The organism is Streptomyces sp. NPDC047706 (assembly GCF_043204795.1).
GTDB lineage: Bacteria > Actinomycetota > Actinomycetes > Streptomycetales > Streptomycetaceae > Streptomyces.
Genome location: NZ_JBIDCW010000040.1, coordinates 1 through 43275, shown reverse-complemented (window position 1 = coordinate 43275; position 43275 = coordinate 1). Strand labels below are relative to the sequence as shown.

31 protein-coding genes and 9 pseudogenes are annotated in these 43275 nt (G+C 68.6%); 27 read left to right on the top strand and 13 right to left on the bottom strand.

The annotated features are described in order from the left end of the window. Positions 1-59: 59 nt before the first annotated feature. Positions 60-849, top strand: a pseudogene (locus tag ACGF8A_RS32900) (IS5 family transposase); the annotation flags it as partial. A gap of 985 nt (positions 850-1834) precedes the next feature. Here ACGF8A_RS32900 and ACGF8A_RS32895 read toward each other — a convergent pair. The 3 genes and pseudogenes from ACGF8A_RS32895 to ACGF8A_RS32885 all read right to left on the bottom strand — a co-directional run. After that, positions 1835-2655 (bottom strand): annotated as a pseudogene (locus ACGF8A_RS32895) (alpha/beta hydrolase); the annotation flags it as partial. A gap of 156 nt (positions 2656-2811) precedes the next feature. Continuing rightward, a complete protein-coding gene (locus ACGF8A_RS32890) occupies positions 2812-4434 on the bottom strand; it encodes a cytochrome bc complex cytochrome b subunit (protein WP_393114151.1) in 1623 nt (540 codons plus the stop codon). A gap of 253 nt (positions 4435-4687) precedes the next feature. Beyond that, positions 4688-5133 (bottom strand): annotated as a pseudogene (locus ACGF8A_RS32885) (NAD(P)-dependent oxidoreductase). Between the two features lie 951 nt (positions 5134-6084). Between ACGF8A_RS32885 and ACGF8A_RS32880 the strand changes: the two are divergent. From ACGF8A_RS32880 to ACGF8A_RS32855, 6 genes and pseudogenes are all read left to right on the top strand, one after another. After that, entirely contained in the window at positions 6085-7317 is a 1233-nt protein-coding gene (locus tag ACGF8A_RS32880; protein ID WP_393114148.1) for an NAD(P)/FAD-dependent oxidoreductase, read from the top strand. A gap of 115 nt (positions 7318-7432) precedes the next feature. Next, a pseudogene (locus ACGF8A_RS32875) lies at positions 7433-7880 on the top strand (PIG-L deacetylase family protein); the annotation flags it as partial. 20 nt (positions 7881-7900) lie between these two features. Further along, positions 7901-8214 (top strand): annotated as a pseudogene (locus ACGF8A_RS32870) (succinate dehydrogenase); the annotation flags it as partial. Positions 8215-8378: 164 nt separating this feature from the next. Beyond that, entirely contained in the window at positions 8379-9125 is a 747-nt protein-coding gene (locus tag ACGF8A_RS32865; RefSeq protein ID WP_393114145.1) for an SDR family oxidoreductase, read from the top strand. A 168-nt stretch (positions 9126-9293) separates the two neighbouring features. Continuing rightward, a complete protein-coding gene (locus ACGF8A_RS32860; RefSeq protein WP_393114159.1) occupies positions 9294-9884 on the top strand; it encodes a YceI family protein in 591 nt (196 codons plus the stop codon). Positions 9885-10415: 531 nt separating this feature from the next. Then, positions 10416-10742 carry a hypothetical protein gene (locus tag ACGF8A_RS32855; protein ID WP_393114143.1) on the top strand — a complete coding sequence of 109 codons (327 nt, stop codon included), beginning with the start codon at positions 10416-10418 and terminating at the stop codon, positions 10740-10742. Positions 10743-10860: 118 nt separating this feature from the next. Here ACGF8A_RS32855 and ACGF8A_RS32850 read toward each other — a convergent pair whose 3' ends face one another. Then, positions 10861-12210: an NAD(P)/FAD-dependent oxidoreductase gene (locus tag ACGF8A_RS32850; protein ID WP_393114141.1), complete on the bottom strand. Its 1350-nt coding sequence runs from the start codon at positions 12208-12210 to the stop codon at positions 10861-10863. Between the two features lie 712 nt (positions 12211-12922). On the opposite strand from ACGF8A_RS32850, the gene ACGF8A_RS32845 reads away from it, so the two are divergent. From ACGF8A_RS32845 to ACGF8A_RS32835, 3 genes and pseudogenes are all read left to right on the top strand, one after another. Beyond that, the gene (locus ACGF8A_RS32845) at positions 12923-14389 is read left to right on the top strand and encodes an aldehyde dehydrogenase family protein (protein WP_393114139.1); all 1467 of its coding nucleotides are present in this window, start codon (positions 12923-12925) and stop codon (positions 14387-14389) included. 379 nt (positions 14390-14768) lie between these two features. Next, positions 14769-15626 carry a helix-turn-helix transcriptional regulator gene (locus ACGF8A_RS32840; RefSeq protein WP_393114137.1) on the top strand — a complete coding sequence of 286 codons (858 nt, stop codon included), beginning with the start codon at positions 14769-14771 and terminating at the stop codon, positions 15624-15626. Between the two features lie 22 nt (positions 15627-15648). Further along, positions 15649-16343: pseudogene (locus ACGF8A_RS32835) on the top strand (hypothetical protein); the annotation flags it as partial. Here ACGF8A_RS32835 and ACGF8A_RS32830 read toward each other — a convergent pair. Next, a complete protein-coding gene (locus tag ACGF8A_RS32830; RefSeq protein WP_393114133.1) occupies positions 16294-17292 on the bottom strand; it encodes an SDR family NAD(P)-dependent oxidoreductase in 999 nt (332 codons plus the stop codon). The pseudogene ACGF8A_RS32835 and the gene ACGF8A_RS32830 overlap by 50 nt on opposite strands. Before the next feature lie 84 nt (positions 17293-17376). Between ACGF8A_RS32830 and ACGF8A_RS32825 the strand changes: the two genes are divergently transcribed. Both ACGF8A_RS32825 and ACGF8A_RS32820 read left to right on the top strand, forming a co-directional pair. Continuing rightward, positions 17377-18291, top strand: coding sequence for an AraC family transcriptional regulator (locus ACGF8A_RS32825; RefSeq protein ID WP_393114131.1), 915 nt, complete (start codon positions 17377-17379; stop codon positions 18289-18291). A 284-nt stretch (positions 18292-18575) separates the two neighbouring features. Beyond that, the gene (locus tag ACGF8A_RS32820) at positions 18576-19115 is read left to right on the top strand and encodes a hypothetical protein (RefSeq protein ID WP_393114129.1); all 540 of its coding nucleotides are present in this window, start codon (positions 18576-18578) and stop codon (positions 19113-19115) included. On the opposite strand, the gene ACGF8A_RS32815 is transcribed toward ACGF8A_RS32820, so the two are convergent. Then, positions 19063-19740 (bottom strand): transposase, encoded by a 678-nt coding sequence (locus ACGF8A_RS32815; protein WP_393114127.1) that lies wholly within the window; start codon positions 19738-19740, stop codon positions 19063-19065. The two genes, ACGF8A_RS32820 and ACGF8A_RS32815, sit on opposite strands and share 53 nt — an antisense overlap. Before the next feature lie 82 nt (positions 19741-19822). On the opposite strand from ACGF8A_RS32815, the gene ACGF8A_RS32810 reads away from it, so the two are divergent. Further along, positions 19823-20362, top strand: a complete 540-nt coding sequence (locus tag ACGF8A_RS32810) for a hypothetical protein (RefSeq protein ID WP_393114124.1) — start codon at positions 19823-19825, stop codon at positions 20360-20362. Positions 20363-20759: 397 nt separating this feature from the next. On the opposite strand, the pseudogene ACGF8A_RS32805 reads toward ACGF8A_RS32810, so the two are convergent. Next, positions 20760-21002, bottom strand: a pseudogene (locus ACGF8A_RS32805) (transposase); the annotation flags it as partial. Positions 21003-21069: 67 nt separating this feature from the next. Further along, positions 21070-22293: an FAD-dependent oxidoreductase gene (locus tag ACGF8A_RS32800; protein WP_393114122.1), complete on the bottom strand. Its 1224-nt coding sequence runs from the start codon at positions 22291-22293 to the stop codon at positions 21070-21072. A gap of 453 nt (positions 22294-22746) precedes the next feature. Between ACGF8A_RS32800 and ACGF8A_RS32795 the strand changes: the two genes are divergently transcribed. From ACGF8A_RS32795 to ACGF8A_RS32785, 3 genes and pseudogenes are all read left to right on the top strand, one after another. After that, entirely contained in the window at positions 22747-23967 is a 1221-nt protein-coding gene (locus ACGF8A_RS32795) for an FAD-dependent monooxygenase (protein WP_393114120.1), read from the top strand. A gap of 87 nt (positions 23968-24054) precedes the next feature. Beyond that, positions 24055-24774, top strand: a complete 720-nt coding sequence (locus tag ACGF8A_RS32790) for a TetR/AcrR family transcriptional regulator (protein ID WP_393114117.1) — start codon at positions 24055-24057, stop codon at positions 24772-24774. 124 nt (positions 24775-24898) lie between these two features. Continuing rightward, positions 24899-25036, top strand: a pseudogene (locus ACGF8A_RS32785) (ISAzo13 family transposase); the annotation flags it as partial. Positions 25037-25038: 2 nt separating this feature from the next. Here ACGF8A_RS32785 and ACGF8A_RS32780 read toward each other — a convergent pair. The 5 genes and pseudogenes from ACGF8A_RS32780 to ACGF8A_RS32760 form a co-directional block, all read right to left on the bottom strand. Beyond that, a pseudogene (locus tag ACGF8A_RS32780) lies at positions 25039-25241 on the bottom strand (IS256 family transposase); the annotation flags it as partial. A 312-nt stretch (positions 25242-25553) separates the two neighbouring features. After that, positions 25554-25997: a hypothetical protein gene (locus tag ACGF8A_RS32775; protein ID WP_393114114.1), complete on the bottom strand. Its 444-nt coding sequence runs from the start codon at positions 25995-25997 to the stop codon at positions 25554-25556. A gap of 450 nt (positions 25998-26447) precedes the next feature. Continuing rightward, positions 26448-26732: a hypothetical protein gene (locus tag ACGF8A_RS32770; protein WP_393114112.1), complete on the bottom strand. Its 285-nt coding sequence runs from the start codon at positions 26730-26732 to the stop codon at positions 26448-26450. Between the two features lie 142 nt (positions 26733-26874). Continuing rightward, a complete protein-coding gene (locus ACGF8A_RS32765) occupies positions 26875-27558 on the bottom strand; it encodes a sigma-70 family RNA polymerase sigma factor (protein WP_393114110.1) in 684 nt (227 codons plus the stop codon). 127 nt (positions 27559-27685) lie between these two features. Then, positions 27686-30487: an AAA family ATPase gene (locus tag ACGF8A_RS32760; RefSeq protein ID WP_393114108.1), complete on the bottom strand. Its 2802-nt coding sequence runs from the start codon at positions 30485-30487 to the stop codon at positions 27686-27688. A gap of 810 nt (positions 30488-31297) precedes the next feature. On the opposite strand from ACGF8A_RS32760, the gene ACGF8A_RS32755 reads away from it, so the two are divergent. From ACGF8A_RS32755 to ACGF8A_RS32705, 11 genes are all read left to right on the top strand, one after another. Then, positions 31298-31930, top strand: a complete 633-nt coding sequence (locus tag ACGF8A_RS32755) for a TetR/AcrR family transcriptional regulator (RefSeq protein WP_393114106.1) — start codon at positions 31298-31300, stop codon at positions 31928-31930. Positions 31931-32647: 717 nt separating this feature from the next. After that, positions 32648-33775, top strand: a complete 1128-nt coding sequence (locus ACGF8A_RS32750) for an NAD(P)/FAD-dependent oxidoreductase (RefSeq protein WP_393114157.1) — start codon at positions 32648-32650, stop codon at positions 33773-33775. A 159-nt stretch (positions 33776-33934) separates the two neighbouring features. After that, positions 33935-34846, top strand: coding sequence for an RNA polymerase sigma-70 factor (locus ACGF8A_RS32745; RefSeq protein ID WP_393114104.1), 912 nt, complete (start codon positions 33935-33937; stop codon positions 34844-34846). A gap of 393 nt (positions 34847-35239) precedes the next feature. After that, on the top strand, positions 35240-35941 hold the full coding sequence (locus ACGF8A_RS32740; RefSeq protein WP_393114102.1) for a hypothetical protein: 702 nt from the start codon (positions 35240-35242) through the stop codon (positions 35939-35941). 7 nt (positions 35942-35948) lie between these two features. Next, positions 35949-36584, top strand: coding sequence for a MauE/DoxX family redox-associated membrane protein (locus ACGF8A_RS32735; protein WP_393114099.1), 636 nt, complete (start codon positions 35949-35951; stop codon positions 36582-36584). Next, positions 36560-37093 (top strand): hypothetical protein, encoded by a 534-nt coding sequence (locus tag ACGF8A_RS32730; protein WP_393114097.1) that lies wholly within the window; start codon positions 36560-36562, stop codon positions 37091-37093. The genes ACGF8A_RS32735 and ACGF8A_RS32730 overlap by 25 nt, the downstream gene beginning before the upstream one ends. Beyond that, on the top strand, positions 37090-38004 hold the full coding sequence (locus ACGF8A_RS32725) for a peptidoglycan-binding protein (RefSeq protein WP_393114095.1): 915 nt from the start codon (positions 37090-37092) through the stop codon (positions 38002-38004). The genes ACGF8A_RS32730 and ACGF8A_RS32725 overlap by 4 nt, the downstream gene beginning before the upstream one ends. 261 nt (positions 38005-38265) lie before the next feature. Continuing rightward, positions 38266-38769: a hypothetical protein gene (locus tag ACGF8A_RS32720; RefSeq protein ID WP_393114093.1), complete on the top strand. Its 504-nt coding sequence runs from the start codon at positions 38266-38268 to the stop codon at positions 38767-38769. A 216-nt stretch (positions 38770-38985) separates the two neighbouring features. Next, positions 38986-39720: a D-Ala-D-Ala carboxypeptidase family metallohydrolase gene (locus ACGF8A_RS32715; RefSeq protein WP_393114154.1), complete on the top strand. Its 735-nt coding sequence runs from the start codon at positions 38986-38988 to the stop codon at positions 39718-39720. Positions 39721-39860: 140 nt separating this feature from the next. Continuing rightward, positions 39861-41609 (top strand): glycoside hydrolase domain-containing protein, encoded by a 1749-nt coding sequence (locus ACGF8A_RS32710; RefSeq protein WP_393114089.1) that lies wholly within the window; start codon positions 39861-39863, stop codon positions 41607-41609. Between the two features lie 6 nt (positions 41610-41615). Further along, positions 41616-42554 (top strand): penicillin-insensitive murein endopeptidase, encoded by a 939-nt coding sequence (locus ACGF8A_RS32705; RefSeq protein WP_393114087.1) that lies wholly within the window; start codon positions 41616-41618, stop codon positions 42552-42554. Positions 42555-43275: the final 721 nt, after the last annotated feature.

Sequence of the window (43275 nt, the reverse complement as noted above, 5' to 3'; positions counted from 1 at the left end):
AGCAGGCGCCGATAGCCTACGAACAGCAGCCAGCTACCCTGACACTTGCCGCATGACTGCACGAACAGGTGTCCACTCCTCGGGGACAAGGCCCGGTGCCGGATCGGCAGGCGTTGTGCGGGATCTTGTTCGTGCTGCACACCGGGATCCAGTCGGAGTACCTGCCGCAGGAGCTGGGTTTCGGTTCGGGCATGACCTGCTGGCGACGTCTGGCCGCGTGGAACGGGGGCGAGGTGTGGGGACCAGTTGTATGTGCTGCTGCCCAAGCCGCGGTCGGCCAAGAAGCTGGACTGGTCCCGGGCTGTGATCGACTCCTCCCACCTCCGGGCGGCCCGCAGGGGCCCAAAAGCGGTCCCTGCCCGGTCGACCGTGCACGACCGGGCAGCAAGCACCACGTCCTCACCCATGCCCAGGGCATCCCGCTCGCGGTGTCGCTGACCGGCGCCGACCGCAACGACGTCACCCAGCTGCTGTCCCTGCTCGACAAGATCCCCGCTCAACCCGGCCCACCGTCGCCGTCGCAGGGACCGTCGGGCCGGCCCAGGCGCCGGCCCGACGCGCTGCTCGCGACCGCGGCTACGACCACGCCAAGTAACGGCGCCTGCTGTGGGCCCTGGGCATACGCCCGGTGATCGCCGAACGAGGCCGGCCCCACGCTCCGGCCAGGGCACCTTCGGGCATGTCGTCGAAAGAACGATCGCCTGGCTGCACGGCTTCCGCCGCCTGCGCATCCGCTGGGAACGACGCGACGACATCCACGACCGGCCGTGCCGGATTCCCCCGCACCCGCTGTTCGGACTGCCCCGGCGGCGGGACCGTCCGCGCTACGCGGTCGGAGGGTCCGGATGACCCGCATCCGCAAAGCCATCGGCGACACGACAAACTCAGTGATCGCTGTCCCCAACCTCAGCGGACATAACAGCTCGCCGAACGGGTGTCACCCGACGGATGCATGGTGCCGTTCGTCTCCGAGTGGCCTGGGAGCGGTCACGATTACCGCTGCCCGGCGCGGAGGAAGCCTCGCCGTCGGCGGGTGGCTGGGCCGGCTGCCAGGTCAGTGACGTGGATCCAGGCGGTGACGGTGCCGCCTCCTCCCGCCGGTGAACGGGCACGGTCGCGTGACCGAGGAATGGCGTCCATGCGCTCGTCACCGGACAGGACGAGGCCGTACAGTGTCGAACCAGCCACCGACGAGCGCATGGTGGCCCAGGCGGTGCATGCCGGTACCCAAGCCATGGCCCTGCCATGCGTCCTCGACGAGGGGCGCGGCCTCGACGGCCGAACAGTCCGGCATCAGGTGGCCAACGGCGACGATGCGGCCCTTGTGTCCCGTGCGGCCCGATACACCGACGCCGGACGGGCCAGCAGTGCGGGCAGGTAGGTCCGTGGGTCGTCCATCGCCCGTGTTAGCCGCACAGGTCTGCGACGAACAGCGACGATGCATCGCCACGGTGCCGACGAGGTCGTCGGGGCCTATCGGGATGATCCGCGGTTCGTGGCGCATGAGGTTGTCCCTGCGCGGCCGGGCCCGGTGCGGGACATGCACGCGCGGACCGGCGGTCGATGGAGCGGGGTTCGCACACTCGACCGGCCGAAACGGCCGAGTGTGGACAGCGCCGACGAACCGCGCCATTGGATCGGGCGTGGCCGCGACGAACGAATGCGGCCCGGACCATGCCTGGACGCCGTCACGCCCAGGCCGCCGAAGGGCCGCCTCCGCAGCGCCCCTCGGCACCAGCCGCTTCACCGTGACAGTGGTCCGCGGCTTCTGAACGAGCTCGGGAAGCTGCTCTGACCGCAGTCCCAGCCCTGCAGGCGCTGCGCGGAAGGGTCGGCGCACCGAGCGGGTGGCGTCCTCGATGACCTCGGTGACCTTCCCGGGCCTCGAGACACTCACCGCGTGCGAGGCTCGGACCCGCGTGACGTGGGCGCCGGCTCGCTCGGCCATGAAGTACTGCGCCTTGAGCGGGACGTTGAGGTCCTGCGGGGCAACCAGGACCCAGGGCGGAACGGTCTTCCAGGCCGGCTCGGCCGCGCCCTCGGTCAGGGCGGCGTTGGTGACCGGTCGCTGGGTGACGGCCATCAGGTCGGTCTCGTCACGGGACAGATCCCCCGCGAAGTGGTGCCGGAACTTGTCGTTCTGGATGTCCAGGTCGGTGCCTTGCGAGCCGTCGGCGTTCGTGAAGGGCACGGAGCGCACCGCATCGCCGAGAGTGCTGCCGGGGCCCGTTCCCGACAGGTCGACCGCGCTCTCGCCCTTCTCGGGGAGGAAGGCGGCGACGTGGACGAGTGCCTTGACGTTCTTGTTGCCCGTGGCGGCATGGCTGATCACCGAGCCGCCGTAGGAGTGACCGGCCAGGACCACGGGACCGTCGATGCTGGCGAGAACGTCCTTGAGGCAGGCGGAGTCGCCGCTCAGCGAGCGCAACGAGTTGGCGACGGCCACCAGCGGCAACCGTGATGCCGGAGCTTCTTTATGACGTCGTTCCAACCTGTGGAGTCGGCGAACGCACCGTGGATCAGGACGACGGTGGGCTTGGGGCCGGGCGAGGTGTCGTTGTTGTCGGCAGAGGTAGGGGCGACGGCGGTGACGAGCAGGCCTGCGACGACAGTGGCGCCGGCCAGAACGGTGAGGGAGACACGGGCCCGGCTCATGCGGGAGGTACGGCTCGTTACAGGTGCCTTTCTGAGATACGAGTGAGGTGCGCTGCGGCTGTGCCGACGGCACCGTCGCCGCTGCGCGGGGGAAGGACGGCCGCTGGGGCCGGCGAGACGGATGTCCCGCGGGGAGGGGACCTGTGTGGCCGGTGATCAAGACCGGTGCCGACCGCGGATCTCCTTGTACTCGGCCGCCGTGGGCTTGGGGATCTGCGTACCCGGGCCGTACAGGACGCGGCTGAGTCTGACGCGCAGGCGCTGGGTACTGGGCATGACACCGTCCGCGTCCGCGTCTCGCAGGGTTGCGGGACCGAGGGGCCGGTACTGTTCGTGGGCGGTCAGGGCGTGCAGTCGCTCCTGGCTGAGCGGCTCATGCATCTCGACGTACTCGCCGTGCGGAAGACGTTTGATGATGCCGGATTCGCGCCCGTGGAGCACCTTGTCGCGGTCTCGCCGCTGCAGGCCCAGCGCCACGCGTTTGGTGACGACGAAGGCCAGGACCGGTACGACGAACAGGCCGATGCGCACGGCCCAGGTGACCGCGTTGACAGAGACGTGCAGATGGGTGGCGATCAGGTCGTTGGCGGCACCTATGAGGGCCACCGCGTAGACGCTGAGCCAGGCCACGCCCAGCGCGGTGCGCACCGGGCGGTTGCGCGGGCGGTCCAGCAGGTTTCGGTCGCGGTCGTCGTCCGTGACCCAGGCCTCCAGGAAGGGGTAGGCGCCCATGGCCAGGAAGAGCAGCACACCGACCAGCAGGGGCAGGAAGTTGTCCAGAGCCAGGGTGTGGCCCCAGAAGCTGACTTCCCAGCCGGGCATGACGCGCAGGAAGCCGTCTGCGACGCCCATGTACCAGTCGGGCTGGGAGCCGGCGGAGACGTGGTCGGGTCGGAAGGGCCCGTAGTTCCACACGGGATTGATCTGGGCGACGGCGGCCAAGAAGAAGATCACGCCGGACACAAGGAAGAAGTAGCCGCCGGTCTTGACGGCGTACGCCTTGAGTGGAAGGCCGACGACGTTGTTGTTGGTACGGCCGGGTCCGGAGTGTTGGGTGTGCCGGTGGCGTACTGCCAAGGCTACGTGGACGATGATCAGGGCGATCATCAGTCCAGGGATGATCAGGACGTGGATGGTGTTGAAGCGGGCGATCAGGTCGTCGCCGGGGAACTCACCACCGAAGAGGAAGAACGACAGGTAGGTCCCGACGACCGGGATCGAGAGGATCGTGCCGTTGACTACCTGCAGGCCTGTTCCGGACAGCAGGTCGTCCGGCAGGTCGTAGCCGGTCAGCCCCCCGAACATGGCCAGAATGAGCAGCAGGAACCCGAATATCCAGTTCAGCTCTCGGGGCTTGCGGAACGCGCCCGTGAAGAAGACCCGCAGCATGTGCACGAACAGGGCGGCGACGAAGACCAGTGCCGCCCAGTGGTGAGCCTGGCGGATGAGCAGGCCGCCACGGACGCCGAAGGAGATGTGCAGGGTCGAGTCGAAGGCCTCCGACACCAACTGCCCCCGCAACGGGGTGTAGCTGCCGTCATAGACCACGAGTTCGGAGGAAGGGTGGAAGTAGAAGCTGAGGTAGACGCCGGTGACCAGCAGGATGACGAAACTGTAGAGCGCTATCTCGCCGAGCATGAACGACCAGTGGTCCGGAAAGACCAGGCGCCGAGCAGAGCCGGCCAGGCGGCGATAGCCCAGTCGGCTCTGCGACCATTGGGCGAGCCTCTCCCCGGTGCGCCCCTGCCCCGGCTCGGCCGGCCGGATGTCGTTGCCCATCTCTTCACCCTTCGTTTCTGCATCACCCGCTGCGTCCCGGGGGGCGCCGCTGTCCCCGGCTTCGCCGTCGGGCCGCGGCACCTGCGTCTTGTGAGGGCCACCGGTGGAGCCGTCCGTGGCGATCCGGTGCTGTCGCCATGAAGACCGATGAGACGGCTCCGGTGTGACATGCGGCGTTCGGTCGACCTGTCGTGTCACCGCTGCTGCGGCATACGCAGACTCGCCGGACTCGGTGACGCCGCGTCGGCGCCCATCAGCGTGGAACGATGTTGTCCAGCTGTTGACCTGCGGCGAACCGGGTCAACTGGCGCCGGAAGAGCACCTCGAGACGGGGCCACAAGGAAGGGGTGAACGCGCCGACGTGCGGGCTGATCAGCACGCCGGGTGCTTCCCAGAGCGGATCTCCCGGCAGGAGCGGCTCGGGGCCGGTCACGTCGCGTGCGTCCAGGAGCCGACCGCCGTGTGCCTCCCTCAGCAGGGCGCCGGTGTCGACGACAGCCCCTCGTTGACCACCAGTGCGCCGCCCTTCATACGAGCCAGCAGGTCGACGTCGAAGAGCTGACGGGCCTCGGGCGTCAGCGGAGTCGCCAGTACGACCACGTCCGCCTCCGCGACGAGGCGGGGCATGTGCTTGACGGACTGGACCGGCTCCGGAGTGACTCTCGGTCGTCTCGCGCGATGAACGGCCGTGCCGGCCATAGTTCGGTCCGTCGGGCGGCGAAACTGGCGAACGGCGCGGGCAGCCGTACCTGTGGGGAACTCGCAGTCATGTCGACGTGCTCTGCCTTCAATCCGGGATCCGCGCGCGGCGCACACGGCATCCCGGCCGGTGCGCGGCCATGGGGACACTGACCGGGTCGCGGCGCGGACGGACTGCTCATGCCATCCGCCTGTGCCAGCGAGCGGCTAAGAGGGCGATCGCCCCAACTCCGCACAGACGGCACATCATCCGCCCTCGCCGCTGTCACACGGGAGTGGCCCGTGTGCTGTCTTGCTGGGCATGCGCCCTGTCATAACGAGAGCACCGACGGCCCGGCCGCAACCGGACTCCTACGCCGTCACCGCGCAGTCCTACGACATCCCGCAGGCCGACGAGGACGAGACGCGCGTCAGTCACCTCTACGGCCGGGACGTCGCAAAGGCCCGTCTCGGCGTGCTGGACATCGGTGCCGGTACCGGACGGGTCACGCTGATGAGCCTGGCCGAGTCCTGGGTCGAACGTACACGCTGTCGAGCCCGCACAGGCCATGCGCACGTCCTTGATGACCCGCCTCGCCGCCCTGCCCGCGCAGCAGAGAATGCTGGAGACCGTGCACCCGCACACCCTGGACGAGGCGGCTCTGCACGCAGTCGCGGACGTGGCCCACTGCCACGTGCTGGATGTGGCCCGCCACGCGCTCCCGGATGATCGACGACCTGGAACGGCACGGATTCGCCCCGCTGCCGGGGCACGACCGCCCCGATGTCCTGGCGGTGACGCTACGAGCGCTTTGGTGAGTCGACGGGCCACACATGCTCCTCCCTGTGGTGCGACGCTCACCCCGGCACGGCGACGCAACGGTGTCACAACCGGTGTCTGCGCCCGGTCTCATGGATGACCGCGCCACACGCCTCGCTGTGTGTGCCTCACAACCTCAGACTGGGATTCTCATGTCGCGTGTGAATACGTTCGTGATCGTCGGGGGCGGCCTGGCCGCCGGCAAGGCCGCGGAAGAACTGCTCGAACACGGCCACGACGGGCCCCTCGTCGTCATCGGTGACGAGCCCGAGCGGCCCTACATCCGACCGCCGCTGTCCAAGGGCTACCTCCTGGGCAAGGAGGACCGCGAGTCGATCCACGTGCACCCCGAGGGCTGGTACCGGGAACACGGAGTCGATCTGCTTCTGGGCACGAGCGTGACGTCGGTCGACGGGCAGGCCAAGGAAGTGACGCTGGATGACGGCCGACGCGTGCCCTACGCCAAGCTGCTCCTGGCGACCGGTTCCTCACCGCGTCGACTGACGGTCCCGGGGGCCGACCTGGACAACGTGCTGTATCTGCGGCGCGTGGGCGACAGCGAGCGTCTCAAGGCCGCCTTCACCCAGGGCGCACGGATCGTGGTGGTCGGCGGCGGATGGATCGGTCTGGAGACGGCTGCGGCGGCCCGGACGGCCGGCGCGCAGGTGACCGTGCTCGAACGCAGCGAGCTGCCGCTGCTCAAGGTACTGGGTCGGGAAGCGGCCGAGGTCTTCGCCGGCCTGCACCAGGAGCACGGCGTCGACCTGCGTCCCCATGCCCGGATCGAGCGGATCACCGGAACCGACGGTCGCGTGGACGGGGTCCGGCTCGCCGACGGCACCCACTTGCCTGCGGACGCCGTGGTGGTGGGTGTGGGCATCACTCCCAACGTCCGCCTCGCCGAGGAGGCAGGCCTGGAGGTGCGCGACGGCATCGTCACGGACGAGCACCTACGGACGTCCGTGGCCGACATCCATGCCGCCGGCGACGTCGCCAACGCCTACCATCCGCGGCTCGGCCGGCATCTGCGTGTCGAGCACTGGGCCAACGCGCTGCACCAGCCGCGCACCGCCGCGCTGACCATGCTGGGCAAGGACGCGGTCTACGACCGGCTGCCGTACTTCTACACCGACCAGTACGACCTCGGGATGGAGTACACCGGCTACGCCGAGCCGGACGGCTACGACCGTGTCGTCTTCCGCGGGGCACGGGACGAGGGGCGGTTCATCGCCTTCTGGATGTCCGGGAACCGGGTTCTGGCAGGAATGAGCGTCAACGTGTGGGACGTCATCGGTACGATCCGCTCCCTCATCGAGTCCGGTGTGGAGACAAACGACGCCGTGCTCTCCGATCCCGCGGTTCCCCTGGAGGGCCTCCTTCCCTGAGACACCGGCGCGCCGAAGGGCGCACGACGGTGCCCGAGCACATCGAGTCGGCCCCAGAGTGCTCTGACGATTCGCCGCTTCCGCACGCCACGCACCCACGCCGGCGCCGTGGCACCACGGCTTGCGCCTGCGCCGGGACATCGCCGCCAACGTCCGACGTCACCGGCCCGAGATGGTGATCACGCTGCACCACCGGGACACCTGGGGCCACAGTGCCTGGAACACACCGGACCACGTGGCCGTGGGGCGCGCCGTACTGGACGCGTCGGCGGGCGCCGGCAACCGCTGGATCTTCCCGGAACTGAGCGATCAGGGACGGCGGCGGTGGGACGGCGTGCGGTGGGTGTCCGTCGTCAACTCGCCGACGCCTACTCACGCGGTCGCCGCCGAGCCGGCTTCGAGCAGGGGGTGCGGTCCTTGCTCGAGCACCGGACCTGCATCGAGGCGTTGACCGACGAGGACCCCGAGAGGTACGCGCGCCGCTTCCTGGCCGACAGCTCCCGCGCACACAGCGCGCGGTTCGACGGCCGACCCGCCGTCGCCCTCAACTCTTCAGCCGGTGACCGCACCGCTTCCGGGTGTCGCCGGCGTCGTACTCGACGAACAGGGGCTGCGCACCGGCCTGGCGGAACTGGACACCATCGAAAAGCGCATGGAGAACGTCGGATTCCATCCCGACATCGCCGGCGTCCAGGACCTCGCCCACGCCTTCGACCTCAAGTGGGAAACCCGCGGTTGCCACAACCGCAGCGATTTCCCCGACATGGACCCCGCCCTCCGCCTCAACCTCGTCTGGTCCCCCACGACCGGAGTCACCCACGAAAGCACTCCCCCGTCCCGGACGAGATTGGATCGCTCATGGTGGACGTCTCCACCGAAGGAAAGCTCGTCGAATAGCCGCCCGTCGGCTGGGCCGAGAGATGCTTCCCACCTTCTGTCGAAGGCATCGGACATGCGCGCGAAAACCATCGGAATGCACCGTCACCGTGTCACACGGAGGATGCGTACCCGGTCTTTCCCTGTGCAGACGACATCGCACCACATCCGAGGGGAATCTCAGCATGAAGGTCGTAGTGATCGGCGGTACCGGACTGATCGGCTCGAAGCTGGTCACCAAGCTCAACGAGCATGCTCACGAGGCAGTGCCGGCCGCCCCCGACACCGGCGTCAACACGCTCACGGGCGAGGGTCTGGCCGAGGTCCTGACCGGCGCCTCGGTCGTGGTCGACGTCACCAACTCGCCCTCCTTCGAGGACGCTGCCGTCATGGAATTCTTCCGTACCTCGACCACCAACCTCCTCAAGGCCGAGGCGGACGCCGGTGTGACCCACCACGTGGCCCTCTCCGTGGTCGGCACGGAACGGCTGCAGGAGAGCGGCTACTTCCGTGCCAAGCAGGCCCAGGAGGAGCTGATCAAGGACTCGGGGATGTCGTACTCCATCGTTCACGCCACGCAGTTCTTCGAGTTCATGCAAGGCATCGCCGAGTCGGCGACCGAGGGTGACACCGTCCGTCTGGCCCCGGTCAAGATCCGGCCCATCTACTCCGACGACGTGGCCGCCTCCGTCGGCCGCACAGCTGTCGGCACCCCCGTCAACCGAGTGGTGGAGGTCGCCGGCCCCGACGAGTTCCAGCTCGACGAGCTGATCCGCAAGGGTCTGGCCGCCAAGAACGACCCGCGCACGGTCGTGACCGACGTGCACGCCCGGTACTTCGGTGCGGAGCTGCAGGAGACCACGCTGCTCCCCGGGCCGGACGCGCACATCGGAGAGACCCGCTTCACCGACTGGCTCGCGCAGCAGCACTGAGTCGCCGGGTGACGGTCCGGCCCTGGAGCAGGGCCCGCCACTCGCGGGGGGTCTGTAGTCCGCACCACGGACGGCAGGCCCCCTTCCACGTTCGGCACGGTACTCGTCGAGACACCGACACACCTTGTCATCGACAGACCGAAATCACAGAGAAGGCAGTTCACCATGCTGATCCGACGCGATCAGGCCCCTCCTCCTGCATGCCCATACACGGGGGTGACCGGTACCTACACCATCGACATGGTCCACAGCACGATCGGTTTCTCCGTCCGGCACGCCATGATCTCCAATGTCCGCGGAAGGTTTGATCGATTCGAGGGCCTTCTCAGACTCGACTGCTCCGATCCGTCCCGTTCCGAGGCGTACGTGAGTGTCCAGACCGACAGTCTGGACACGGGAGTCCCGGAGCGCGACGCGCACCTGGGAGGACGCGCCTTCTTCGACTCCGCGACGTTTCCCCTGATGAGCTTCCGCTCCACCGGCGTCGTCCCGCTCGGCGGCGACGAGTTCCGCCTTATGGGCAGTCTGCGCATCAAGGACATCGAACTGCCCCTGCACATCGACGTGGTCTTCGGCGGGGCCGGCGGCGACGCCTACGGGCAGCACCGGGTTGGCTTCGAGGGCACGGCCACCCTGCGGCGTTCGGACTGGGGGCTGGCCTGGAACACGCCGCTGGAGACGGGAGGTGTCCTCATCAGTGACAAGGTCACTCTGATGCTGGACGTGTCGGCGGTGCGGGTCGACCAGCACGCGGCCTGACGGAAAGCCGATGTGGGTGGGCGGGTGGTCTGGCAACTGCAGCACTCGGTGGCGGGGCCCGCCGACGGCAAGCTGCGCCCGGGAGAGGCGAGTGACACCGGGCTCGATCACTCGACGACGCGCCGTCCCTGACGGATCGGGCGGGCGGAGCCGGTGAGTCGTCACGCTGGGCGAGGTGCTCCCCCGCCGCCCGCCCGCTCCCTTCCCGACCGGCGCAGGCCGCTCCCCATGATGTCCGGGTAGCATCCCCGGTGCTGGGCCGGGAAGCTGTTCCGGCGTAGCGGGCGGCCCCGCCGGAACAGGGGGTGAGGACGAGGGGAACGCACGGTCTCCAAGACCTCCAAGGCTCGCAACATCGAGATCACCGCCGAGAGCCTCCAGGAGGACCTCGCCCGGTTCGAGGCAGAAGCAGGCGCTGGAGAGGGAACTGGTTGCCGTCGCCGCTCACCTCGGCTCCGTACAGCGAGCCCTCAGCGCCCTCCAGGCCCTCGTGCCCGCGTCCGCTCCGTCGTCCGCAGCACACCCGGTCCGGTGGACACGCCTTCGAGGGGGGAGCCGGCGCCCGCGCGACATGCGACGCCTGCGGACACGACCGAGGACGCCGACGAGAGCCGGGCGCCGGCCGGCCGCACCGACGCCGACACCGTGAAGAAGTACGGCAAGCTCACCGAACAGCTCCTGGCGTACTTCGTGAAGGTCGGAGACGTCGACGTCCGTGCCCGCGACGTCGCATCCGCTCTGGGACGTGACACCGACAGCGGCAGCATCAACGCCGTCCGGAGCACACTCGACCGTCCTGTCGGCACCTCCCGCGTACGCCGTGTCGGCCGCAGTCTGTACCGAGCGGTCAAGCCCTGATCCGACGGTGGGCTGCGCCACGTCGGGCGGTGTCGCCGTTCTCCCCGTGGGTCCGTAGCCGTTCGGGCAGCAGGTGCTCACAGCGAGACGCCCGCCGCCCGACAGTATCGAAGACGGCCTATCCGGCGACGACGTCCCTGGCTTTCTCGCTCCGATGGGGGTCGCCGCCGGAGACGAAGGCCTTCCTCGGTCGCTGGACCGCGACCAGGGAGACGATGTCGCGGCCGTAGAAGGCGGCAGTGGCCCACACGGCGAACACGCGTGCCTTGCGCTCCCAGCTCGGTACGGCCAGGACATGGTAGCCCCGGTGCATCAGCCAGGCCGGGAAGCCCTTGATGACCAGCCACCGGTACTGGAAGATGCCACGGCCCAGCCCCAGCGTGGCCACCACCCCCAGACTGTGGTGTACGTAGTTCTTGGTCGGCCGGCCGCGCAGTGACGCCAGGATGTTCTTCGCCAGACGCTTGCCCTGACGGACGGCGTGCTGAGCGTTGGGCACCGTACGGGCGTCCGGTCGTCCGGCCGCGAGATCCGGTACCGAGGCATCGTCGCCGGCCGCCCAGACGTCCGCCACGACCTCGGTGTCCGTACTTACTCGAAGATCCGCACGCACGGTCAGCAGACCACGCTCGTCGACGGGAAGGTCGCTGTGGTTGTGCACGATCGGGTTGGAGGCGTTGCCCGCCGTCCACACGAGCAGACCCGAGTCGTACTCCTCGCCGTCCGACAGCACGATGTGTCCGTCCTTCGCGGAGACGAGCTGGGTGTTCAGATGCACCCGCGCACCCCGCTTCTCCAGTGAGCGCACCACCCACTCACCGGGCCGGTCGGTGACCTCGGGCAGGATGCGGCCCCGGGCCTCAACCAGATGGAAGGCCAGTTCCTCCGCGCCGATCTCCGGATAGTGTTTGAGCAGCGCGGTCGCCAGGCTCAGCAACTCACCGAAGCCCTCCACCCCGGAGAAGCCGCCACCGACGACGGTGACGGTGAGCAGCTTGCGGCGTTCGGGCCCGCGCGGCAGGGTCGCCGCGCGGTCGAACGAGGTGAGCAGCCGGTCGCGGATCGCGACGGCCTCCTCGACGTGTTTCAGCCCGTACGCCTGGTCACTCAGCCCTGGGATCGGGAAGGTGCGCGTCACGGCGCCCGCCGTCACCACCAGCACGTCGTAGTGGAGGTCGAAGTCCGGCCCGGTGTCCGGCCGGATCGTGACCGTGTGCGCGCGGTTGCGGATCTCCGTCACCGAACCGGCGATCAGGCGGGTCCGACGCAGGTGCCGCCGGAGCGAGACCGCGGCATGACGGGCCTCCACCGACCCGGCGACCACCTCCGGCAGGAACGGCTGGTACGTCATGTACGGACGGTGGTCGACCACGGTGACGCGCGCCTCACCAGGTCGCAGCTTCTTCTCCAGGCCCCACGCGGTGTAGAAACCCGCGTAACCGCCGCCCACGATCAAGATCTCACGCACGGTGTCCTCTGCTTCTTTAGGCTTCGCCTTTCTAGACCGGTCGGCTCGACTTGTTGTGACATGACCAAGCCCGGCCCGGGTAACCACCACACCTGCCCCGCGTCGGCCGACGGCCTCACGGTCGTGGAGCGGGGCCGCCGTGTACGCATCCGACGACGCCGTTGCCGGGCTGCCCCTGGCATCGTCGCCGTACGTCGTCCCCGCAACCCCCTGCTTGTCACATGTCGGAGGGCTATCCCACCAGAGGGGCAGGAACGCTGATTCTTAGCTACGCGCTGATGCTGCGGGGTCAGGACGAACCGGAGTGACATCGGAGGCGGAGAGGAGACGAGACGAGATCACATGCTGCTCAATATCCATTCCATCTTTCGGGACGCTGCCGACACAGGGTTCTCCGCCGAGGAGTGCACCCTGACCGCCGACTCCGCTCCGCGCGTCGCAGACCGGACGGAGTGGGACCAGTGCGTCCCCTGTGAACTGGACGTATTACGTGGTCAACGAGGCCCATGGCATCCCCGAAGCGCTGCCCGCCGCCATGGAGCGCGCCAACAGCGCCCAGGTGCGCGGGCGCGGGGCAGAGAATCACGGTGTGTGCCGCGAGGCGCACGTGCCTGCACCGCTCCTGGTGACCGTAGCCCGTGGTGTGCGGAACCACCGGCCCGCCGGGGCATGCCGTGCGAGTGACGCGGATCATGGGCATGGGAAGGCATGGATGCCCCGCGGCGAGCGATGTTGTCTTGGCCGCATGAACGAAAACCCCGAGGTTCCCTTCCCGACTCCGTCCCACTGGATCGACGGCCGCGCCGTCCCCGGGTCCGGGCCGCTGATCGACGTCGTGAATCCCGCCGACGAATCCGTCATTGCCGCCGTGCACGGGGGCACGGCCGAGGACTTGGACATTGCGGTCGACGCCGCGGTCGCCGCCTTCCCCGGATGGGCGTCGACGTCTGCGCAGCAGCGGGCGGACGTCATGCGGCGCCTGGCCGAGAGCCTGCAGAAGCACGGCGAGGAACTGGCGGCCACCATCACCCTGGAGATGGGTGCCCCGATCGCCTTCTCCCGGCAGGCGCAGGTGGGCTTCCCCGTCGCGTCGACGTTGGCCGCGATCGCAGCGGCCGAGCAGTTCGAGTGGACGGCGGTGGTCGAGAACTCGCTCGTCGTGCGCGAGCCCATCGGCGTGGTGGGGGCCATCACCCCGTGGAACTTCCCGCTCCAGCAGCTGGTGACCAAGGTCGTCCCCGCGATGCTGGCGGGCAACACCGTCGTCCTCAAGCCCTCCGAGCTCTCTCCTCTCAGCGCCCGGATGTTCGCGGAGATCGCCACCGAGGCGGGTCTGCCCAACGGTGTGTTCAACGTGGTGCAGGGCACCGGCCCGGTCGTCGGTGAGGCCCTCTCCCGCCATCCGAAGGTCGACATGATCTCCTTCACCGGATCCACCCGCGCCGGCAGAAGCGTCTCCGTCGCCGCGTCCGGCACGGTCAAGCGGGTCGCGCTCGAACTGGGTGGCAAGGCGGCCCACATCGTCCTCCCCGAGGCCGACCTCGACTCCGCCGTCGCTCGCGGACTGGCCTTCGCCTGGGCCAACGGTGGTCAGGCCTGCGGCGCCTACGTGCGCATGCTGGTGCCCGAGGGCCTCCAGGAGACCGTTGTCGAGAAGCTCCGTGCAGCGGCCGAGGAATATGTCGTCGGTGATCCCGCCGACGAGGGCACGCGGATCGGCCCGCTCGCCTCGGAGACCCAGCGCCGGCGCGTCGACGACTACATCCGGCGTGCCATCGCCGACGGCGCCACGCTCGTGGTCGGCGGCCCCGGTCGGCCGGAGGGCTTCGAGACCGGTGCCTACGTCAAGCCCACGATCTTCTCCGACGTCGACCCCGAGTCGGTCATCGCCCAGGAGGAGATCTTCGGCCCTGTCCTCGTCGTCATCCCCTACGTCGACGACGATCACGCGGTCGAGATCGCCAACGGCACGATCTACGGACTCAACGCAGCGGTGACCGGTGACGAGGACCACGCCATGGGGATCGCCCGGCGCCTGCGCGTCGGCCAGGTCGACGTCAACGGTGGACAGCACAACTTCCAGGCCCCGTTCGGCGGGTACAAGCAGTCCGGCAACGGCCGGGAGATGGGCCGTGCCGGTCTAGAGGAGTTCCTGGAGACCAAGGCGATCACCCGCTGACGCACCGCGTCGTCATGATCCCGGACAGCGGGGATCTCGTAGCCCCGGTCCGAATCGACGGCGGCCGTGGATGAACACACCTTCGCCACGGCCGCCGGCGCCGTAGGCCCCGCGGCGGAACAACGCTGTCAGAGATGCTCCCTCTGGAACCACCATGCAGGCCCGGGGAAACACATTGTTCCGGGGAATGACGAGTCCTGGCAGCATGCTCACATCGTGGGGTGTCATGAACCACGGCCGCGCGGATGCGGCGCACGCATTCGTGAGCCCTCTCCAGTACCCGCGAGCCCGTCCCGGACATCCGTGGACCGGCAGTCCCGGACCTCCGTGGACCGGCACATCCCGTCGTGACGGCGAAGTCCCGTGAGAAAGGACAACCATGGCAGACCGGGCGGCACTCGCAGCCTTTCTCCGGGCGCGCCGCGAGGCCCTGCAGCCGGAGGACGTCGGGCTGCCCCGCGGCCGTCGCCGGCGTACCGGGGGGCTGAGACGCGAGGAGGTCGCGGCACTCTGCGACATGTCGGTCGACTACTACAGTCGGCTCGAGCAGCCGCGAGGTCCCCATCCGTCCGAGCAGATGCTCGCCGCTATGGCCCGCGGATTGCACCTGTCCCTGGAGGAGCGCAACCTCCTCTTCCAGCTCGCCGGCCACGCCGTGCCCCACCGCACGCAGCGCGGCGACCACATCAATCCAGGGATGATGCGGATCGTGGACCGGCTCGAGGACACCCCCGCCCAGGTGATGAACCACTTGGGCGAGACGCTGAAGCAGACGCGCCCGGCCGTGGCGCTGCTGGGTGACCAGACGGCCCACACGGGACTCGCACGCAGTGCCCATTACCGTTGGTTCACGGACCTCGCCTCCCGCCTGATCCACCCCGAGGACGACCACGCCGAGCAGAGTCGTCTCATGGTGGCGGACCTCCACGGCGCCTACACCCGCGACGGCGGCGACTCGCGGGTTGCCGAGCTCGTGGACGCACTGAACAGGAAAAGCCCCGAGTTCGCCGGAATCTGGCGTGAGCGCCCCGTGCTGGGGCCCTACTGCGCCTCCAAGCGCTTCCGGCACCCACAGGTCGGGACGCTGGAACTGCACTGCCAGACGCTGGTCGACCCCGACCAGTCCCAGCGGCTCGTGGTCTACACCGCGACTCCGGGAACCGAGAGTCACACCAGTCTGCGGCTGCTGTCCCTCCTGCCGATCACGTCGGGGCCACCCGTCCGGGACGGACCGTGAGCAAGCCGATGCATGGAGCGAACGCCGAGCGGTGCACCGGGCGCTGGCCGAGGCCACGGACCCCGGTCCTCGACCCCGACCGGCGCGCCTGGCACGCCGCCCAGGCCGCCGACGGGCCGGACGAGGAGGTGGCCGCAGGGCTGGAGCAGGCCGCCGACTGCGCCCGGCATCGCGGCGGCATCGCGGCCGGGGCGGTACTGCTGGAACGTGCGGCCGAGGTGACACCGGACCCTTGGCCGCGGGGCCGCCGAGCCCTCGCTGCCGCCCGGGCGCACTTCTCGGCCGCCGCGCCCGGCCGGGCCACAGGCGAGGCAGACGTCGCCGCCGGCATCCTCGAAGCAGCCAGGGACCGGGCCGAACAACGAGGTGAGGTGTCCCTGCTGGGCGCCATGGGCTACATCCAAGGCGTGCTGTTTCAACGGCCCGGCACGCTACGAGGAGGCCACGGAGTCCGCTCGCGCGGGCGTCGAGCACGATGGATTCAACTTCACCGGCCTGTCGCTGGTCGAGCACCTCGAGGCCGCCGCCCGGCACGGGTGAGTTCGACCAGCTCGCGCCTCGCTGGCGCGTCACCCGTGCCGCCGACTCCGGATGCGCTCGTGGCGTCGGCGCCCGCAGGCTCTCCTGGCCGACGGTGACGAGGCCGACCGTCTCTACCGGACCGCGATCATGCAGTGCGGAGGGCGTCAGTGCCGTACTCCCAGAGCCGGTCTGCTGCCTCCGGGTCGAGTGCGTGGGCGGCTACGCCACTGGGCTGCTCCTCCCCACCTCGGACGGTCCGGGCCTCCTGATTGTCCTCGAAGTAGCGGCCGGTGACTCCGCTCAGCAGAGGAGAGGCGGCCAGCAGGACGGAGGTGGCGGCTCCCTGCTCGGGAGTCTTGTAGTACGGCAGCGGCTTGACGTTGCCCTGGTCGTCCATCACGCCGAACGCGCGCATGGTCTCGTCGTCGACGTGCCGCTGCAGACGGGTGAGGATGTAGCCGGGGTTGAGCGCGTTGGCCGTGATCCCGTCGGCCGCCCAGCGGCGGGCACCCACCGTGAACAGGACGCCGGCGGTCTTGGACTGCCCGTAGGCCGCCCAGGGGTCGTACGGCCGCCGCGCGAAATGCGGATCTTCGAAGTCGAAGGGCGTGCTCAGGTGGGCGCCGGAGCTGACGACCACGATGCGGGCGGAGCCGGCGTCCCGCAGAGCCGCGTGCAGGCCAGTGGCCAGAGCGAAGTGGCCGAGGTAGTTGGTGGCAAGTTGCATTTCCCAGTTGTCCGGGGTGAGGGTGCGCGTGGGAAGGGCCATGATCCCCGCGTTCGCGACGAGGATGTCGAGGGGCCCGCGCCATGCTCGCGCGAAGGCGTCGACCGAGGCCGAATTGGACAGATCGAGGGCCTCTGCGCGGACCCGGCCCGTTCCGCCGACGGCGGCCAGCTCCTGGGCGAGCGGCTCGGCGGACTGCGGGCGGCGCGTGGCAATGGTGACCTCCGCTCCCGCGGCAGCCAGGGCCCGCACGGTTTCGGCGCCAAGACCCGAGGCACCGCCGGTGACCACGGCACGTCGGCCGGTGAGATCAACGCCGTCGATCACCTCCTGCGCACGGGCGTGAGAGGCGAACGGAGTAGTCAGGAGGTCGGAGTCGTTCCGCGAGTGCCTGTCGGCCCGGGGGTTCGTTGTCATGCGTCCACGCTACGATGAGTCGACTGGACGCTATATGACTGAGAGTCCATCCTTCTTTAGCAATCGTCCAGACCGGAGGTGAGTGTGGATCCTCTTGAGGATGTGCTGACCCTGCTGAAGACCCGGAGCCATCTCTCAGCGAGCCTGGCCGCGGGAGGACGCTGGGCCGTGCGGTTCGACGCCCCTCGCGTGGTGAAGTTCAATGCCGTTCGGCGCGGCTCCTGCCAGCTCGAGGTCAATGGGATCGACGAGCCGATCGACCTGGCCGAGGGCGACTGCTACCTCCTGACGCGTTCACGCTCCTTCACACTCCGCAGCGATCCGGAAGCTGCTCCTGTCGATGGCGGGGCCGTGTTCGCAAGGGCCGAGGGCGGCATCGCCAGAGCGGGCCAGGGCGACGACGTGTACCTCATCGGCGGCGGCTTCTCCTTCGGTACCCGCGCCCAGGAACTGCTGCTCGACAGGCTGCCCCCGATCGTCCATGTGCCCGCCGACACCCCGCACGCGGAGACGGTGCAGTGGGCACTGACCGCCATCGACCAGGAGCTGAAACATCGGCCGATGGCCTCCACGCTGATGGCAGAGCATCTGGCCGTCGTCATGCTCGTTCATGTGCTGCGTCTGCACCTCGAACGCGCGCCCCAGGCGGTGTCGGGTTGGCTGGCCGGCCTCGCAGATCCCGTGGTCGCCGCAGCGCTGACCTCGCTGCACCGCGATCCGGCGCGCTCTTGGACCGTGGCCGAACTGGCCGGCGCCGCCGCGGTGTCCCGGTCCACCCTGGCCGCCCGCTTCAAAGCCACGGTCGGCGAGGGGCCATTGGAATACCTCACGCGATGGAGAATCGAGCTCGCAGCCCGGCAGCTACGGGAGGGCAGCGCAACACTCGCCTCCATCGCCCACTCCGTGGGATACGGATCCGAAAGCGCCCTCAGCGTCGCCTTCAAAAGAGTCTTGGGCATGCCTCCCGGCGACTACCGCAGGCATCCCGCGATGCCTTGATGCCGTCGAGGAGACCCGATACCACCGCCGGGCAACCGGCGCACTCTGCGTCACACCATCCCTATCTATCGCTCCACCCCCTGAACGACCGCGCGTACTTCCCCAAGTGCACGCTGTGAGTGACTTCACGGGCGGTCCAGTGATCAGTGAGGTTTCCTCAATGGTGATCTTCCAGCATTGGGTTCAGAAGCCGTATCTCAACCGAACGTGATCCGCTGATTTCTGCCGGTCAGGCATGGTTTCATTCGGAGTGAGGGAGGCATGCGGCGTCTTGTGTCCGCTTCATGACCGAGGGGTGCGCGGTGGCGTCGGTGCTGGGAATGCTGGAGGAGCGGGACGCGGCTGCCCGGGTGCGGGTGGAGGGCCTGCGGGAGGAAGCCGCGCGGTTGGCTGAGGTGTTGGAGGCTGCGGAGATCGAGTTGGACCGGCGGGTGATCGCGCGGGAGGAACTGGTCGATGCCCTGGCCGTTTCCGCCGCCGAAACGACTGCCGTGACCGAGGCGGAGCAGGAAACGGTTCCCTCACCGGTGCCGGGGTCGCTGGTGCCGCCCTGGCGGGACGGGCTGCCGGTGACCGTGCTCGCGCCCGACTACCAGCGGATTCTGGGGCTGCTGGAGAAGCGGCGGTCCGCGGGCGAGGGACCGGTGAAGGCCATGGGGATCGCAGCGGAGCTGGGCCTTGGGACGACGCCGGCGAATGTCGAGGGGGTCCGTTCGAAGGCCAGGCGCCTGGCGGAGCGCGGGTGGCTCGTGGTGGAGGCGTCGGGGATGTTCAGTGCCGGCCGACAGTCCGTGGCCGTGCCAGACGCCGGCTCATCCGCGTGACCATCGACCATCGGATCACCGCCTCGCTGCCGGCCGGCAACGTCTCGTAGTCCCGGGCCAGACGGCGGGAGTTGATCAGCCACGCGAACGTGCGTTCTGCCACCCAGCGTCTGGGAAGCACCACGAACCCCGTCATGTCGTCGGCGCGCTTGACGATCTCCAAGGTCAGGGCGAGTTTCTGGCGGCACCAGTCGACGAGGCCCCCGGTGTAGCCGCCGTCGGCCCAGACGAGGGCGATGTCGCGGTGCAGACGGCGCAGCCGCAGCAGCAGGCCCGCCGCGGCGTCCCGGTCGCCGATGTTCGCGGCGGTGACCGCGACCACCAGGAGCAGGCCGACCGTGTCGGTCACGATGTGCCGTTCGCGGCCTGGCACCTTCTTCCCGCCGTCGTAGCCGCGTGAGGCGGCCGGCACCGTCGCGGCGGCCCGCACCGACTGCGCGTCGATGATCCCCGCCGTGGGCTCGGCCTCACGGCCTTCGCGTTCACGGACCTTCCCGCGCAGCCGGTCGTGGAACTCGGTGGTCAGCCCGTGCTCGCGCCGGCGGCGGAGTGAAGTAGGCCGCCGGCGAGGCAGGGCTTCGGCGTGGTTGCAGGACGTCCGGTTCGTGATGATCTGCGAGTTCATCACGAGAACTCACGGGATGTCGTACACAGCGGCGTGATACCTCTCCGTAGACCTGACCGCAGCCGCGCGGCAGTGTTATGGCATGAGACCCGGTAACCCCGCCCAGGCCGCCGCCACCGTGGCCCTGTCCATAGCCCTGACCGGCTGCATCACCACCGACACCAGCAACGGCAAGACCCCCCGCCCGCCAGCTGCCACAAGCCCCGAGCCCATCCCCTGGAGCACCACCGCGCCGGGCAAGCCCATCGGAACAGCACCGGCGCCCGCCGTAACCCCGCTGGAGGGCCAGCCCCTGACCGTCACCCTGCTCACTCCTAATGCCGTCACTCCGGGCACGCGGTTCCGCTTCACCGTCCGCCTAGCCAACACCGGCGCTCGCCCCATCTCCTTGCACCCCTGCCCGAGTTACCGTGCCCAAATGGCGAAACTCGTAGAAAGCGGATATCTCAACTGCGCCGGGGCCCCCGACGCCATTCCCCCAGGGGCCCACCTGGACTTCGCCATGCAGATCGGCACGCGCTCCTCCCCTTATGGACCGGCCGCCGACCTGACCTGGCACCTGGGCAGCGAGGGAACCGAAGGAGTCGGCGCAACCGTCCGCGTGCCCATCAACGCGAGTTAGAAGCCGTATTCCTATCGATCATGAGGACGGCTCTGATCGAACGGGTTCCCTGGTCGGGTGATCTTGGCCGCGCGGGCGCATGAAAGCAGGGCCTCCGGTGCAGCACGAGGGTTGCGAAGCCAACTCGTGCACCAGGAGGCCCTGTTGTCCCGGTCTTGCGTGACGACGTTGTTCCCGTCCAACTCGCGCGTGTCGGCGGGCGAGTTGAAGTCAACCGGCGCATGCGCGTACAACAACGACAACGGGGCCTCCAGGATCCGCTCGGAATGAGGTCGCACCCCCGAGCTACCAGGAGGCCCTGCCGTCATGCGCACACAGCCGGAAGATCACCGACCAGGAACTCCGTTCGAACCGCACGTTCCAAGATCAGTTGAGATACGGCTTCCGAGCTTGGCGTCTATCCTCGTTGAGCTCGGTGCTCCTTGATCGATTCGGCGCGTTTGGCTGTCTTGCCGACGTCGTGATGCCTGGCCCGGTGTTTGTTCCTTGAGCCGGCAGGCCGTCCCGGTCCTGGGTGGGACGGTTTCGGTGCGTCTGCCGGACGGGCCGCGGTCACGCGGATGTTGCGAAACCCGCGCCGCACCCGTCCTAGGGTGAGGCGGCGGGGTTCGGTGCGGCGTTCCCGGGGCCGGCGCAGGTCCTCATCCCGCTCAGCTTGTCGTCTATGGGTGCGGTGACCGCATTCTCGACGACCCATCGGGATCTGATCAGGTCAGGGCGAGGTCGACTGCCTTCATCCGGCCCATCTTGCTGTGGCGTACGCCCTCCACGAAGAGCTTTCTGCCGAGGGTGGTCGACACAAGCCTGGCTATGGTGGCTGTGATGCGGTACTCGGTGCGGTTACCCGGGACGAATAGGGCACGGCCGTCGACACCGCTAGCCTGGTTGTACTCGATGAAGGGGCGGAGCCTGTCTTCCCAGGCCTGCAGCGCCCGCGGTGTGTCGGCGGGATACCGCTCCAGCATCGTGCCCAGCAGGTCGGCCCCGGCCAGGCCACTGGAGCCGCCCGAACCGGAGTAGAGGGTCAGGCACCACGCCGAGTCACCGACGAGGACGACCCTGCCCTTGTGCCAGCTGTCCATCCGCACCTGCTCGGAGCTGTCGAACAGGTGGTCAGGTGCCTTCTCGAACTGGTCGAGCAGCCAGCCCAGCGTCTCTCCCGGGGGCTGCGGTCCGAACGCCGCGCGCAGCGAATCGATGGCGGGCCGGGTGAACTCGCCGTCCACGTCGTCGGCCTGATAGCTGAACAGGACTGTCGGGGGCCGGTCGGCGAAGGCGAACACCCATGCGGACCTGCCCATCTCGTACAGGGCGATTCCGTCCGTGCTCTTGAATCCGGGGACCGGTCCGGGCAGGTTGCACGCCGCGAGCATGTAGCCGAGGCGGTGGATATAGCCTTCGTCGGGCCCGAACACCATCCGGCGCACGGTCGAGCGCAGGCCGTCGGCCCCGACCACCAGGTCGAAGCGTTCGGTGCTCACCTTCCCGGCCGCCCTGTCCTCGATGTCGACCTCGGCACTGTCCGCATCCTGGCGTATCGCGAGGGGAACGGACGAGTACCGGATCTCGACGTCCTCGGGCAGCGCATCGAACACAGCGGTCTCGATGTCGCCGCGCACGACGGGCATACGTCGGCCTGGTACCAGGTCGATGGTGCCTATGAAGTCATGGCGCTTCCGGCCCGTGCGATCGATCTTGTAGTAGGCGATGCTGTCCGACCTGCGGTCCGGTATGTCAATGCCCAGCCGCTCCGCCGCCGTGATCCCGGTCTCGAAGAAGTTCATGAAGTACCCGCCACGGCGGCGCTCGGGCGACCTTTCCAAAACGACCACGTCCCAACCTGCCTTGTGCAGCCGCAGTGCGGAGGCGGTTCCGCTGATGCCGAGTCCGACTATGAGAGCCCGCTGACGAGGGGCTGTGTTCGTCTTCATGACATCAGAGTACACACACTGACCAGATTAGTCATCTGGTCAGTCACTCAAGCCCCCCTCCTTCCTGACCGACCCGGTCCACGGCGCGGCCGGGCGCTGCTCCTGCAAGGTTCTGGCGGTTCACCCCGCCCGCCTCCGCGGCCAGACTCGCCGCCTTGAGCGGGTTCGCAGCAGAGCGCCGCACCCCTGAGCCGCCAACAGGCCTGGGATAGCGACTTGTCGAACTCGAACGCGTTGCCCTGACCCCACGCCCACCTTGCGCCGCCGACCCCCGTCCCGCTTCGAAACGTGCGCCCTATCGGCCGGCGACACCGACACGGGTGGGCGACCCCCACTGCACGGGACATCTGCGCGGCGACAGGAGCGTCGCCGCATGTCAAACCGGCATCACCCGCGAGCCACCGACGAAACTGACCAGATGACTAATCTGGTCAGTACGTGTACTCTGATGTCATGAAGACGAACACAGCCCCTCGTCAGCGGGCTCTCATAGTCGGACTCGGCATCAGCGGAACCGCTTCGGCGGTGCGGCTGCATCAGGCAGGTTGGGACGTGGTCGTCCTGGAGAAGGCGCCGGAGCGCCGCCGCGGCGGCTACTTCCTCAACTTCTATAACAGCGGGGTCTCCGCGGCGGAGCGCATGGGTATAGAGGTACCGGACCGCAGGTCGGACGACATCGCCTACTACAGCACGACCCGCGCGGGCCGCAGGCGGCCGTTCATGGGCACCATCGAAGCAGTGCCTGGGCGGGCATTCCCGCTGATGCGCGGCGACGTGGAAACCGCTGTCTTCGATGCGCTGCCCGAGGATGTCGAGATCCGGTACTCCTGCGTCCCTCTCGCGATACGCCAGGACGCGGACAGTGCCGAGGTCGACATCGAGGACAGGGCGGTTGGGAGGGTGAGCACCGAACGCTTCGATTTGGTGGTCGGGGCCGACGGCCTGCGCTCGACCGTGCGCCGGATGGTGTTCGGGCCCGACGAAGGCTACGTCCACCGCCTCGGCTACATGCTCGCGGCGTGCAGCCTGCCCGGACCGGTCCCCGGATACAAGAGCACCGACGGAGTCGCCCTGTACGAGGTGGGCCGCTCGGCGTGGGTGTTCGCCTTCGGGGACCGGCCGCCGACGGTGCTGTTCAGCTACATGAGCGACGACGTGGACAGCGAGTTCACCCGGCCCGCCATCGACTCGCTCCGCGCGGCGTTCGGACCGCAGCCCCCGGGAGAGACGCTGGGCTGGCTGCTCGACCAGTTCGAGAAGGCACCTGACCACCTGTTCGACAGCTCCGAGCAGGTGCGGATGGACAGCTGGCACAAGGGCAGGGTCGTCCTCGTCGGTGACTCGGCGTGGTGCCTGACCCTCTACTCCGGCATGGGGGCCTCCAGCGGCCTGGCCGGCGCTGACCAGCTGGGCGCCATGCTCGAGCGGTACCCCTCAGACGTGCCCCGGGCGCTACAGGCCTGGGAAGACAAGCTCCGCCCCTTCATCACCTTCCACCAGGGCACGGGCATGACGATGCGTAAGTTCTTCGTACCCAGGGATCGAAAGGAGTACGTCGCTCTGTCCGTCCTGGAGGATGTGGTGTCGACGAAGATCGGCAAGAGGATCTTCTTGAAGCAGATGCACCGCAGCAGGGGCTCCCGGATGAAGACGGTCGATCTTGCGCTGGCCTGACTCGGAGCGTGGCCTGCCGCCCGGTAGGCTCACCTCCCTCAGCTTCATGGCAGCAGTGGGACAGACCAGCCGACGGGAGGAACCAAGGTGAGCCGACAGATCAAACACGACTCAGTGAAAGCGGCCTGGATCCTCGACAGCGCGCGGGAACTGGTCCTTGAGCACGGCATCCGCAAAGTGACCATCTCCGAGATCGCTGCGGCTGCGGGCGTCGGCAAGGGAACGGTCTACCTGTACTGGGAGTCCAAGGAAGACCTTTTCGTCGGTCTTGCCGCGCGCGAGGTACTGGCCTGGATCGAGTCACTCATTGAGGAGATTGCCCAGGACCCGAAGTCTGTCCTGCCCCGCCGTCTGGCTCCGCTGCTGATCCGCACGGCACTAGGCAATCAGTGGCTGCGGTGGCTGTGGAACGACGACAGTGCTTTGCGGCAGCTGCTCCGCCGTCCCGCCGACCAGGAAGCCTTCGCCGAAGCCACGACGAGTGCGATGAGCAACACGGTCGTGACCATCCTGCGCGACCACGGGATCGTGCGCGACGATCTGCCACTGTCCAAGCAGTTGTACGCCCTGCATGCCGTGCTGGTCGGCTTCACCACCGTTATGAGCGACGCCGACGCTGTCGGGTCGTTCAACATAGACGATCCTGCAACCGCCCTGGCTGAAACCGTCCACCTGCTGCTCGAACGGCCTCGCGACCCAGCCGCTAGCACTGTCGCCAAAGCCGCACAGGAGGTACAGGAACGGTTCACGCAGATTCACGCCAACCTCCTGGAACTCGTCACACCGGGAGCAGCGGGTACGAGGTGACTGGGCAGGAGCCTCTGCCGGCGGCGGGCCTTGTCCCAAGGCCGGGTAGTTGGGGCCTGCCGGGAAACAAGCCGTCGCTTCCGGCTCTGAGGATCGTTGTTGTGGTAAGGGGAGACCGGAGGGGATCGAGGCGGCCCTGGCTGCGAAGTTCCAGGCGCTGTTCCCGCATCTCGACGAGCGGCAGCGGCGGCTGGCCATAGGAGCAGAGGCACGGTCGCTGGGCCATGGGGGCCTCAGGCTCGTCGCTCGTGCGGCCGGAGTCTGCCCCAGATGATCGGTGAGTTCGCCCTCCAGCGCGGACTCCAGTACCCGTTTGGTCAGCTGCTGCAGCACGCCGCCCTCCCCGGTGAGCTTCACCCCACCGGCCTGGCCCGGGCCACCAGCTCGGCGACCAGCCCGTCATCCACGGCGCACGTCGCACCCACAGCGGCCTCCCCGGCCTCGGTGTCACTCGTCACGTCAGTCATCAACTGTCGCTTCCAGTCCGGGAGTTACACCGCTCACCGTACAGACCCTGTTGTGGCGCCGGTGTCAGAAAGCAACATTGCTTCCGTTCTTCTTCGGGTGGGCGGGTGAGCTTCTCATGCGGAGTCCTACATAAGTGGCAACGACGAGTCGAAAGGTGGCCGACGCTACATCGTCACTGGGATCGCCGGCATCCACAGCAGGCACTGAATCGCCAACGATTGCGGGGCCATCGAGCCAAGTCCGAGTTCCGGCTGGCGATATTCCAGGCCTCCACTTCGAGAAGATCTGAGCACGATATCTCGTTGTCGCAGTCAATGCCCCGCGGCGGCATCCTCGGTATCGCTGGACTTCTTTTTGGGTGACGGGACTAGCAGTGCAGCGGCGACCAGGGTCTGTGTAGAAAGCACGCTCAAGAGTGCGATGCGCTCCCCCGTGGTAAACATGCCGAGGTGTTGCATGTGGTAGAGCACGTGAAAAACGCAAAAGGTGAGCCAGCCCGCTCCAACGGTGGTGACGAAGCTGTCGCTGTCAGCCAAACGCATGGCCGCCGTTGTCACGACCCCGAGGGCCATATACAACGCGGACATGTCCGTCACCAGATGCTCGTTATACGGACCGAGGCGGGTCTGCCAGGGTGCGCCGATGTGCGGAAACGTGTCATACCAGAGTTCGGGCGCGAAGTAGGCCCACACGTGAGCCAGGCAGACGAACACCATGATGCCGAGCAGTGCACGGCGCGTCGCAACTTTTCCCATACCCATAAGACACTTTGCCCGACCCATCTGTGACGCGCAGGCTCGGCCCAGTCCAACTTGCATGGAATGGTTCGGTTGTGCAGCTTATGCCGGAGTGGTTGATGTCGCAGCGGTGCAGCCTCTTCGTCTGAGCTGGGCTTTGGAGGGAGGTCGTCTCCCCCAGTTCACCGAGGGTCTAGCAGTACTTGCATACCTGAAGTCCTCCGCCACCGGATGCGTACTGGTCCTGCTGTAACGCCAGGCGCACTCGACGACTATGCGTAGCGGACAACGATTCAGACGACCTGATCGTTGGTGATCGTCTTCTAGTTGTACGGCGGATCGTAGGGCGACGCCATGTAGATACCCATCGCGACGAATCGCTGTCGGCGGCGGCTGAACTCTGGTTCTGGATCGCTTTGCGTGCAGCGCTGACGGACGGTCACGGGCCTGCGCCGGCCGGCCGGGCAGTCACACGGCCAGGAGCACGCGCTTGCATAGCAGGGCCAGGATTCCAGCGACGCCGAGATTCGCTTGCGTATACCCACGCCTGCGTTGATGTTGGCCTCCGAAAGGAGCTTGGCTGCGACAAATGCCGAGGCCGTGCGCAGGACCGCGTTCTCGCTTCTTGAGCTGGACAATCTCGTTACGCAGAGCGGAAAGCACCTCAAGTTCGGCGATGCCGAGCATGTCGCCGCGGTCGCTGGCATCGTCTTCGGCGTGGCGAATCCAGTTGCGCAGGGCCTTGTGCTGCACGCCAGGTTCTCCGGCTACGCGGCGGAACGGGCTTCGCTCGGAACCGCGGTACATCCGCACCGCACGCTCAGGGCGACTCCATCGGGTAGTTCCTCGGGGAGGCATCGTCAGGCCTTGTCTCGTGCCCCAATCTGACCTGCTGTCACCTCTTCCCGTGTCCAGAGGGATCTTCAGGAGCAAGTACTTGCGTCAGACATTCGAGATCACCCGTGCTGGCTGCTCTCCGGAAGGCGGCCACCAAACGACGGTGCTTTACAGCGGAGACTGGCCGCTCGCGACCAACTTTGAGGCGGGCTTGTGCACGATGCACCAGTTGCCGTGCATTCCCTGCACTGATGCGAAGCAAATCTGCAAGATCCGTATAGGTGTAGTCGAAACTCTTCCGAAGTACGTAAGCAGCCAGCCCAGCCGGCGTCAGCCTGGCCATCAGCAGGGCCAAAGCCTCTTCGAGCGACACGCATTGCTCGGCACGATGAACGGGATCATGGGAACTCTGGTCGACATGGTTGACTAGTTGCGACTCATTCGCTATCTCGTGCCGATGCCGCGCGGAGTGGATGACGTTGATGGCCAGGTGGCTCGTCGCGGTTGACAGGTACGCGGCCGGGTTTTGTATGTCAGCTCGGTGCGTGCGCTGCCAACGCATCCATGTTTCCTGTACCACGTCTTCGGCTCGCGCGAGATCGCCGATAGTTTGGTAGGCGATACGCAGCAATTGTTTCCGCTGGGACAAGAACGCGTGTAGGGCCAAGTCCATGTCTTCTTCGGCCGACCGGGCAACCGGGATTCTGGGCGGCGTCGTCGACTGCAGGAGGGGCGCGGACATTGGGGTCTCCTTGTGGTGGGATGGCGCCCATCAAGGGCGGTGCAACCACCCTCGGTCTCCAGCAATGCTCAGCGCGCCCCGGAAGTCCGTAGTGATGTCCGTAGGGATGTCCGTAGTGCCGACTGATTCAGCCAGATTGAGATGTATCAGTGTCCGCCGCGTCATTGGCCAGGGCGCCTGGCAGCGCGCGGCGTGAGTTGATCCCGAGTTTCGTGTACACCTTCCGTAGGTGCCACTCCACTGTGTGTGAGCTGATAAAAAGCTCCGCGCCGATCTTCGGGTTCGTCATGCCGTTGGCTGCGAGCGTTGCGATTTGCCACTCCTGGGGTGTCAGGGCTGTCGAAAGCTTGCTTCTGCGGTCTCGAATCTGCTCACCGGTGGCAAGCAATTCGCGGCGAGCACGGGCGGCGAACGCGTTCGCCCCCATTTCGTCGAACATCGCGTGGGACGTACGAAGGTGCTCTCGTGCCAGCGAGCGTTGTCCGCCTCGTCGCAACCACTCGCCGTACATGAGGTGAGTGCGCGCCACCTCCACGGCCACGCGACCGCGTGCGAACTCCCCTATTGCGAGCCTGTACAAACCGTTGGCCTGGTCACTGTCATCGGTGAGGAGAGCTTGACTGCGGGCGCTGGCGCCACGTGCCCATCCGGAATCGGTGGCGCGGGTGAGTTCGACCAGCTGGGCCAGCGAGGTACGTGCCTGGTCGAACTCACCGCACCGAGTCGCGGCCTCGATGTGTTCGACCAGCGACAGGCCTGTGAAGTTGAACCCGTCGTGTTCGATGCCTGTACGCGACGTCACCAGTGCCTGATCGTAACGTCCCAGGCCGTTGAAGAGCACGCCCTGAATGTATCCAGTGACGCCTAGGAGGGACACCTCGCCATTTTGTGTGGCGCTCGCCTGAGCCTCTTCGATGATGCCGACCGCGGCGTCCTCGTCGCCTCGCCACCCGGCCAGTACCAGCGTCGCGTACTGGTGCGGGGCGTGACCGGTCGCGGCGGCGATTGCGTTCGCTTCGTCAATCATCCGGACCGCCTCGGCGAAGTTCCCGGTGTGGATGTGCACCCCGCTGGCGTAGATCAGTGCCGGCGGCAGCGCCCCGAGAGCTCCGATGTCACGAGCCAGGCGCACCGCACGGGTGGCCAGCGTCTCCCATGCGGACAAGTCCCAAGCGTGATGAATGAACGCCTCCAGCGCGACCGGTGCCAGGAGTAGCCAGCGCATCGTTGCCTCTCTGGTGCCAAGGCTCTCCTGCGCAAACGGCTGCAGCACGCGACGCAATGCCGGCACGCCGGTCTCGTCACCGTCAGCGAGCAGCGCGGCAACGCCATCCAGGAGCAGGTCGGCGGCTTTGGAGCCAGAGCGGGGCGCCCCGGAGGCGCGGGCTGCGATCGCTGCGGCGCGGGCACCGTTGGGTCCCTGGACCCTGCCTGCAAAGATGGTTGCGCTGATCGCCTCGAGGTAGGTCTCGCGCGCCAAGGGCGACTCTGCAGCAGCGAACTGTGCGGCAGCGTCGAGAAGCAGAGGTGCCGCCTCGTCGCTACGGCAACGTGCGAAGAGGATCCTGGCACGCAGGCGCGCCAGGCGAGCATGATCCAACGGACTGAGGGGGCTCAGTTCGGCTTGCGTCGCCAGTTGAGTGGCACGGTCAGGCGAGGCGGCTGAGAAGTGCGCTTCTGCGGCCGCGAGCGCTCGGCGCCCTCGCGCCCAGGAGTCCGGCGTCACTGCGGCTGCACGTTCCAGCAGGATCGCCTCGGCGGCCAGGCCGCCGCGCTGCCGCGCGCGCCCTGCGGACTGTTCCAATCCCATGGCTACTTCCTCATCCGGCCCATCGGCAGCTTGTACCGCGTGCCAGGCGCGCCGGTCGGGATCCAGCACCGGGTCCGTGGCGGCGGCCAGCGCCCGGTGCACTGCTCGGCGCTCTTCAGGATCGGCTTGCTGGTACACAGCTGAACGAACCAGCGGATGTCGAAACCGAACGGACTCGCCGAACTCAATCAGGCCAGCCGCTTTGGCTGGCGCACCATTGGGAGCGACCCCCATGGCGGTCGCCGCGCGGACCAGCAAGCGCGCGTCCCCGACCGGTTCCGCAGCTGCGATCAGCAGCAGCGTCCGGGTCTGCGCCGGTAGCGAGGCGAGCCGGTCGGCGAAGTCCTGTTCGACGCGCCTCGACACCGTCCCGTGGCCGCTCGGGGAGCTTGAGGCCGAGTCGTATGCCAGCTCGGCGGCACTGCGCCCGCGCGAAAATTCAATCAGCGCGAGTGGGTTGCCATGCATTTCGGCCACGAACCTGTCCCGGACCCGCTTCTCCAGCCGCCCGCCGACGGCGGCCTCGAGGAGTTTCCCGGCCGCCGCAGCGTCGAGACCTCGAATCCGCATCTCCGGCAGACCCACGAGTGCCGCCTGTCCCTCCGGGTCTCGTACCGCGAAGACCATCGCAACTGCCTCTGCCAGCAGTCGCCGAGCCACGAACTGCAGCGTCTGCAACGACACCTGGTCGAGCCATTGGGCGTCGTCGACGATGACGAGCACCGGGCGGGACTCCGAGGCCCTGGTGAGCAGAGTCAATATGGCGAGGCCGACCATGAAACGGTCAGGCGGGTCTCCGGCGGCTATCCCGAACGCCACCCGCAGGGCATCGCGCTGAGGCCCCGGCAACGCTTCGATCTCGGTCAGGAAGGGCGAACACAACTGGTGCAGGCTCGCGTAAGGCAGCTCCATATCGGCCTCGATGCCCCGCGCCCGGGTCACCGTCACACGCGACGCGTGGTCAGCGAGATACTCCAGAAGTACGGACTTGCCGATGCCTGCTTCGCCGCGGACTACCGCTACTCGGGACTCACCTCTACTCAGTGCCGCCAGAAGGTTGTCGAACTCCGCACGCTCGATATGCCGGCCGTACAGGACACGAGGCGGGCTGGGGGTCATGTAACGCGCTCCTGGGCACCCCGGGAGGCCATCAGGAATCGATTCGGCGATATCCATGAGGTCCTGGCTGACCTGCGTCGAGGTTGGGTCGTTTCGATGCGAAGGCTTCCGTCAAGACTCCGCCGCCGGTTGTCCGTGACTGATGCCCAGCGGGCTGTGCCGGGGGCTCGACGCTCGACGCCGCGAAAAACACTCGATCGTCGAGGACCACTTGAAGCGCTCGGAGCTCATCACCAGCAGTTTCGGCAAGTCCAGTAGCACCCGCCAGGGTGTGGGTATACCCCGATGGCCTCACATCAGATGCGCCTCTGAGTTTGAGTCTCTCCGCGATCACCGTCCGATCGTGGTCTGCAACCCACTACTGCAAACCGTGTGACAACCACACTGTTTCTCAGTCTTGGTCTGGCGGGGGCGGGCGTGTAGGCCGATCTCCCGGCCTAGCCCGTTAACAGCATTGGTCGTGAATGGGGCACGCGCCTGCTCTCGTTTCCTCTACGGGGAGCGTTGCAAGGAGGCAGGGAGGCCACCTCCCTGGATCCTTCGCCGCCGGTCACCGGCCGAGGCTCCCGCAAGCTTCTTGCATATGTCAGATTATTGACTCTCTGACATGTGTCAAGTTACTGCGCGTGATCAGCGTCACATCTGGCGAGCGCGTGAACTGATCAACAACACCGGAGCAGCTGTTCTCGGAGGACTGAGGTCAGTACGTGGCAGGATGCGCAGGAGCTGCGCAATCGAGAGAAAGGGCGAGGCCAAGTGGCGGCACAGGCTGCTCGACGACCGGGGCGTCCAGGGGCGGACGCACCCGCAGTGCCCTCGGAACGAGATATCCTGCATCGAGGTCTGGAAGCGTTCGCCGAGCTGGGGTACGACCGGGCATCAGTCCGAGAGCTCTCGGGCCGACTGCATGTCAGCCACAACTTCTTGAACGACCGCTACGGGTCCAAAGCGGCGTTCTGGCGCGCAACGGTGGATTTCGCCCTCCAGTCACAGCTCGGGCGTATGCCGCCGGTAGACCCCGCGGCAAGCGACGAGGACGTGCTGCGCCAAGTCATCACCAGCTTCTACCGCACAACACTGGACTGGCCGCATCTGGGACGGCTGTGCGTGGACGAGTCCTCGCGTGACACCGACCGCCTCGACTACCTCTTCGACAGCTACATCGCCCCTATGCTGGCCACTATCGAGCCCAGCGTAGAACGGCTCATTGCATCTGGGCGTATGGCTCCGATGCCCATCGATGTTCTGTTCTTCGCCATGATCGGCCCGCTTCTGGGGCTCGTGCAGGCGCCGCTCGCCCGCCGGCTCGGCCGACCGGATCCGGCCTCGCGACAGGAGCAGGAGGCGACGGCTGAGAGTTTGGCAAGCCTGGTGATCAACGGACTGCTGGCGACGAGAACGCCGGGCACACGCACCCCGCCGGGACTCGATGATCAGACCTAGCCGGCAAGCCAGAAGTGGGCTCATACGTCGCGCGGACTCGAAAAGCATCCGGATCCGCACGGCTACCGCAGCCCCGTCGGCTCAGCCGGGCCACGCGGGCAGGGTCAGGTGGCTCGCCATCATCCCGGCAACGGCAAGGGGCGCCTGCAAAGGTAAGAGCGCTCGCGAGATGCGTCACAGCGGCAAGCCGCCAGCGGCCCTGCGGGACAGGAACGCCTGACGCTCGGCAACAGGTCGAGGGCTTTGGGCGTACGTCATGCGGTGCCCGGTGAGCAGGTTCCGGCCCCATCGGGCACGGTGACATCCAGCAACCTGTCCGACAGACGGCGGACAGGCAACGGCGTGGCCGCATCTGTTGTTGTCCAGACGATGCAGTCAAGGCTGGCGATCGTAGCGAGCCCTGCCGCGCGGGTCACCCGATCAGATCGTGGTGATGGCTGCCTGTGATGTACGAGCCGGCGTCGGCGGGGGCCGTAAAGGTCCACAGAGCTGCCCGTGAGCGCGGGGGGCTCAGCCATTTACGCGTCGCCCAGACTCGTTGCCACGCCACGGCCCGCGCGGCGCTACTGCCGCTGACACTCCGTTCCTCCCTGCGCAGACAGCCGACCCCGGTGGCAACCCACCACACTTCATGTGTGGTACGTCACACCTGTGAGCTGTTACAGCGGACGTCCGACTGGTGTCTCCATTTCGCACCCACAACGCAAGGGAGACAACATGAACCAGAACGTCGAGGTAGTCGTCGTCGGTGGCGGGTACGGGGGCGTAACGGCGGCCAACAGCCTGGCACAGCAAAAGGGTGTGTCGGTGACGGTGGTGAATCCACGCCCCGACTTCGTCGAACGGATCCGCCTGCACCAGTTCGTGACAGGCTCCGACGACGCTGTCGAGGGCTTCGGCAGAGTCATGGGCAGGAACGTCCGGCTGGTGGTCGACACCGTGACCTTGATCGACGCTGCCAAGCGACAGGTGGCGCTGGCGCAAGGTGGCACGATCTCCTACGACTACCTCGTCTACGCGGTCGGCAGCGGCGCCTCAGCCCCTGACGTCCCCGGAGCGGCGGAGTTCGCTCATTCGATTTCGGATCTCGAGGGCGCGGAAAGACTGCGGTCGGCGCTGGACGAGGCGCCCGATTCGGCTCCGGTGACCGTGATCGGCGCCGGCCCGACCGGCCTGGAAACCGCCGCCGAGCTGGCAGAGGCAGGTCGCAAGGTCACCCTGGTCTGCGGCACGGTACTCGGCCCCTCCCTGCATCCCCGAGTCCGTCGACCGGTCTCCCGCCGGCTCGCCAAACTGGGCGTGACCGTTCTCCAAGGCCCCCGTACGCGGGTAACCGAGGTGACCCGCGACAGTGTTCGGCTCGACGACGGCCGCGAGCTGCCCAGCTCGGTGACGATCTGGACCGCAGGCTTCAGCATCCCGGACCTGGCAGCCCGCAGCGGGCTGCGCACCAACGCCGAAGGCCGCCTGGTGACCGACACGACGCTGACCTATGTGGACGACGAACGCATCATCGCCGCTGGGGACGCCGGAGTAATGCCCGACCACCCGTTCCGACTGAGCTGCCAGGCCGCCACGCAGCTGGGTCCCGCGGCCGCCGCCACGATCCTGCGCCGGATCGCAGGGAAGAAGGCGACGCCCGTCCGGATGTTCTTCGGCGGCCAGTGCCTCAGCCTCGGCCGGAAGGGGGGCGTCACTCAGTTCTCCTACCCGAACGACAAGGTGAACGCGCTCAGCATCAGCGGGCGGACCGGAGCCGGCGTCAAGGAGATCGCCTGCGTGTTCACCCTCAACAAGCTGGTCTCAGGGGCACGCAAAGCAACTTCCCGTGCGGTCCGCGCGTAAAGCTACAGCGGCCCCGGCACCCCGCCCGGATCACCTTCCAGCCCGCCCACAGGGCCCGATCACCGTAGGCCGCTCCCGGCAATCTCATCATTGCCGGGGCGTGGTCAACAGCGCCTACTGGTGTGTGTGAGGCCTGGCAGAGAAAGTGCAGCGCACAACATGAACAACTTGGACGGCCCCGCGACGAATGCGTTCGTCGCCCACCGCGACCTACTGTTCACCGTCGCCTACGAGATGCTCGGATCCGCGGCGGACGCCGAGGACATCCTCCAGGAAGCTTGGCTGCGCTGGGTGAAGGTCGAGATGGCACAGGTGCAGGAACCGCGCGCCTACTTGGTGCGCATCACGACACGACAAGCACTGAACCGGCTACGCACCCTCCAACGGCGGAAGGAGACCTACGTCGGCCCCTGGCTACCCGAGCCCTTGCTCACCTCCCCCGACGTGGCCGACAACACCGAACTCTCCGAGAACCTGTCGCTGGCCCTCATGTTCGTCCTCGAAACCCTCTCCCCGACTGAACGCGCCGTTCTCGTGCTGCGCGAAGTCTTCGACTTCGGCTACGACGACATCGCGGCCGCAATCGGCAGAACCTCCACTGCCACACGCCAGATCGCCTACCGCGCTCGCCAGCACGTCGACGCCCGCCGGCCCAGGACACCGGCCTCCCCGCACGAGGCCCAGGCAGCCCTGGGCGCGTTCCGGACCGCGCTCGAGACCGGAGACTTGCAAGCCCTGCTCGATATCCTCGCCCCGGACGTCGTCTTCGTCAGTGACGGCGGTGGCCTGAGGCTCGCGGCTCTGCGGCCGGTCGTCGGCGCCAACAAGGTACTTCGTTACATGGTCGGCAGTCTCTGCAAGGCCGACGGCACCTTCACCAGCGAGACAACGACGGTCAACGACAACCCCGGCCTCGTGCTGCGCCTGGATGGCGAGATCGACGGGGTGATGGCCCTCCGCATAAAGGATGCCCGTGTCACCGGCCTCTACTACGTCCGCAATCCCGAAAAGCTCGCGCGCGTCGAATCCGAGCGGCTCTCACGCCGGGGCTTTCTGCAAGAGTCCCGGTAACGGAACCGCGCGAAGGAGTCGGTCAGCAGCCGCAGCCCTCCGTAGTGGCGCAGGGCGGCGAACGCCTCGTCTCCGGAGAGTTCCTCCCCGATCATGTCCCGGGTCTGCGGGACGTGGACGGCGGTACCCATAATGTGGACGCTCCTCGTCGTAGGGCTGCTCTCGCAGGGCTGCTCCCCTCTCTGCGGTTGCCCCGTGAACGTTCCCGTGCGACCTGGTACTTCCGGCACGCTCGGCCGCGTCGCGGATTCACCTGGCCGGAAGCCGCGTCACCCGCCGGCGATCACCGATCGGCACATCACCGCACCCACCTGATTGACAGGTCCATGCCTGTTGCCTAGTTTCCTCTGCGGTCACGGTGTCGCTCAGACCCGTAACCCCGGGAGGATGGACATGGCTGCCCCGTTCGTCGCTCACCGCGCCCTCGACGGCGCGACGTATCGCCTGGAGGGCGACCTCGACCTCCGGGCACCGTGCACCTCCGCCGTCGAAGTGGTGGCCGGCGGAAGGCTGGTCGAGTTCACCTCGGGGCCCGCCACCCTGGGAGACGACGTCGCCGCCTCTCTCGGCATCGAGGCACCCGAATCCGAACTCACCTTCCAGAAAGGCACCCTGCGCATCTTCGGGTCGGTCGAGCGCGAACCGCGCTCGGGGCTCGTGGAGCGGCCGTCGCTCGTCGTGTGGCGAGGGCGGAGCCATGCGCTCGTGACCCGCCTCTACGGCCTCGGCGCTGCCGAAGTGCTCGGGCTGCTCCGGTCGGTGCGCCTCACCGAGAGCGAGGACGGACTCGCGCTCCGGCCCGGTCCGCCGGCGTCGAGCACCTTCACCCGCCCAGCGACGGTGATCAAGGAAGTGCCCGGACTCGGGCTGCTGGAGCTGTCCCGGCGGACCAAGGAGCACACCGCGCAGCTTCCGCCCTGGAAAGGGGTCGCGGTCCCGTCCGGCGAACTGTTCCGCGACACGCTCTCCGACGGCAGTCCCTTCTTCGTGCTCTCCTCCGACGAGCTCTGGGCCACCGTTGTGCCGTTGGCGTCGACATCCGTCGAGCGCGTGCCCGAACTCGTCGGGCGTCTCGCGCTGCGGCGTACCGGGTGAGCCGGGGATGAGCGGCTTCTACGGCGGGCTGACCGCCTCGATCGTGACGCTCACCCTGCTCGTGGGTGCGGGCGCCCACGCCACCCGGCCCACCGCCCTGGGCGAGGCGCTGCGGGCCCACGGGGTGCTGGGCCCGCGGACGCGCCGGTTCGCGGCCGTCGTCCTGCCGTTCGCCGAAGGGGCCCTGGGCGCGGCGGGCGCCGCCGCGCTACTGGCAGGTCACCAGCGAGCGTCGCAGGCGGTATTCGCCGCGGCGGCGGGTCTGTTCGGGCTCTACGCCGGGTACACGCGGCATGTCCTCGCCCTCGGCCGGGGCGGGCCGTGCGGCTGCTCGCGCCGGGACGTCCCCCTCAGCCGCTGGGTGACCCGCCGCGCAGCGGCCCTCGCCGGCCTCGCGCTGGCCGGCGCGGTCCTCGCCGAGGCCGGACCCTCACGGCTCGCCACGGCTGAAATGGTGACACTCCTGCTCGCGGCATTCGCGTGCACCGTGCTGCTGTGGTCGCTGCCCGCCGCCATGCACGAGCCCGCCGGGGCCGGAACTCACCGGCCGGCCACCGCCGTCGTCCGCCCACGGGCCGAAGCCACCGTGCACCGAACAGCCGAAGGAGTGTCGACGCGATGGACTTCACCACCAGCGCGCTGATCGTGTCGTGGGTGGCGATCGCGCTGCTCGCACTGGTCGTCTCGGGTCTGGTCAGGCAGGTGCACCAACTCTCGCGCGCACAGCCGCACGGCACCGGACGCGTGGGCATCGCCTCGGGTGCCTCGGCGCCCGGGCTCGACGCCCCCGCGCTGGACGGACTCCTGTCTACGGACCGCGCCACGCTGCTGCTGTTCCTCGACGCCGACTGCGGCACCTGCGGCCAGGTACTCGCCGAGGCGGGCGCCTGGACCGTCCGCCGGGGCGACGCCGTCGCGCCACGGGTGGTCGGGCTCTACGCGGGCACCGCACCGCATTCCGGCGAAGGCCCCGTCCCGGTCGTCGGGGACCGTCCGGAGCTGTTCACGGCGTACGACATCCCGGCCACCCCCTACGCGGTCGCCGTGGACCCGACGGGCCGGATCACGCGGTCGGAACCGCTCGGCTCGCCCACCGCACTGCTGCGGCTGCTCGACGACATCCACCCCGCGACGCCCAGGAGCCTGCCATGACGTCACTGCAGGACGTGCCCACGCTGCGCCGGCCGGGGACCGGCGTCCGCTCCCGGGCCGGACGCGGATCCCTGGAGTCCTTCGCGCCACGCCGGCGCACCGTGCTGCAGGCGGCCACCGCCTTGGGTTTCGCCGCGCTGGGGGTGTTGCCCGCGGCCCGTCAGGCCTACGCCGACGGCTACGACATCTGGACGGGCGCGTGCCCGGGTTACGCCTCCGACCACAACTGCTCACCGGGCTGCGGGCCCAGCACCGTCTACGCCGACGCCTGTGTGACGTCGGGGACGAACACCGGCTTCCACCGGTCGGACGGAGTCACCTGGACGCTGCGACCCAACCAGTGCTACGCCGGTACCTACGACGGCTGGCTGTGGGCGTACAGCGCGGCTTGCGGGAGCTGCGGCTGCGGTATCGAGCGGCGCTGCCACGACGGGTACCGCAAGACCGCCTCGGGCTGGGTGAAGTCCATCTGCCGCTGGACCACCGACTGCGGCTGCCCCGGCTCCGTCACCTGGCCGACCACCGGCCGCGGGGCGACCGGGCCCGACGTCCACACCGTCCAGCACCTGCTCGCCTTCCATGGCCACCCGACAGACGTGGACGGCGTCTTCGGGCCGGACACCGAGGCGCGGGTGGAGGATTTCCAGACGGCGAAGGGACTGGGTCCCACGGGCAGCGTCGGCCCCGCCACCTGGCCGGTGCTGGTCGTCACCGTGCGCCAAGGAGATGTCGGCGACGCCGTCCGGGGCGCCCAGCGTCAGCTCAACAAGCACGGCCACGCCCTGAACGTGGACGGCAACTTCGGCACGCTCACCCGGCAGGCCGCCGTCGCGTTCCAGTCCCTGCACGGTCTGACCGCCGACGGTGTGGTGGGCCAGAACACCTGGCGCACGCTGACCGGGACGGTCTAGGTGAACGGGTCCCATCCGGGCTCGGCCCCGCCGCGTGGTGTCCGTACCGTACGGGCGCGGCTCACCGATCCGGCCGTGCCTGTGGCGGCCCTGGCGGTCGCGGCGGTCGCGGCCGTACTCCATGCCCCCGTGCTGACCTGGGCGGTCACCGGTGGTCTGGCCGGATACTCGCTCTCCGGGTCCGTTTGAACGCGTAACAGCGCGTTCGCGCTGGCCTCGCCAGGTTGGCGGGCAACGTACCGGCAGGCAGTCGTCCTGGGCGTGTTCTCCGGCGGCCTGCTGGCCGGCGGGACGCTCACGGCCGGGGTGCTGTGGCTTCTGTCCGGTCTCTTCACACCCGCGCCGGCTGCCGGGCGGCAAGGGCTGATCGTGGTGGTCGCGCTGGTGGCGGCGCTGCGCGACGCGGGCAGGCTGCCGCTGCGCCTGCCGCAGAACGCCCGGCAGATTCCGCAGGACGTGCTGCGCCGCCATCTGGTGCGCGGGGCCGCGCGGTTCGGGTTCGAACTCGGCACGGGCGTGCGTACCTACCTCTCGGCGAGTGCGCCGTACGCGATGGCGGTCGCGGTGCTGCTGTCGGGCGGTTCCCACGTCCCCGCCCTGGCCGCCGGGCTCGGTTTCGGCGCGGGCCGGGCCCTCACCCCGGCTCTGCGCAGGCTCTCCGGCAACGGGGAGCACTGGGACGACCTGCTCGCGCGGCGGCTGAACGTCGTCACCGTCCTGTGCTGCGCGCTGACCGCCGCTGCCGCCTGCGCCGTGCCCGCCTAAGCCTCCTCGCGCGAACAGCACACGGCGGGCAGGTGCCGGAAAGCCCCGAGCGAACGACTGCACGGCAGCCTTTCGCACAACTGCCGTTCACTACTCGTGAGTTGTGCCGATGGTCTGGTCCTGTGGCAGATGGTGGCACTGTGGACAGGCCACGGCTCCCGGCGCCAGACTCGGCTCAGCCGCTTGCGGCTACTCATGAATCGGGACGGAGGCATGATGCCGAGACGTACGATCCGACTACTCCTTTCACTTGTCATGTTCATGGCTGCCACGCTGAGTGGCGTGCTAGCCACGGCCGGCCCGGCCCAGGCCGACGAGTGCTACACCTGGAACCGCACCCTGTCGCAGGGCATGACGGGCGCCGACGTGACCCAGCTGCAGATCCGGGTGGCCGGGCATGTCGACTACGGCGAGATCCTGTCCGTCGACGGCAACTTCGGCCCCCGCACCAAGGCCGCGGTCGCCAAGTTCCAGCAGGCCTACGGACTGTCGGCGGACGGGGTCGCAGGGTCCCAGACGTTCAGCAAGATCTACGCGCTCCAGGACCCGGACTGCACACCGATCCACTTCACCTACGCCGAGCTGAACAAGTGCAACTCCGACTGGTCCGGCGGAGCGGTCAGCGCGGCGACGGCCAAGTCCAACGCCCTGCGCACGATGTGGAAGCTGGAGGCCATGCGGCGCTTGATGGGCGACGTCCCGATCGTCGTGACCAGCGGCTTCCGCTCACACGCCTGCAACAACGCGGTGGGCGGCGCCTCGAACAGCCGGCACCTGTACGGCGACGCGGCCGACGTGGTCGGCAACCCGTCGTTCTGCCAGCTCGCGCAGCGGGGCCGCTACCACGGCTTCGGCGGCATCTTCGGCCCCGGCTACCCCGGCCACGACGACCACACCCACCTGGACGGACGCACCAGCCGCTCCTGGTCCGCGCCCAGTTGCGGGATCTGACCGGCGCATCCCCCGAGCACCGCTCGACCCCGGCACGGAGCCGGCCTGCCGTGCCGGGACGCCCTCCACTCGTCCCGGCACGGCGCAGACCTCCCCTGCCGTGACTCCCCGCTCTCCCCGCACCGAGTTGGAGTGCCCTGATGTCGTCCCGCAACCTGTGGCGCGCCCGCGCCACCACGGCCGTACTGGCGCTGCTCGCCGGTATCGGAGCGTTCTCGGTCCCCGGACCCGCCCTCGCGGATTCCCCTACCGAGACCCGGCAGACCGTCACCTACCACGGATACCGCATCGAGGTGCCCACCGACTGGCGGGTGGTCGATCTGACCGAGAACCCGCGTGCCTGCCTCCGCTTCGACAGCCCCGCCGTCTACATGGGCGAACCCGCGGACCAGAACGACTGCCCCGCCCGGGTCGTCGGCCGTACGGCGGGCATCGTCGTCGAGCCCCTCACCGCCCGCTCCGCCGGCCGGTCGACGGCGTCGACCGCGCGGACGCCACGAGGCAAGGCCACCGCCCCGGCCGCCACCTCCAGCGACGGCACCATCCAGATCGCGGTCGAGGACGCAGGAGTCCTCGTCACCGCGGCGCACACCCCTGGGACCGAGAGCCTGGTGCGCGGGGTCCTCGGCTCGGCCGAACTCACCGCGGGCGCCCGGCGCACCGAACTGCCCCGCACAGGACAGGGCTCCGGCGCCGCTCCCCTGGCGGCGGCCGGGCCACAGCCGGGCAGCTACCTGGGCAAGGGCTTCGACGCCTGCACCGCGCCCTCCCAAGCCGCCATGAACGCCTGGCAGGCCGGCTCGCCCTACAGCGCGGTCGGCGTCTACATCAGTGGCTCCTTCCGCGGCTGCGCCCAGCCGAACCTGACGGCGAGCTGGGTGACCAACCAGACCGGCAACGGGTGGCGTCTGATCCCGATCGACGTCGGCCGCCAGGCACCGTGCACCAACTACTCGCTGAAGATGTCCAACGACCCCGCCACGGCCAGGTCCCAGGGCGTCACCGCGGCAGCAGGCGCCGTGACCGCGGCGTCGAACCTCGGCATCCCGGCGGGCAGCGCCCTCTACAGCGACATCGAGGCGTACACCTCCACGGCCTCCTGCAAGGCGGCCGTACTGTCGTACCTGTCCGGGTGGACCGAGCGGCTGCACAGCAGCGGCTACCTCTCGGGCTTCTACTCCAGCGCCGCCTCGGGCATCAGGGACGCGGCCGGCGAGTACGGCAACGGGGCCTACACGCGCGTCGACCACATCTTCTACGCCTGGTGGAACGGCGCCGCCGACACCGACACCGGGTCCTACGTGCCGTCCACCCACTGGTCCGACCACCAGCGCATCCACCAGTACGCAGGCGAGGTCACCGAATCCTACGGCGGCTACTCGATCAACATCGACCGCGACTACCTCGACGTGGGCACCGGCACCCCGCCACAGCCGGGCTGCACCGGAGCGAACCTCGACTTCACCGCGTACCCCACCGTACGCGGCGGCTCCACCGGCGACCTGGTCAAAGCGGCCCAGTGCCTGCTGAAGGCCGCCGGTCACGACCCCGGCACACCGGACGGGATCTTCGGCCCCGACACCACCACCGCCGCCCGGGACTTCCAGGCCGGCAAGCAACTCACGGCGGACGGCGTGGTCGGCCCCAGGACCTGGACCGCGTTGCTGTCCGGCGGGACCACCCCGACCGTCCGCAACGGTTCGACCGGAGAGGCCGTTTCCCGTCTGCAGCGCGCCCTGACCGCCGCGCTCGGCCGGACGGTGGGCATCGACGGGATCTTCGGCTCGGGCACCACCCAGGCCGTACGCGACTACCAGTCCTCGCGTGGGCTGGGCGTGGACGGCATCGTCGGCCCCGGCACCTGGGGCGCCCTCCAGTCAGGTAGGTGAGAAGTCATGAGACAACTCGGGCGCGTCCTCGCGCTGTTCGCCGCGGTGGCCGGTCTGCTCCTCGCGGCGGGCGTCCCCGCGCAGGCCTTCCCCCAGGCCGCGTTCCCGCTGACGAGCAACGGCAACCGGGGCACCGACGTCGTCGCGCTCCAGCATCTGCTGACCGCGCACGGCCGACCGGTCACCGCAGACGGCGTCTTCGGCTCCGGCACGCGCAGTGCCGTCGTGGGCTTCCAGCAGTCCAAGGGCCTGACCGCGGACGGCATCGTGGGGCCCGCCACGTGGGGCGCGCTCGCGATCACCGTACGGCAGGGCGACAACGGCCCGGCCGTGCGGGCGGTCCAGTCACTGCTCAACGCGAAGCGGGGCGCGGGCCTGTCGGTGGACGGAGCCTTCGGGCCCGCCACTCACACGGCGGTCCGCACCTTCCAGTCGCACGCCGGGATCGGTGTCGAGGGCGTCGTCGGGCCGGCCACATGGAAGAACCTGCTGTGGCACTACGAGCACATCGACTTCGGTGCGGGAACGATGTGCGCGCAGAGTCCCGACGGCAACGCGGGCGCCCACTGGGCGACAGCCGGGGCGGTGGGCCAGCTCGAAGCGGCCGCCGCCGCCTTCGCGGCCACCGGCAACGGCAGACTGCCTGTCGGCGACGCGGGATTCGAGCACGGTGGGGACATACCCGGCCACGCGAGCCACGAGGTCGGGATGGACGTCGACGTGTGGCCGATCCGCACCGACTCGGCACAGTGCACGGCCGGACGCATCACCTGGCAGTCGTCGGCGTACGACCGGACGGCCACCCGCCGGCTCGTGCAGGAGATCAGGGCGAAGGCACCCGGCCACGTCGAGCTGATCTTCTTCAACGACCCGCAGCTGATCGCGGAGGGGCTGACCACGAGCTACCCGAACCACGACAACCACCTGCACGTGCGCTACCGGTAGCCGGCCGCGGCCGGCCTCGGCGCCGCCACGGCCTCGGACCGCCCGGAACCGGGTAACCAGGATCGGGGGCCCGCCTCCCTTCAGGGTGCGGGCCCCCGATCTGGTCCCACCGTGCCGGTCTGGCGTCGGCGTCCACCTCGCGGCGACGGGCGGCGACCGCCGCGCCGGCGCCGAGCACGAGCGCCGCGCCGGCCTGCTTGCGCTCCTCGGTCGTCGGCTTCGTCCTCGGCGCCTGGGTGGCCGGCCTCTCGTGGGCGACGGCGGGCGCGGCCGCGAGGAGACGACCGGCTCGGTCACGGAGGCGGCGACGGCGGTCACGCGAACGGAGCGAAACCTCACGGTGAACTGCTGGTCGGGCGGCGGAAAAGAATGTGTGTGGTCGCGCCGCGGAGTGCTCACGCGACGTGACGCCCCGGCAACCGCATGTCCCGGTCGGCCAGGTTCACAGCCTGCCCTTCGCGCCCCGGTAGGAACAGGCGCCGCATCCTGCGAACGAAGGGCACGGACCGCGACAGTTGCCCATGGACGCGGCGCTACTTCTGTGAGCCATCTCATGGCACCGCGCATGGCCGCCCGGCGCCGGCCGGCCGCACCGGACCATCTGGGCCGTCGTCCTGGCGTGGGGGGGGCCGGGGGGCCGCCCGCCCCCCCCCCGCGGGGCCCCGGGTTAACGGGGGGGCCCGCGGGGGGGGGGGGGGGGCCAAGACCCCCGGCCCCCCCC

Excerpts from the sequence above, each read along its gene's own strand:
- ACGF8A_RS32730 (WP_393114097.1), top strand. The coding sequence starts at position 36,560 with ATGGACTTCACCACCAGCGCGCTGATCGTGTCGTGGGTGGCGATCGCG.
- ACGF8A_RS32810 (WP_393114124.1), top strand. The coding sequence starts at position 19,823 with ATGAGACCCGGTAACCCCGCCCAGGCCGCCGCCACCGTGGCCCTGTCC.
- ACGF8A_RS32890 (WP_393114151.1), bottom strand. The coding sequence starts at position 4,434 with ATGGGCAACGACATCCGGCCGGCCGAGCCGGGGCAGGGGCGCACCGGG.
- ACGF8A_RS32865 (WP_393114145.1), top strand. The coding sequence starts at position 8,379 with ATGAAGGTCGTAGTGATCGGCGGTACCGGACTGATCGGCTCGAAGCTG.
- ACGF8A_RS32760 (WP_393114108.1), bottom strand. The coding sequence starts at position 30,487 with ATGACCCCCAGCCCGCCTCGTGTCCTGTACGGCCGGCATATCGAGCGT.
- ACGF8A_RS32765 (WP_393114110.1), bottom strand. The coding sequence starts at position 27,558 with ATGTCCGCGCCCCTCCTGCAGTCGACGACGCCGCCCAGAATCCCGGTT.
- ACGF8A_RS32880 (WP_393114148.1), top strand. The coding sequence starts at position 6,085 with ATGTCGCGTGTGAATACGTTCGTGATCGTCGGGGGCGGCCTGGCCGCC.
- ACGF8A_RS32725 (WP_393114095.1), top strand. The coding sequence starts at position 37,090 with ATGACGTCACTGCAGGACGTGCCCACGCTGCGCCGGCCGGGGACCGGC.
- ACGF8A_RS32715 (WP_393114154.1), top strand. The coding sequence starts at position 38,986 with ATGCCGAGACGTACGATCCGACTACTCCTTTCACTTGTCATGTTCATG.
- ACGF8A_RS32775 (WP_393114114.1), bottom strand. The coding sequence starts at position 25,997 with ATGGGAAAAGTTGCGACGCGCCGTGCACTGCTCGGCATCATGGTGTTC.
- ACGF8A_RS32820 (WP_393114129.1), top strand. The coding sequence starts at position 18,576 with ATGACCGAGGGGTGCGCGGTGGCGTCGGTGCTGGGAATGCTGGAGGAG.
- ACGF8A_RS32830 (WP_393114133.1), bottom strand. The coding sequence starts at position 17,292 with ATGACAACGAACCCCCGGGCCGACAGGCACTCGCGGAACGACTCCGAC.
- ACGF8A_RS32735 (WP_393114099.1), top strand. The coding sequence starts at position 35,949 with ATGAGCGGCTTCTACGGCGGGCTGACCGCCTCGATCGTGACGCTCACC.
- ACGF8A_RS32845 (WP_393114139.1), top strand. The coding sequence starts at position 12,923 with ATGCCCCGCGGCGAGCGATGTTGTCTTGGCCGCATGAACGAAAACCCC.
- ACGF8A_RS32705 (WP_393114087.1), top strand. The coding sequence starts at position 41,616 with ATGAGACAACTCGGGCGCGTCCTCGCGCTGTTCGCCGCGGTGGCCGGT.
- ACGF8A_RS32745 (WP_393114104.1), top strand. The coding sequence starts at position 33,935 with ATGAACAACTTGGACGGCCCCGCGACGAATGCGTTCGTCGCCCACCGC.
- ACGF8A_RS32840 (WP_393114137.1), top strand. The coding sequence starts at position 14,769 with ATGGCAGACCGGGCGGCACTCGCAGCCTTTCTCCGGGCGCGCCGCGAG.
- ACGF8A_RS32750 (WP_393114157.1), top strand. The coding sequence starts at position 32,648 with ATGAACCAGAACGTCGAGGTAGTCGTCGTCGGTGGCGGGTACGGGGGC.
- ACGF8A_RS32795 (WP_393114120.1), top strand. The coding sequence starts at position 22,747 with ATGAAGACGAACACAGCCCCTCGTCAGCGGGCTCTCATAGTCGGACTC.
- ACGF8A_RS32815 (WP_393114127.1), bottom strand. The coding sequence starts at position 19,740 with ATGAACTCGCAGATCATCACGAACCGGACGTCCTGCAACCACGCCGAA.
- ACGF8A_RS32800 (WP_393114122.1), bottom strand. The coding sequence starts at position 22,293 with ATGAAGACGAACACAGCCCCTCGTCAGCGGGCTCTCATAGTCGGACTC.
- ACGF8A_RS32710 (WP_393114089.1), top strand. The coding sequence starts at position 39,861 with ATGTCGTCCCGCAACCTGTGGCGCGCCCGCGCCACCACGGCCGTACTG.
- ACGF8A_RS32740 (WP_393114102.1), top strand. The coding sequence starts at position 35,240 with ATGGCTGCCCCGTTCGTCGCTCACCGCGCCCTCGACGGCGCGACGTAT.